50 protein-coding genes (2 of these 50 cut by a window edge) are annotated in these 57,128 nt (G+C 65.3%); 28 read left to right on the top strand and 22 right to left on the bottom strand.

The genetic code is table 11. The annotated features are described in order from the left end of the window. Window positions 1-1,666, top strand: the 3' portion of a protein-coding gene (locus tag C725_RS05660) for a class I adenylate-forming enzyme family protein (RefSeq protein WP_008600831.1). The gene continues 53 nt to the left of window position 1, outside the view; 1,666 of the gene's 1,719 nt are visible here — the last part of the coding sequence; the start codon falls outside the window, past its left edge; it ends in the stop codon at window positions 1,664-1,666. A gap of 495 nt (window positions 1,667-2,161) precedes the next feature. On the opposite strand, the gene phoU is transcribed toward C725_RS05660, so the two are convergent. Continuing rightward, on the bottom strand, window positions 2,162-2,869 hold the full coding sequence (gene phoU, locus C725_RS05655) for a phosphate signaling complex protein PhoU (protein ID WP_038281894.1): 708 nt from the start codon (window positions 2,867-2,869) through the stop codon (window positions 2,162-2,164). Window positions 2,870-2,944: 75 nt separating this feature from the next. Beyond that, on the bottom strand, window positions 2,945-4,147 hold the full coding sequence (locus tag C725_RS05650; RefSeq protein ID WP_008600827.1) for an OprO/OprP family phosphate-selective porin: 1,203 nt from the start codon (window positions 4,145-4,147) through the stop codon (window positions 2,945-2,947). Window positions 4,148-4,337: 190 nt separating this feature from the next. On the opposite strand from C725_RS05650, the gene C725_RS05645 reads away from it, so the two are divergent. Next, entirely contained in the window at window positions 4,338-5,420 is a 1,083-nt protein-coding gene (locus C725_RS05645) for a substrate-binding domain-containing protein (RefSeq protein ID WP_008600826.1), read from the top strand. A 390-nt stretch (window positions 5,421-5,810) separates the two neighbouring features. On the opposite strand, the gene C725_RS05640 is transcribed toward C725_RS05645, so the two are convergent. From C725_RS05640 to C725_RS05620, 5 genes are all read right to left on the bottom strand, one after another. Next, complete coding sequence (locus tag C725_RS05640) at window positions 5,811-9,491, bottom strand: hydantoinase B/oxoprolinase family protein (protein WP_008600825.1); 3,681 nt, start codon at window positions 9,489-9,491, stop codon at window positions 5,811-5,813. 477 nt (window positions 9,492-9,968) lie between these two features. After that, window positions 9,969-10,631: a phosphoribosylformylglycinamidine synthase subunit PurQ gene (purQ, locus tag C725_RS05635; RefSeq protein WP_008600823.1), complete on the bottom strand. Its 663-nt coding sequence runs from the start codon at window positions 10,629-10,631 to the stop codon at window positions 9,969-9,971. After that, window positions 10,628-10,888 carry a phosphoribosylformylglycinamidine synthase subunit PurS gene (purS, locus tag C725_RS05630; protein ID WP_008600820.1) on the bottom strand — a complete coding sequence of 87 codons (261 nt, stop codon included), beginning with the start codon at window positions 10,886-10,888 and terminating at the stop codon, window positions 10,628-10,630. The genes purQ and purS overlap by 4 nt, the downstream gene beginning before the upstream one ends. Window positions 10,889-11,057: 169 nt before the next feature. Further along, a complete protein-coding gene (gene purC / locus C725_RS05625) occupies window positions 11,058-11,846 on the bottom strand; it encodes a phosphoribosylaminoimidazolesuccinocarboxamide synthase (RefSeq protein ID WP_008600819.1) in 789 nt (262 codons plus the stop codon). A gap of 107 nt (window positions 11,847-11,953) precedes the next feature. Beyond that, window positions 11,954-13,117, bottom strand: a complete 1,164-nt coding sequence (locus tag C725_RS05620) for a DUF3667 domain-containing protein (RefSeq protein WP_008600818.1) — start codon at window positions 13,115-13,117, stop codon at window positions 11,954-11,956. A 146-nt stretch (window positions 13,118-13,263) separates the two neighbouring features. On the opposite strand from C725_RS05620, the gene C725_RS05615 reads away from it, so the two are divergent. From C725_RS05615 to grxD, 3 genes are read left to right on the top strand one after another with little or no spacing between them, the layout of a single operon-like run. Further along, window positions 13,264-13,587 (top strand): DUF1476 domain-containing protein, encoded by a 324-nt coding sequence (locus C725_RS05615; protein ID WP_008600815.1) that lies wholly within the window; start codon window positions 13,264-13,266, stop codon window positions 13,585-13,587. Window positions 13,588-13,591: 4 nt separating this feature from the next. Beyond that, window positions 13,592-13,831, top strand: coding sequence for a BolA family protein (locus tag C725_RS05610; protein WP_008600812.1), 240 nt, complete (start codon window positions 13,592-13,594; stop codon window positions 13,829-13,831). Between the two features lie 5 nt (window positions 13,832-13,836). Next, entirely contained in the window at window positions 13,837-14,190 is a 354-nt protein-coding gene (gene grxD / locus C725_RS05605; RefSeq protein WP_008600811.1) for a Grx4 family monothiol glutaredoxin, read from the top strand. A 693-nt stretch (window positions 14,191-14,883) separates the two neighbouring features. Here grxD and C725_RS05600 read toward each other — a convergent pair. After that, the gene (locus C725_RS05600) at window positions 14,884-15,525 is read right to left on the bottom strand and encodes a hypothetical protein (protein WP_008600809.1); all 642 of its coding nucleotides are present in this window, start codon (window positions 15,523-15,525) and stop codon (window positions 14,884-14,886) included. Between the two features lie 90 nt (window positions 15,526-15,615). Here C725_RS05600 and ispH point away from each other — a divergent pair, with 90 nt between their 5' ends. The 4 genes from ispH (at window position 15,616) to C725_RS16125 (ending at window position 19,086) form a co-directional block, all read left to right on the top strand. Continuing rightward, window positions 15,616-16,635 carry a 4-hydroxy-3-methylbut-2-enyl diphosphate reductase gene (gene ispH, locus C725_RS05595; RefSeq protein WP_008600808.1) on the top strand — a complete coding sequence of 340 codons (1,020 nt, stop codon included), beginning with the start codon at window positions 15,616-15,618 and terminating at the stop codon, window positions 16,633-16,635. A gap of 42 nt (window positions 16,636-16,677) precedes the next feature. Then, window positions 16,678-17,616, top strand: coding sequence for a homoserine kinase (thrB, locus tag C725_RS05590; protein ID WP_008600806.1), 939 nt, complete (start codon window positions 16,678-16,680; stop codon window positions 17,614-17,616). Then, window positions 17,613-18,077 (top strand): ribonuclease HI, encoded by a 465-nt coding sequence (gene rnhA / locus C725_RS05585; protein WP_008600804.1) that lies wholly within the window; start codon window positions 17,613-17,615, stop codon window positions 18,075-18,077. The genes thrB and rnhA overlap by 4 nt, the downstream gene beginning before the upstream one ends. Window positions 18,078-18,243: 166 nt before the next feature. After that, window positions 18,244-19,086, top strand: a complete 843-nt coding sequence (locus tag C725_RS16125; RefSeq protein ID WP_160165712.1) for a PEP-CTERM sorting domain-containing protein — start codon at window positions 18,244-18,246, stop codon at window positions 19,084-19,086. Here the strand turns inward: C725_RS16125 and C725_RS05575 are convergent. Further along, window positions 19,062-20,174, bottom strand: coding sequence for an NAD(P)/FAD-dependent oxidoreductase (locus C725_RS05575; protein ID WP_008600799.1), 1,113 nt, complete (start codon window positions 20,172-20,174; stop codon window positions 19,062-19,064). The genes C725_RS16125 and C725_RS05575 overlap by 25 nt on opposite strands. A 13-nt stretch (window positions 20,175-20,187) precedes the next feature. Further along, window positions 20,188-21,141 carry an alpha/beta hydrolase gene (locus tag C725_RS05570; RefSeq protein WP_038281882.1) on the bottom strand — a complete coding sequence of 318 codons (954 nt, stop codon included), beginning with the start codon at window positions 21,139-21,141 and terminating at the stop codon, window positions 20,188-20,190. Window positions 21,142-21,190: 49 nt separating this feature from the next. Here C725_RS05570 and C725_RS05565 point away from each other — a divergent pair, with 49 nt between their 5' ends. From C725_RS05565 to C725_RS05520, 10 genes are all read left to right on the top strand, one after another. Then, complete coding sequence (locus C725_RS05565; protein ID WP_008600795.1) at window positions 21,191-21,688, top strand: A24 family peptidase; 498 nt, start codon at window positions 21,191-21,193, stop codon at window positions 21,686-21,688. Window positions 21,689-21,726: 38 nt separating this feature from the next. Continuing rightward, the gene (gene cpaB, locus C725_RS05560) at window positions 21,727-22,839 is read left to right on the top strand and encodes a Flp pilus assembly protein CpaB (RefSeq protein WP_008600794.1); all 1,113 of its coding nucleotides are present in this window, start codon (window positions 21,727-21,729) and stop codon (window positions 22,837-22,839) included. Between the two features lie 4 nt (window positions 22,840-22,843). Continuing rightward, window positions 22,844-24,313, top strand: a complete 1,470-nt coding sequence (locus C725_RS05555; RefSeq protein WP_008600792.1) for a type II and III secretion system protein family protein — start codon at window positions 22,844-22,846, stop codon at window positions 24,311-24,313. Between the two features lie 23 nt (window positions 24,314-24,336). Beyond that, window positions 24,337-24,981, top strand: coding sequence for a CpaD family pilus assembly lipoprotein (locus C725_RS05550; protein ID WP_008600790.1), 645 nt, complete (start codon window positions 24,337-24,339; stop codon window positions 24,979-24,981). Between the two features lie 13 nt (window positions 24,982-24,994). Further along, window positions 24,995-26,263, top strand: a complete 1,269-nt coding sequence (locus C725_RS05545; protein WP_008600789.1) for a CpaE/TadZ family protein — start codon at window positions 24,995-24,997, stop codon at window positions 26,261-26,263. Between the two features lie 58 nt (window positions 26,264-26,321). Continuing rightward, a complete protein-coding gene (locus C725_RS05540) occupies window positions 26,322-28,058 on the top strand; it encodes a TadA family conjugal transfer-associated ATPase (RefSeq protein ID WP_200858588.1) in 1,737 nt (578 codons plus the stop codon). Further along, complete coding sequence (locus C725_RS05535) at window positions 28,055-29,032, top strand: type II secretion system F family protein (protein ID WP_008600786.1); 978 nt, start codon at window positions 28,055-28,057, stop codon at window positions 29,030-29,032. Before C725_RS05540 ends, C725_RS05535 begins: the two co-directional genes overlap by 4 nt. 12 nt (window positions 29,033-29,044) lie before the next feature. Then, window positions 29,045-30,040, top strand: a complete 996-nt coding sequence (locus C725_RS05530; protein WP_008600785.1) for a type II secretion system F family protein — start codon at window positions 29,045-29,047, stop codon at window positions 30,038-30,040. Between the two features lie 46 nt (window positions 30,041-30,086). Further along, window positions 30,087-31,328 (top strand): threonine ammonia-lyase, encoded by a 1,242-nt coding sequence (locus tag C725_RS05525; protein ID WP_008600783.1) that lies wholly within the window; start codon window positions 30,087-30,089, stop codon window positions 31,326-31,328. A gap of 89 nt (window positions 31,329-31,417) precedes the next feature. Further along, window positions 31,418-32,155: an arginyltransferase gene (locus C725_RS05520; RefSeq protein ID WP_038281878.1), complete on the top strand. Its 738-nt coding sequence runs from the start codon at window positions 31,418-31,420 to the stop codon at window positions 32,153-32,155. Window positions 32,156-32,190: 35 nt separating this feature from the next. On the opposite strand, the gene C725_RS15250 is transcribed toward C725_RS05520, so the two are convergent. The 5 genes from C725_RS15250 to C725_RS05495 are packed head-to-tail and all read right to left on the bottom strand — an operon-like array spanning window position 32,191 to window position 39,446. Then, complete coding sequence (locus tag C725_RS15250; protein ID WP_008600778.1) at window positions 32,191-33,840, bottom strand: right-handed parallel beta-helix repeat-containing protein; 1,650 nt, start codon at window positions 33,838-33,840, stop codon at window positions 32,191-32,193. A gap of 41 nt (window positions 33,841-33,881) precedes the next feature. Further along, on the bottom strand, window positions 33,882-36,506 hold the full coding sequence (metH, locus tag C725_RS05510) for a methionine synthase (RefSeq protein ID WP_008600776.1): 2,625 nt from the start codon (window positions 36,504-36,506) through the stop codon (window positions 33,882-33,884). Then, window positions 36,506-37,546: a homocysteine S-methyltransferase family protein gene (locus C725_RS05505; RefSeq protein ID WP_008600775.1), complete on the bottom strand. Its 1,041-nt coding sequence runs from the start codon at window positions 37,544-37,546 to the stop codon at window positions 36,506-36,508. The genes metH and C725_RS05505 overlap by 1 nt, the downstream gene beginning before the upstream one ends. After that, complete coding sequence (gene metF, locus C725_RS05500; RefSeq protein WP_008600774.1) at window positions 37,543-38,490, bottom strand: methylenetetrahydrofolate reductase; 948 nt, start codon at window positions 38,488-38,490, stop codon at window positions 37,543-37,545. Before metF ends, C725_RS05505 begins: the two co-directional genes overlap by 4 nt. Beyond that, window positions 38,487-39,446 carry an ArsR/SmtB family transcription factor gene (locus C725_RS05495; protein ID WP_008600772.1) on the bottom strand — a complete coding sequence of 320 codons (960 nt, stop codon included), beginning with the start codon at window positions 39,444-39,446 and terminating at the stop codon, window positions 38,487-38,489. Before C725_RS05495 ends, metF begins: the two co-directional genes overlap by 4 nt. Window positions 39,447-39,531: 85 nt before the next feature. Here C725_RS05495 and C725_RS05490 point away from each other — a divergent pair, with 85 nt between their 5' ends. Continuing rightward, window positions 39,532-40,485, top strand: a complete 954-nt coding sequence (locus tag C725_RS05490; RefSeq protein WP_160165711.1) for an MlaA family lipoprotein — start codon at window positions 39,532-39,534, stop codon at window positions 40,483-40,485. 140 nt (window positions 40,486-40,625) lie between these two features. Further along, window positions 40,626-40,937: a hypothetical protein gene (locus C725_RS05485; protein ID WP_008600768.1), complete on the top strand. Its 312-nt coding sequence runs from the start codon at window positions 40,626-40,628 to the stop codon at window positions 40,935-40,937. A gap of 103 nt (window positions 40,938-41,040) precedes the next feature. On the opposite strand, the gene C725_RS05480 is transcribed toward C725_RS05485, so the two are convergent. After that, window positions 41,041-42,414 (bottom strand): MATE family efflux transporter, encoded by a 1,374-nt coding sequence (locus tag C725_RS05480; protein WP_038281874.1) that lies wholly within the window; start codon window positions 42,412-42,414, stop codon window positions 41,041-41,043. Between the two features lie 117 nt (window positions 42,415-42,531). On the opposite strand from C725_RS05480, the gene ku reads away from it, so the two are divergent. From ku to C725_RS05465, 3 genes are all read left to right on the top strand, one after another. Beyond that, window positions 42,532-43,371 (top strand): non-homologous end joining protein Ku, encoded by an 840-nt coding sequence (ku, locus tag C725_RS05475; protein WP_008600766.1) that lies wholly within the window; start codon window positions 42,532-42,534, stop codon window positions 43,369-43,371. Window positions 43,372-43,402: 31 nt separating this feature from the next. Further along, window positions 43,403-45,937, top strand: a complete 2,535-nt coding sequence (ligD, locus tag C725_RS05470; protein WP_008600764.1) for a DNA ligase D — start codon at window positions 43,403-43,405, stop codon at window positions 45,935-45,937. 215 nt (window positions 45,938-46,152) lie between these two features. After that, window positions 46,153-47,007 carry a PEP-CTERM sorting domain-containing protein gene (locus C725_RS05465; protein WP_051051234.1) on the top strand — a complete coding sequence of 285 codons (855 nt, stop codon included), beginning with the start codon at window positions 46,153-46,155 and terminating at the stop codon, window positions 47,005-47,007. A 143-nt stretch (window positions 47,008-47,150) separates the two neighbouring features. On the opposite strand, the gene groL is transcribed toward C725_RS05465, so the two are convergent. Beyond that, the gene (gene groL / locus C725_RS05460) at window positions 47,151-48,806 is read right to left on the bottom strand and encodes a chaperonin GroEL (protein ID WP_008600762.1); all 1,656 of its coding nucleotides are present in this window, start codon (window positions 48,804-48,806) and stop codon (window positions 47,151-47,153) included. Window positions 48,807-48,857: 51 nt separating this feature from the next. Then, window positions 48,858-49,145: a co-chaperone GroES gene (locus tag C725_RS05455; protein ID WP_008600760.1), complete on the bottom strand. Its 288-nt coding sequence runs from the start codon at window positions 49,143-49,145 to the stop codon at window positions 48,858-48,860. A 292-nt stretch (window positions 49,146-49,437) separates the two neighbouring features. Between C725_RS05455 and sppA the strand changes: the two genes are divergently transcribed. Further along, window positions 49,438-51,306, top strand: a complete 1,869-nt coding sequence (gene sppA, locus C725_RS05450) for a signal peptide peptidase SppA (protein WP_008600756.1) — start codon at window positions 49,438-49,440, stop codon at window positions 51,304-51,306. 6 nt (window positions 51,307-51,312) lie between these two features. Here the strand turns inward: sppA and C725_RS05445 are convergent, their stop codons facing one another. Continuing rightward, window positions 51,313-52,206: a prephenate dehydratase gene (locus C725_RS05445; protein WP_008600754.1), complete on the bottom strand. Its 894-nt coding sequence runs from the start codon at window positions 52,204-52,206 to the stop codon at window positions 51,313-51,315. A 128-nt stretch (window positions 52,207-52,334) separates the two neighbouring features. Here C725_RS05445 and C725_RS05440 point away from each other — a divergent pair, with 128 nt between their 5' ends. Then, window positions 52,335-53,069 carry a c-type cytochrome gene (locus tag C725_RS05440; protein WP_008600753.1) on the top strand — a complete coding sequence of 245 codons (735 nt, stop codon included), beginning with the start codon at window positions 52,335-52,337 and terminating at the stop codon, window positions 53,067-53,069. Between the two features lie 73 nt (window positions 53,070-53,142). Here C725_RS05440 and C725_RS05435 read toward each other — a convergent pair whose 3' ends face one another. From C725_RS05435 to C725_RS05425, 3 genes are all read right to left on the bottom strand, one after another. Further along, window positions 53,143-54,429 carry a DUF418 domain-containing protein gene (locus tag C725_RS05435; protein WP_008600751.1) on the bottom strand — a complete coding sequence of 429 codons (1,287 nt, stop codon included), beginning with the start codon at window positions 54,427-54,429 and terminating at the stop codon, window positions 53,143-53,145. Window positions 54,430-54,443: 14 nt separating this feature from the next. Continuing rightward, window positions 54,444-55,292, bottom strand: a complete 849-nt coding sequence (locus tag C725_RS05430; protein WP_008600748.1) for an LOG family protein — start codon at window positions 55,290-55,292, stop codon at window positions 54,444-54,446. An 83-nt stretch (window positions 55,293-55,375) separates the two neighbouring features. Beyond that, window positions 55,376-56,068, bottom strand: coding sequence for an extensin family protein (locus C725_RS05425; protein ID WP_008600746.1), 693 nt, complete (start codon window positions 56,066-56,068; stop codon window positions 55,376-55,378). A gap of 99 nt (window positions 56,069-56,167) precedes the next feature. On the opposite strand from C725_RS05425, the gene C725_RS16565 reads away from it, so the two are divergent. Both C725_RS16565 and C725_RS05420 read left to right on the top strand, forming a co-directional pair. Further along, window positions 56,168-56,332, top strand: coding sequence for a hypothetical protein (locus C725_RS16565; protein WP_008600744.1), 165 nt, complete (start codon window positions 56,168-56,170; stop codon window positions 56,330-56,332). A 127-nt stretch (window positions 56,333-56,459) separates the two neighbouring features. Beyond that, window positions 56,460-57,128, top strand: partial view of a phosphoserine transaminase gene (locus C725_RS05420; protein WP_008600742.1) — the 5' portion only. It continues 525 nt past the right edge of the window; only the first 669 of its 1,194 coding nucleotides appear in the window; the start codon lies at window positions 56,460-56,462; its stop codon lies off the right edge, out of view.

Raw genomic sequence — 57,128 nt, 5'->3', positions numbered from 1 at the left:
GCCCGGCACGCAGTTCGCGGTGAAGCAGGGTACGGTTCGCGGCGCTGAGATGCCGGTCTTCGAGAACGCGCCCCCCTCCATGCGCGAATATTTCGACCTGTTCTTCGGCGCGCAGGCAGCGCGCGAATTCACCGTCTACGAGGATGAGCGCCGCACCTTTGGCGAGATTTTCGAGGAGGCGAAGCACATCGCGTCGGCGCTGCAGCATGAATATGGCATCGCCAAGGGCGACCGCGTCGCCATCGCCATGCGCAATTATCCCGAATGGATCAGCGCCTATGTCGGCATCATCTATCTGGGTGCCGTCGCCGTTCCGCTGAATGCCTGGTGGACCACGGAGGAGCTGGAATACGGGCTGACGCATTCCGGCACGTCGCTCGTCATCGCCGACGAGGAGCGCCTGCGCCGCATCAGCCGGATCGAGGGGCTGACCATCCCGAAAATCTGCGTCCGGACCTCGGCCAGCGTGTGCAGCGAAAACGGCGCCCGCCCGCTAAAGGACATGCTCGCCGCCAGCCCAAGGGAGATGTGGTACGTCCATCCGCTGGGCCAGGATGACGATGTCACCCTGATGTACACGTCGGGTTCCACGGGCAATCCGAAGGGGGCGGTCTCCACCCATGGCGGCCTCCTCCACGGCGCCATGAACTATCTCGCCTCCGGCCTCGCCATGCTCGCGCTGGCGGAGAAGGAGGGCACGAAACTGCCGGAACAGCAGGTCATGCTCCTCAACGTGCCGCTCTTCCACATTACCGGGTCGGTGCCCGTTCTCCTCATTTCCATCGCCATCGGCCGCAAGCTGGTCATCATGTACAAATGGGATCCGACGGAGGCGCTGCGCCTCATTGAAAAGGAGCGCGCGACCTATTTCGTTGGCGTGCCGACCATGAGCCTTGAACTGCTGCAGCATCCCGACCGCGACAAGTACGACACCTCCACGCTCCTCGACATCGCAGCCGGCGGCGCGCCGCGCCCGGCAGAGCATGTGAAGCGGCTGACGGATGCGTTCGCCGCGCGCCCGGCCATCGGCTACGGCCTAACGGAAACGAACGGCGTCGGCGCCGGCAATATCCGCGACAATTACCTCGCAAAGCCGAACTCGACGGGCCGCGCGTCCAAACCCATGGTGGAAATCGGCATCAAGGACGAGGACGGGTCGAACATGCCCGCCGGGGAGCGCGGGGAGGTCTGCATCCGCTCGGCCGCCAATGTGCGCGGCTATTGGCGCAACCCGCAGGCGACGCTGGAAAGCTTTTCCCCGGACGGATGGTTCCACACGGGCGACATCGGCTATCTGGACGATGACGGCTATGTGTTCATCGTCGACCGCAAGAAGGACATTATCATCCGCGGCGGTGAGAATATCGCCGCGCAGGAGGTCGAGGCGGCCATCTATGCCCATCCGGCCGTTGCGGAGGCGAGCGTTGTCGGCCTGCCCGATGAGCGCATGGGAGAGATCGTCGGCGCCGTCGTCTATCTGAAGCCGGGGGAACAGGTCGAACGGGAATCGCTCCTCCAGTTCCTCACCGAGGATTTGGCGAAGTTCAAGATTCCCGAGCGCATCTGGATCGTGAAGGAACCGCTGCCGAAACTCGGCTCCGGCAAGATCGACAAGGTTTCGCTCCGAACCCGCTACCGCGCCGAACATCTCGGCAAGGCCGCCTGACGCGAAACCGGCCGCGTTTTCGCCGTCTGCCGGGCCGGGCGAAGGCGGCGCAGAGACCCTGACGCTAATTCCGCCCCTGAATCGGCCTTGTCGTTTCCGCCGCGGAAAGGTCGCGCCCGAAAACGGCTGCGATTCAAGCGGCGCTTACCCAGGCACCGGACCGTTAAAAACACTCTCGCTCAAAACGCCGCCTGATGAAACACCGCCCCGTAAAGGGCCTTGCTCCCGGCGAAGGCCGGGGTCCATGCCATAAGTACGCGGTTCGCCACGGCGCGGCGCGCGAGCCGGACCCTTACAGGGGGTGGAACACGAAACCGCATGGCATCCGCCGGCGTCCGACCGGAGGACGTCCCGCATCCATCGCAGCGCCCCACCGGCGCCGTTCTCATCTCTGTCCGAAAGAGAAGGAACCGCCGCGCGCAGAAATCGGCTCTCGCCATCGTCCCCCGACGATTTCTACGCGCGGCGTCCCTGTTTCCCGAGGCTCCCCCAGCCTCAGGCGTCCACCAGCGTCCGCTTGTCGACTTGGTCGCGCGGATGTTCGCCGGTGGCGATATAGCGAGCGGCACGGGCAATGTTCACGCCGTGATCCCCGGAGCGCTCGATTTGCTTGCCGATGAACAGGATGTGCGTGCTCGCATAGGCGTCCATCGATTCTTCCGACATGCGCCGCACCATCATGGCGGTCAGGTCGTCGAAGGCGTCGTCGAGCTCGTCGTCCAGCGCGTCGACCTCGTCCGCAATGGCCGCATCGCGCTCCATCAGTGCGCGCACGCCCAGTTCGATCTGCTTGCGGGCGATGGTGGCCATGCGCTCGACATGCGCGATTTCACCGGTCAGCCCCTCGATGTCTATCGACCGAACCCGCTTGGCGATGTTCTTGGCATGGTCGCCGATGCGCTCCAGGATGGAGGCGGCCTTGATCAGCGTGATGATGGTACGCAGATCCTCCGCGACCGGGGACCGGCGGGCCAGCACGCGCACCACGCCGCTTTCCAGCTGGACCTGCAACTCATCGACGGTGCGATCGCGCTTTACCACCTCGTCCGCCAGCACCTCGTCCTTGGTGCACAGCGCCGTCATGGCATCGCCCAGCATGCGGCTTGCCACGGTCCGCATCTCGTCGAACTGGCCGAACAGGGTTGCAATGTCTTCATCGAAGCCGCTCACGATGTGAGCGCCGCCGAGCCGGAGTGTGTTCATGACATTTATGTTACAGGTGTAAAGCGGGTTTGTCGAGACGGTGAAACGCGCCGGAACTGCGGCATGGCTCCATGCTCAAAAGTCGAACTGTGCACGCATGGCAACAGTGCCGACCGAATAGTCACGGTCGCCGCCCGCGGCGGGCAGTGCGGCATCGTCATAGTCTATGATGCCGGCGTCGACCAGGAACCGTGTGCGTGCCGTCGGCAGCCAGGACAGCGATACCAGATAGGCATCCTGCGTGCCGCCGCGAATGCTGCCGTCCGACAGGTCGAGATGATCGTAGCGCGCATTCACCTGTACCGCGCCGAACCCGCCGCGGCCCAGCGGACGCAGCGGCTTCGTTGAACGGAAATAGCCGTCGCGATAGCCGCGCTGCTCGCCGGTCAGGAAATAGCCCGCCTCGATAAAGGCGCCGAAGAAGCCCGGCTCGGGATCGCCCACATCATTGCCGGTCTGCAGCCAATAGGCCTCGCCCGTCACATGCAGCGGTCCGCGCACGGCGGCCGCCTCAAGGCCCAGCCCGCTTTCGCGGTCGGCGACGAAGCGCGGCGTCGACAGGAAGCGGGCGTCGGTGGCGTGGAATTGCGGCCGCTCGCGGTAGCGGGTCGTCTGGCCGGGATCGCGCTTGAATTCCAGATGATGCACGCTGGCGCCGATATGATCGAGTGCGCCCGGACGTTCGTCCTTCAGCACCACCCGCGCGTCATAGCTCAGCTGCGTATCGCGCTGCTCCTCGAACGAATCGAGGTTCTGCGTGAACAGGCCCGCATCGGCAATCACATGCTCGCTCTTCCAGTTGACCGACGCGCCGACCCGCCGCTGGAAATCGAACGCATCCGTAAACGCCGCGCGTTCCAGGAAGGAAATGTCCAGCGAGCTGTTCATCTCCTCCATCGTGTTGAAATTCTTGTGGTGTCCCAGCGTAAAGCCCAGATTGTCCGTGGCCTGATAATAGACGGCGGCCTCCGCGAAGATCGGGTAATTGTCCGCGAAGTCGACTTCCACCTTGGCGGACAGGCCGGCCGGCGCGCCGATCTCCACGCCCAGCCGCGCCGCGCGAAATTCGCCGACCCAGCCCAGATCCTGGGCCACGACCCCGTCCGGACGCTCGATATAGCCATAATCATAGAGCAGCCGTCCGCGCGGCTTGATCGACCAGTCGCCGGCCTCGAAGCGCGGCGCGCCGTCATAGGGAATGTCCGCAAGCGGAGACGCGGCCATGCCCGGGCCGGCCGCCAGCAGCGCGAGCGTGCCGGCTGCAATGATGGATTTCATGTCTTGCCTGATCCGTCTTTGGTTCGGTTCAGCGCCGCCGCTATTGACGCGACGTTTCAGATTTGTGGCACTTGTGCGGCGCTTTTGTGAATTTTTGACGCAAAATTGCGTCTTGTAACGAAACGGCCATAAACTCTGGGCAGGGGGCCGCCTGCCGAACTCCATCCTAAAGCAAGCAGAGATAGAACCCATGCGCAAATTCGCTTTTTTCGCCGCTGCTGGTATCGCCCTCCCGCTCACGCTCGCGGCGTGCGGAGACGGCGGCACACCCGCTGGCGGCACGGCCGAGGGCGTGTCGGGCCCGGCCCTTCGCATCGTCGGATCCTCCACCGTCTATCCGTTTACGACGGCCATAGCGGAAACCTTCACGCGCAACCATCCGGGCGCCTCTGCGCCCATCGTCGAATCGACCGGCACGGGCGGCGGCATCAAGCTGTTCTGCGGCGGCGTCGGCCTCGACTATCCCGACATCGCGAACGCTTCGCGCCGCATCAAGGCCAGCGAGATCGAGATGTGCAACCAGAACGGCGTCGAGCAGATCCTGGAAATTCAGGTCGGTCTCGACGGCATCGTCTTCGCCCAGTCGCGCGATGCGGAGCCGATGTCGCTGACGGCGGAGCAGATCTACCGCGCGCTTGCCGCCACCAATCCGGATGGCAGCCCCAATACGGCCACGAACTGGTCCGACATCGATCCTTCCCTGCCGGACCACCGGATCGAGGTGCTGGGCCCGCCGCCGACCTCTGGCACGCGCGACGCCTTCAACGAGCTTGTCATGACCGCCGGCTGCAAGGAGGTTCCCGAGGTCGCCGAGCTGGAGGAGACGGACGAGGACGCGTTCAAGGCGCGCTGCGAGCGCCTGCGCGAGGACGGCGCCTTCGTAGAGGCCGGCGAAAATGACAATCTGATCGTGCAGAAGCTGACGACGAACCCGAACGCGGTCGGCATCTTCGGCTACTCCTACCTTGAGGAGAATCTCGATAAGATCGAGCCCGTGGCGCTGAACGGCGTCGCGCCCGAATATGAGAATATCGCATCGGGCGACTACATCGCCGCCCGCCCGCTCTATATCTACGTCAAGGGCGAGCATATGAATGCGAAGCCTGCGCTGGAGACCTTCGTCGCGGAATATATCGACGATCAGGCGACGGGCCCCGATGGCATCCTGCGCGAACGCGGCCTGATCGCCGCGCCGGAAGCCGTGCGCAGCGCCAACGCCGCCGCGCTGGAAAGCCGCACCGGCCTTACCGCCGCCGATCTGGGCGAGGAGTAAAGGACAGGCCCCACCGCCGCAGGCGCCGCCCGCTCCGCCGGGCGCCCTGCGGCATGGCGGTGGATTCCTGCCTTCGCAGGAATGACGAGCGGGGCGGAAAGGTCAGCCACCCCACCATCCATTACTACGGCCGCCCCCTAACGCACACGTTCCAACACCCGTCGCCCCTGCGCAGGCAGGGGCCCAGGCGGCCGGCTATCAGTTTGCCCCTCGGACGCTGCGCGTGGTGGATTCCTGCCTTCGCAGGAATGACGAGTCCGGGGGAGGGGTCAGCCACCCCAGCATCCAACGCCATGGATTCTCGCCGGAAGCACCCTTCAACACCCCGTCGCCCCTGCGCAGGCAGGGGCCCATCCCTCCGCGCGGGCATGAATCCCGCTGGGCCGGTGCTCAGCCCTTGCCGTAGCCGCCGCCGCCCGGCGTCTCGATGACGAAGACATCCCCCGGCGCCATGTCGGCGCTGATGGTGGCGCCGTGCGTTTCGACGGTCCCGCCGGCCCGCTCGATGCGGGTCAGGCCCGGCGCACCGTCCGCGCCGCCCTGCAGCCCGAAGGGCGCCACCCGGCGCCGGTTCGCCAGCAGATTCGCGCGCATCGGCGCCAGGAAGCGCAGCCGCCGCACCGCGCCGTCGCCGCCTCTCCGCGCGCCGGCTCCGCCCGACCCGCGCCTCAGCGTAAAGGCCTCCAGCAGCACCGGATAACGGCTTTCCAGCACCTCGGGGTCGGTCAGCCGGCTGTTGGTCATGTGCGTCTGCACGGCGTCGGCGCCGGCAAAACCCGGCCCCGCGCCGGCGCCGCCGGCGATGGTCTCGTAATATTGCCGCTCGCCGTCACCGAAGGTGAAATTGTTCATCGTCCCCTGCGCCGCCGCCATCGCGCCGAGCGCGCCGAACAGCACGTCGCAGACCACCTGGCTGGTTTCCACATTGCCGGCGACGACGGCGGCCGGGGCGCGCGGGTTCAGCATCGAGCCCTCGGGCGCGGTGATGGTGACGGGGCGCAGGCAGCCGTCGTTCATCGGAATGTCCTCGTCGACCAGAACGCGCATGACGTAAAGGACCGCCGCGCGCGTCACGGCAAAGGGCGCGTTGAAATTGCTGTCCAGTTGCGCGCTGGTGCCGGTAAAATCGACATGCGCGCCGCCCGCCTCCGCATCCACGGTCACCCGCACGGCGACGACCGCGCCATTGTCGAGTTCGTAGGACAGCGTGCCGCCCGGCAGCGTCTTGAGCAGACGCCGGACCGCACCCTCCGCATTGTCCTGAACATGCTGCATATAGGCTGTGACGACATCGGCGCCGTACTGCCGCGCCGCCGCCAGAAGCTGCTTGCCGCCGCGCGCGCAGGCCGCGACCTGCGCCTTCAGATCGGCGATGTTCTGCGCGGGCAGGCGGGCCGGGTAGGGGCCGCTTTCCAGGATGGCGCGCACGCGCTCCTCCTGGAACCGGTCCGCCTCCACGATCAGTTCGTTGGCGAACAGCACGCCTTCTTCCTCGATGCGCGAGGAATCCGGCGGCATGGAGCCGGGGCTGGTGCCGCCGACATCGGCATGGTGCCCGCGCGCGGCGACCCACCAGGCCGGGGCGGCCATGTCGTCCGGCAGGAACACCGGCATGATGACGGTGATGTCCGGCAGATGCGTGCCGCCCGCATAGGGATCGTTCAGCGCATAGACGTCGCCCGGCCGGATGCCGCGCCCGTCAGCGCCGCCGCCCGTGCCATCCCCCCGCGCGCGCAGGATCGTCTTCACGCTTTCGCCCATGGAGCCCAGATGGACGGGCATGTGCGGCGCATTGGCGACCAGCGCCCCGTCGGCGTCGAACAGCGCACAGGAAAAATCCAGCCGCTCGCGAATGTTCACGCTGCTTGCCGAATGTTGCAGCGCCGCGCCCATCTCCTCAGCGATCGACATGAACAGCCCGTTGAAGATTTCCAGCCGCACGGGGTCGAGCGCGGTGCCGATGGCGGCGTCCGTCCGCGCCGCGCTACGCGTCAGGATCAGGTTGGCGCCTGCATCCAACGCTGCCTGCCAGCCGCGCTCGACGACGGTGGTGGAGCCCGGATCGATGATCAGCGCCGGCCCGGACACGGCGTGCCCGCTCCGCATGTCCGCGCGGCGGTGGATGGGGGTCGCCGTTTCCTCGCCGCCGATGAAGGTCGCGGCCGTCTCGATCGCCGGCTCCGGTTGTCCCGCCCCGGATGTTCCGGCCATGGCCTCCGCACCGCTGTCTGCCCGCGCCTCGACTCGTATCATCTCCGCGATCAGCGGTGCATCGCCGACGAAGCCGAACGCCTCGCGGTGCCGCTCCTCGAATGCCTTTCGCATGTCCGCCGCGCTGCCGTGCGGCACGGCGATGGCATGCTCCGTCCCCTCATAGCGCAGAAACGCCTGTGCGGTGGTGACGGGCGCCGCCTCGCCGGCATGGGGCGCGCCCAGCTCTCGCAGCGCATCCTGGGCAAGCGCGTCCGCCGCACCGCGCATGCCGCTCTCGTCGTCGAATGCGGTGCGCAGCGTCCGCTCCCGCGTGGCGCGGCGGTCGGCCAGACCCATGCCATAGGCGCTGAGGACGCCGGCAAACGGGTGCACCATCACCCGGCCTATGCCCAGCGCGTCGGCGACCAGACAGGCGTGCTGCCCGCCCGCGCCGCCGAAGCTGGCCAGCGTATAGCGCGTGACGTCGCGGCCCCTGGCGACGGAAATCTTCTTGATCGCGTTCGCCATGCTCTGCGCGGCGATGTCCAGGAAACCGGCGGCGATCTCCGCCGCGCTCATGCCGCGTCCCGTCTCCGCCTTCACGGCCGCGCGCACCTCCTCGATGCGGGCGAGGGCGGCGTCCGGGTCCAGCGGTTCGTCCGCGTCCGGTCCGAAAACGGACGGAAAATGCGCGGGCTGGATCTTGCCCAGAACGACGTTGCAGTCGGTCACCGTCAGCGGCCCGCCGCGGCGATAGCTTGCCGGCCCCGGCACCGCGCCCGCGCTTTCCGGCCCGACCAGGAACCGCGCGCCGTCGAACCGGCAGATGCTGCCGCCGCCCGCCGCCACCGTGTGGATCGCCATCATCGGCGCCCGGATGCGCGCGCCGGCGACCTCCGCCTCGTTCGTCAGTTCGTAATCCCCGGCATAATGGGACACGTCCGTCGACGTGCCGCCCATGTCGAAGCCGATGATGCGGTCGAAACCGGCCGCTTCGCCCGTCTTCGCCATGCCGACGATGCCGCCCGCCGGGCCGGACAGGATAGCGTCCTTGCCGCGCAGCCGAGCGCCCAGCGTCAGGCCGCCCGACGACTGCATGAACAGCGGCGCCGTGCCCGACAGCGCCGCCGTGACCTTGTCCACATAGCGGCGCAGCACAGGCGACAGATAGGCGTCGACGACCGCCGTATCGCCCCGCCCGATCAGCTTTATGAGGGCATTCACCTCATGGCTTGCCGACACCTGCGTGAAGCCGATGTCCCGAGCGATCTGGGCCAGCCGCGCCTCGTGTTCATTGTACGCATAGCCGTGCATGCACAGGATCGCGGCGGCGCGCAGACCCTTGTCATAGGCGGCCTGAAGCCCCGCGCGCGCGGCGTCCTCGTCCAGCGGCGGTTCGACGGTCCCGTCCGCGCGGACGCGCTCGTCCACCTCCAGCACCTCTTCATAAAGGGGGGCGGGCTTCTCGATCCCCTTGGCGAACAGGTCGGGCCGCGCCTGATGTCCGATGGACAGCGCATCGCCAAAGCCGCGCGTCACGACCAGCAGCACCGGCTCTCCCTTGCGCTCCAGCAGCGCGTTCGTCGCCACCGTCGTTCCCATCCGCACCGCCAGCGGCGGCAATTGGGCGCCCCCCTGTGTGCCGGTCAGCCGGTAGATGCCGGCGACGGCAGCGTCTTCATAGTGCTCCGGGTTTTCGGACAGCAGCTTTGCCGTCGTCAGCGACCCGTCCGGCGCCCTCGCGACGATGTCCGTAAAGGTGCCGCCCCGGTCGACCCAGAACTGCCACGCGGCCTCGCCGGCGGATGCGGGGCCTGCGGGCGCAGTCTCGTTAAGCGCAGAGTGGTCGGAGGCGGGCGCGGCATCGGAACTCGTCATGCCTCCGCTTCAGCACTGCGAACCCATGCATGGCAAGCGCAGCGCCCGCTGATATCCTCGCTACCGGGCTCCCGGGCGGTTCCGGCGGTCCGGCACAAGAGACCAGCGCCGCCCGGCCCAACCTGTTGCGCCAAGATCATCGGCATTGGACCCCTGCCTCCGCAGGGGTGACGAAAGGAGATAAGATTACCGTAAAACAACCGTCGCCCCTGCGAAGGCAGGGGCCCATCACACGGCGAGGCCGCCGGCGAAACATGGAACACCGTCCTCGCCACCGCAGCCGCTCCGCCCCGGCGCGCCTCGCCCATCCGCCGTGGGCCCCTGCCTTCGCAGGGGTGACGAATAGGAGACGGACTGCTGGAAAACACAAACAGGAAAAGAACTGCGCTAAAACAACCGTCGCCCCTGCGAAGGCAGGGGCCCAGTGCGCGGCGGTTGGACCCGGCAAGACGCGGACGAAACTCCGCGCCCCGCACCCTAGCTCAGCGTCTTCGCCAGCCCCTCGAACAGCCGCCGGCCGTCGGTGCCGCCCAACTCGGCTTCGACCAGCCGTTCCGGGTGCGGCATCATGCCGAGGACGTTGCCGCGCTTGTTGCGGATGCCGGCGATGTTGCGCTGCGAGCCGTTCACCGCCTCGCCATAGCGGAACACGATCTGGCCTTCGTCCTCCAGCCGGTTCAGCGTATCCTCGTCGGCATAATAATTGCCGTCATGATGCGCGACGGGAATGCGGATGGTCTCGCCGCCTTCATAGGCCAGCGTAAAGGGCGTGCCGCTATTCTCGACCGTCAGCGACACGTCCCGGCAGACATAGTCGAGACCAGCGTTCCGAAGCAGCGCGCCGGGCAGAATGCCCGCTTCGGTCAGCATCTGAAAGCCGTTGCAGACGCCCAGAATGTGGCGGCCCTCCTCGGCGGCGTCCTTGACCGCGCGCATGATCGGGGAATTCGCCGCGATGGCGCCCGTGCGCAGATAGTCGCCATAGGAGAAGCCGCCGGGCAGCGCGATCAGGTCGACATCCGGCAGTTCGCTTTCGCCGTGCCAGACCATCTGGGGTTTCGATCCCGCGACGCGCTCCAGCGCGACCGCCATGTCGCGGTCGCAATTGGATCCGGGAAAGACGATGACGGCACTTTTCACGCGCCCTGATCTCCCAGGGCCGTCTCGCCGTCCAGTTCGACGCGGTAATTCTCGATGACGGTGTTCGCCAGCAGCCGCTCGCACATCTCCTCGACGCGGGCGCGGGGCGTGCCGTCGGCCACCTCCATCTCGATATATTTGCCCTGGCGCACGTCCTGCGCCTCCTCGAAACCCAGCGCGCCGAGGGCGTGGTGGACGGCCTTGCCCTGCGGGTCGAGAACGCCGGTCTTCAGCGTGATGTAGATGCGTGCCTTCATGGGCGCGCTATATGACTGCCGGCCGCGCGCGCGGCAAGGGTTCTTCGGGGCGGGTCGCGCTTCCGGCTGCGGGGGGCGGCCCTCCCCCAGCCCCTCCCTGCCAGGGAGGGGAGAAAAAGCGCGTTCCCCTCCCTGGCAAGGGAGGGGTTAGGGGAGGGTGGGTCCCCCCTCAGTCCTTGGCGCGCGCCTTGCGGGCTTCGTCCAGGTTCAGAACCGTGTCCGGCCCGCCGCCGTCTTCCGGCATCAGGCCCAGGCGTCGCGCCACCTCCTGATAGGCTTCGACCTCGCCGCCCAGGTCGCGGCGGAAGCGGTCCTTGTCCAGCTTCTCGTTCGACTTCATGTCCCACAGGCGGCAGCCGTCGGGGCTGATCTCGTCGGCCAGGATGATGCGGGAAAAATCATTCTCCCACACGCGCCCGAACTCCAGCTTGAAGTCGACGAGGCGAATGCCGATGCCGGCGAACAGGCCGCTCAGGAAATCGTTCACGCGGATCGCCATGTCGCTGATCTCGTGCATCTCCTCCTGGCTCGCCCAGCCGAAGCAGGCGATATGCTCGTCGGAGATCATCGGATCGCCCAGCGCGTCGTCCTTGTAGCAATATTCCAGGATGGTGCGCGGCAGCGGCGTCCCTTCCTCGATGCCCAGCCGCTTCGACAGCGTGCCGGCGGCGACGTTCCTGACGATCACCTCGATGGGCACGATCTCCACCTGCCGCACCAGCTGCTCGCGCATGTTCAGGCGGCGGATGAAGTGCGTCGGCACGCCGATCTGGCCCAGCAGCGTGAAGATGTGCTCCGAGATGCGGTTGTTGAGCACACCCTTGCCGTTGATGGTGCCCTTCTTCTGGTTGTTGAAGGCGGTGGCGTCGTCCTTGAAATACTGGATGATCGTGCCGGGCTCCGGGCCTTCGTACAGAATCTTGGCCTTGCCCTCATAGATCTGGCGGCGGCGGGACATGGTCCTCGTCCTTTTCGTCTCGAATCGAAATCGCCCGGGCGCGTTGCCGCTTCCGGGTGCGGTATCGGCCGCGCTCTACAGCATCGTCGCGGCCCGCGCCACTCCTCCTACAGCGCGCCCAGCGCCGCGACGATCATGGCAAAGATGGTCAGCGCCGCGATGGTAAAGGCGCACAGGACGACGGTCCTCGCCAGCGCGCCGGCCCGGCCGAGGCCGTAGGCATATTTCAGCTGCTTGTACATGTGCACCGGCGGGATGAACGTCAGAGCGGACCAGAACACGGCCCACCCCCATATGCCCGCCGCCATGCCGACCCACAGAAGGATGGTCAGAAGGCTCATGAACGACAGCGAATAGAGGATGAAGACCGTGTGGTCGTACAGGTGCAGATCGCGCCGCCAGAAGAACAGCAGCCATACGAACGGCAGGGATATGGGAAGGAGGAGGAAGGAGTATTTGTACGCCGACTGCTTGATCTTGTAGAAATACAGCTCCGGATTCCCGGTGATGTGCTGCAACTTGTCGTCCAGCCAGCCGACGCCGGTGTTCATGTTCGTGCTCTCCGGCTGGCCCTCGCCGCTTTCCGCCGCCCGCTTCTGCGCAACGATCTGCCCGGTGATGTCGTCCACCTGCCCCTGCCAGTCGAAATTTCCGGTCCGGACGCTGTTATAGGCGCGCTCGATGATCCGCTTTTCGAACTCCGCATCGGCGATGTCCGCGTCGATCCGCGCGAGCGCGGCATCGTCGCCGGCGGCCCTGGCGGCGACGCGCTCCTCGTAGAGGGCGGCCAGCCGCTCGTTCACGGCGTTCAGCTCGGTCTGCATCTCTGCCGCCGCCTCGTCCGCGCCGCCTGCCGGGACGGCGGGCATGATGCCGCCCGGCGCGCCGATGAAGGCGAAGGTGAAGTACATCGCGAAGACGGTGAACAGGAAAATGCCGAACGGCGCGACATAGCGCGCGCGCCGCCCCTCGACATAGTCGCGCGTCAGCCGGCCGGGTTTCGCGATCAGCATGGGCAGGGTGCGCCAGACCTTGCCATCCAGATGCAGGATGCCGTGCGCCAGTTCATGCAGGATGTGGCCGATGGAGCGCGCGACATGCGCATGCTGTCCGCACTCGGGGCAATAATGTCCCGGCGTCGGTGTTCCGCAGTTCAGGCAGGTCTCGTGTTTCTCGCCCGTATGGGCGGCGTGACGCGCGCCCGTTCCGGACAGTTCCCGTGCAATCAGACTGCCGGTGACGAAGCCGCCAATGGCGTCACCCTCGCTCATACCCCTCTCCTGCTCCACCGCAGTCCCGGTCCGAATAATGCGGCGTCCGGCATTTGGCTGCAAGGGCCGCCTCCCGACTGCATTGCGGGCTGCGACGGCGGCCCCTATCTAGGCGCCAGAAAAAGGGCACTGGAGACGAAACGAAGATGGCCGATTTAGAGGATCGCGAGAAGGCGTTCGAAAACAAGTTCGTCCGCGATGCGGAATTCCAGTTCCGGGTCAATGCCCGCCGCAATCGTCTGCTTGGCGAATGGGCGGCGGAGAAGCTGGCTCTGACGCCGGAGGAACGCGACGCTTATGCCAAATCGGTCGTTGCCGCCGACTTCGAGGAGGTCGGCGATCAGGACGTATTCCGCAAGGTTTGGGGCGACCTGTCCGCACGTGATACGGGCGTCACCGAATCCGATCTGCGCATGGCCATGGACGATCTGATGGTCGAGGCGCGCCGCCAGTTCATGACAGAGGTCTAGATCCATGCCGATGCCCGCCGCGGAAATCAAAACGCTGATCGAAACCGGAATCGAGGGCGCCAGCGTCCATATCGACGATCTGGCGGGCGACGGCGATCATTACGCCGCGACCGTCACGGCGCCGGCCTTTGCCGGGAAGAGCCGCGTGCAGCAGCATCAGATGGTCTACGCCGCGCTTGGCGGCCGCATGGGCGGCGAGCTGCATGCGCTCCAGCTGACCACGAAGACACCCGACCAGGAGTAGAAGACATGGCCGACAGTCCCGCCAATATTTCCGACGCCACGCGCAGCCGCATCCAGGAGCTAGTGAAGGGCAGCGACGTGTTCCTGTTCATGAAGGGCACGCCGCTCTTTCCGCAGTGCGGCTTTTCCAGCCGCGCGGTCGCGATCCTCGAGCATGTCGGCGCGGAGTTCGATTCCGCCGATGTGCTGCAGGATCCGGAAATCCGCAGCGGCATCAAGGTCTATTCCAACTGGCCGACCATTCCCCAGCTGTACGTGAAGGGCGAATTCGTCGGCGGCAGCGACATCATGATGGAAATGTACGAGGCTGGCGAACTGGCCCCGCTGATGCGTGAAAAGGGCGTCGCCACCAACGCCTGACCGCCGGCCTCGCTCGGGCCCCGGCCCGCTCGTGTAGACACCGGACCGGACGCGTTTCGTAGACACCGGCCGAATCCACAGGCTCGTCACCCGGCGAAAGCCGGGCTGACGCGCGACCGTCCCGCCCGTGCACAGGCTGACCCCCGAACGGGATCGATGCCGGCACTAGCCCGAACCGAACCCGCAGGCCCGTCACCCCGGCGAAAGCCGGGGCCCACGCCACGACAGCCGCGTCTATACGCAGGCGGGCTCCCGAACGGGGTTGATGCCGGGCATTGGCCCGAACCGAACCAACAGGCCCGTCACCCCGGCAAAAGCCGGGGCCCGCACCACGACCGCCCTTCCATGCGCAGGCTGATCCACGAACGGAGTGGATCCCCGCCTCCGCCGGGCTGACGCACGGGGGAAGGGGGCGGAAACAAGACACCCGTCATTCCTGCGAAGGCAGGAATCCATGCGGCAAGCCCCGGCGGGTCCGGAAACGACCCGGGCCCTGCCGACGCCTCTTCCAAAATAGGATTTGTGGGGGCCTTATCAGACCATGCGTTTGGCCGGCCCTTTCTCACCCGAACAGACCCTCGACAACAACGCGAACCTTCTCGCGCGCGCGTGCGCGTGGTGAGTGTCCACCTTGTCAACTTTGCCTTGACCCCCGGCGTCCGGGCAGGCGGCGATGCGAAAAGGCGAACCGGCCTATTTCGCGACGTTGTAGGCCAGCGAGGACTCGTCGAGATTGAAGCCGAGAAGAAGCTCGAAGCTGGCGTTGCGAACGGCCTCCCGAACCTCCGGCCGGGCCAGCGGATCGAGCGCGGCATCCGGGTCGCCCGGTTCGCGGCGGCGGTCGATTTCGCGGTTCACCTCTTCCGGCAGGTTGGCCGCCGCCTCCGATATGTCGGCGCGGGCCGATGCGGTCGTCTGCGCGCTCGCTTGACCGTCCGCGAAGGTCAGCGTGACGCTGCCGACCTCCTTGGAAATGATCTGGTCGCCGCCGCGCATGACGGCGGAGAAGACAGGCAGGGTCACCGAACGGGCGCCGACGGCCCGCTGCCGCGTCGCCACCACGTCATAGCTTGCCTGGCTGACGATCCGGCCGGCATCCTGATAGCAGGTCGGCCGGACGTTCGTGATCGCCGCGGTGACGTCGATGGCGTCCGCATTGCGGCTGGTGGCGGGGGAGAAGGTGGTTGCCGACCCCGCATATTCCAGCACCGCCACGGCGGGACACGCGCTGCGCTGCACCTTCAGCGGGTTCTGGTTGGCGCCGCAGGCGGCAAGAACGACCGCACTGAGGATGATGGGAAGCGTCAAAGGGGCGAAGCGGAACATACGGCGCATCGGGAAACTTTCGTGAAAACCGCTACAGATTGCTCCGCTCCTATAGGAAGCGCCTTTCGGAGCGGCAAGGAAACGCTTATCTCGGCGGACATGGCCGATTTCGATCCCGAACGCTCCCTGACCGCCGCTTCCGCGCCGTCGGACGCCCCTGCCGGCGCTGCTGCGCTTGGTGCCCTCAAGGTGCTGGTCGCCAATCCGCGCGGCTTCTGCGCCGGCGTGGACAGGGCCATTCAGATCGTCGAGGTGGCGCTGCGCAAGTTCGGCGCCCCCGTCTATGTCCGGCACGAAATCGTCCACAACCGCTTCGTGGTGGACAGCCTGCGGGCAAAGGGCGCGGTCTTCGTGGAGGATCTGGACGAGGTCCCGGACGGCGTGCCGGTCGTGTTTTCCGCGCATGGCGTTCCGAAATCGGTGCCGGCGGAGGCCGCCCGGCGCAAGCTTTTCTACGTCGATGCCACCTGTCCGCTGGTGTCGAAGGTGCACCGGCAGGCCGAGCACCTGATCGGCCGCGGACGCCATATCCTTTTCATCGGTCATCAGGGCCATCCTGAGGTGATCGGAACCTTCGGTCAGGTGCCGGAGGGGGAGATGACGCTGATCGAGACCGTCGAGGATGTCGCGGCGCTGGACATCGACGACGCGGACGGCGGCGCCTCGCTCTCCTTCTTGACGCAGACGACGCTTTCGGTCGACGACACGGCCGAGATCGTGGAGGCGCTGAAGGCGCGCTTTCCCGCCATCCAGGCACCGCGGGGCGAGGATATCTGCTACGCCACCTCCAATCGGCAGGAGGCCGTGAAGGTGCTGGCTGAGAAAAGCGATCTGGTGCTCGTCATCGGAGCGCCGAATTCCTCGAACTCCGTGCGCCTCGTGGAGGTCGCGGAACGGACAGGGACGCGGGCCGCTTTGGTTGAGCGCGCAGACTGCTTCGATCCGGCCATGCTGCAGGGCGTCTCCACGGTCGGCATCACTGCCGGCGCGTCGGCGCCCGAGGTGCTGGTGCAGGAACTGATCGCCCGCCTTGCGGAGGAGCGGGAGATCGCGGTCGCCCCCGTCACCACTGCCGAGGAGGATGTCGTGTTCCGCCTGCCGCGGGAACTGCGCAACTGATGGGCCGCCGCATTCGTCTTTCGCAGGACCCGCACCGCTAGCGTGGCTGTCTACACCTCGGTTCCGAGCGAGATGCTTGCGGGCTTTTTGGCGCGCTACGATGTCGGGGCGCTTGTCAGTGCCAAGGGCATTGCGGAGGGCGTCGAGAATTCGAACTATCTGGTGGAAACGACGGGCGGGCGGTTCATCCTGACGCTTTACGAAAAGCGCGTAACGCCGGAGGATCTGCCCTATTTCCTGGGCCTCACCGCTCATTTGTCGGCGGCGGGCCTGCCGGTTCCCGCCCCTATCGCCGACCGGCAGGGACGGGCCTTGCAGCGCCTTTCCGGCCGCCCGGCCTGCCTGATCGAGTTCCTGCCCGGCATCTCGGTGACCCGTCCGGAACCCGGCCTCGCCCATGCTGCGGGTGCTGCGCTCGCTCAGTTGCACGAGGCTGCGGCGGATTTTCCGCACGATCGCGCCAACGCCCTGTCGCTGCCGGGGTGGCAGTCGCTCGCGGAAGCGCTCGGCGGCGGGGCAGCGGAAATCGACGCGGGGCTGCCGGTCCTCATCGCAGAGGAGCTGGCGGCGCTGTCCGATCTCTGGCCGCGCTCGCTGCCGCAGGGGACAATCCATGCCGACCTTTTTCCAGACAATGTCCTGGCGCTGGACGATTCCGTCTCCGGTATCATCGACTTCTATTTCGCCTGCACCGATTTCCTCGCCTATGATCTTGCCGTGGCGCACACCGCCTGGTGCTTCGATGCGGAGGGGGCGTATCTGGGGACGGACGTCTCGGACGCCCTCATTGCCGGGTATCAGGGCGTTCGGCCGCTGTCCCCTGCGGAATCGCGGGCCTTCCCCCTGCTGTGCCGCGGCGCGTCGCTGCGATTCCTCCTGACCCGTGCCTATGACTGGCTGAACACGCCCGCCGGCGCTCTCGTCACGCGAAAGGATCCCATGGCCTTTGCCCGCCGTCTCCTGCATTACCGCGCGTCATGATGGACAGCGATATTGTCGAGATCGCCACGGACGGGGCGTGCAAGGGAAATCCGGGGCGCGGCGGCTGGGGCGCGGTGCTGCGCTACCGTGGGCAAGAGCGGGAGCTTTACGGTTACGAGGCGGAGACCACCAACAACCGCATGGAACTGATGGCGGCCATTGCCGCCCTGTCGGAATTGAAGCGACCGTGCCAGGTTCGCCTCTCGACCGACAGCGTCTACGTCCGCGACGGGATCACCAAATGGGTGCACGGCTGGCAGAAGAAGGGCTGGAAGACAGCGGCGCGCAAGGACGTGAAGAACCGCGACCTCTGGCAGGCGCTGTTGCAGGCGGCGCGGCCGCACCGGGTGGAATGGAAATGGGTGAAGGGGCATGCGGGCGACCCGGACAATGAGCGCGCGGATGCCCTCGCCAACCGGGCCATCGAGGAAAGGTTCGAAGCGGCGGTGAAAGTCGCCTGAGGCATTAACCATTTTATTCCGCAGGTGCGCGATAAGTCTCTGCGAGTCGGGGTTTTTTACATTGTAAATCGGTCCAGATCGGGCGGGACCGGAAAACCAATGCGTTAGCGTCATGGCATATGCCTTGCATCAGCGGCCGGCGGACGGGGATTTTTTGGAAGTGACTATGATCGAGACGTCTTTTCGAAAGGCGCTTATGATTGCTGCCGGCTTGGCGGCGCTTGCGGCCTCCGGCGCGCAGGCCAGCGCGGTGAAGGTGGGCAGCAATGTCGATATCGTGCTCGCCGGCAATGGCGGCAATTGCAGTGGCAATGCGTGCAACTGGACGGCGGGCTACACCGCCTTCGACAATTCGCAGAAGACCGTGAATGTGCGCGCGACCGCCTGGTCGATCTCCAACGGCGGTTGGAACAATGGAACGCATTCGCGGGCGAACATCGACCAATGGGCCTACGGCCTTGGCGTGCAGAATGCGGGGGAGCCGGGATACAGCCCGCACCACACGATGGATAATGGCGGGTACAAGGACTATGTCGCGCTGGAGTTCGACAGCCTTGTCAACGTGAACAGTGTCAAGCTCGCCCTCTATCAATATTCCAGCTATCAGGCGGCCGATGGCGACGTCAGCATCCTGATCGGCAACGTGCCGACGGGTCTGGGCAATTACATCAATCCGCTGGCGGCGCTTGGCACGCTCTCGACCGGCCTCAGCTATCAGACCGATTACTGGGCCAGCAACGCGCCGAATGTCGGCGCCGGCAACTTCGCGGGTTTCCTGACGCAGGACGATTTCACCTTCGGCGACAATGAATATGGCAATGTCGTCGTCGTCGCCGCCGATCTGTTCGAATCGGGTGGGCTGGTCGATGCGTTCAAGCTGAAGACGATCAACATCGACGTCTTCCAGGCGCCGCCGCCCAGCGACGTTCCGGCGCCGGGCGCGCTCGCCCTGCTTGGCCTCGGCCTCGCCGGCCTCGGTCTGCGTCAGCGGAAGCGCGCGGCCGCGTAGATATCGGGGTCGACGGGCGGCGGCGACACCGCGCCGCCCGTCAGCAGCGAAGCGGCGAGGGCAGCGCCCGCCGGGGCTGTCTGGATGCCGAAGCCGCCCTGGCCAGCGCACCAGAAGAAGTCCTCCGACGACGGATCGAAGCCATAGACAGGCAGCCGGTCGGGCGTGAAGCTTCGAAGGCCGGCCCAACTGCGCACGACCCGCCGCACCTTGGCCGTCGTGGCGCGTTCGAACCGGTCGACCGCGATCGCGATATCGATCTCCTCCGGCTGCACATCGCCGGGATCGCAGGGCGTTTCGTCGTGCGGGCTGATCCAAAGAAGGCCGGCATCGGGCTTGAAATACAGCTCTCCGGCGGCATCCACGGTCAGCGGCCAGTCCGCACCCACCGGCCTGTCCAGCTCCGCCGCCACCATGGTTCGCCGCAGCGGCCGGACCCCCACCGGCGCCGTCCCGGTCCGAGCCGCCACATCGTCGGCCCAGGCCCCTGCCGCATTCACCAGGACCGGCGCCTCGAAGGACCCCGCGGCAGTGCTCACCCGCCAGATCCCGTCGCCACGGACCGCCGATTCCAATGCTGCATTCACCACGAGCCGCGTGCCGCCCCGCTTTGCCTGACGAAGGTAGGCGGCATGGAGAGCAGCGACGTCGATATCGCGGCAGCCGGCTTCCCACAGACCCGCCTCTGCCCAGTCGGCGCGAAGAATCGGCACCGTCTTTCTCACCTCCTCCGGGCTCAGTGTCTGGAGGAAAGGGGCTGCGCCTGAAAAGGACGCGGCGAAACCCCGAAGCGCGGCCCGTCGATCCGGAGCTGTCACGTGCAGCGCGCCGCGCCCATGCAGCAGCGGCACGTCCGCGAAACCGGCCGGCGGGGACGTCAGAAAGGCCTTCGAGGCGGTGGTGAGGGGCTGGACGCCCGGTCCGCCATAGGTTTCGGCGTAGAAAGCGGCGGAGCGTCCGGTGGCGTGCCGGCCGGGCATTTCCTCCGCTTCCAGCAGCAGGACGCTGGCATGTCCCGACAGGGCGAAGGCAAGGCTGGCGCCGGCCATGCCCCCGCCGACGATGATGATGTCCGCCCGCTCGGTCATGCCGGGCGCGCTGTCAAAGGTCCAGAAACTGCCATATTGCCGACCAGACCTCGTCCTGAACGGCATCGATGTCCAGTTGCAGTTCGTGGTGGCCGTTCTGGATGGTCCGCAACGATGCGTTCGGCATGCGGTGCGCGGCGGTTCGGATCGCTGCCGGGTCGACGATCCGTTCTTCGCTGCCAAGCAGAAAAAGGACCGGCTGCGTTATGTGTTCAAGAGTGCCGGGTCGTTTCAGCTCCACGATCGAATCGAGCGCGGCGGCGAGCCACCCCCAGGTGGCGCCGCCCGCTGCCAGTCCCGCCTCTGCCTCCATCCATCCGAACCCCTCCTCGAAACGGGCGCGGTCGCCGGTCAGCCGCCGGCGTCGAACCTCGTCGCGATAGCCGGGGCCGTACGGAATCTGACCGGGCGGATAGGCTTCGCCCCGGCCCCGCCTCACTTGCAGATGGGCAAGTGGTCGCATGATCCAGTCGGGCATCGGCCCAGCAATGCCCAGCATGGGCGCCATCAGCACGAGATGGCTGACATGGGAATATAGATCGGGCCGTGCGGCGAGCGTGCGGAGCGCCATGTGCCCGCCCATCGAATGCCCCATCATGACCACGGGCCCGCCAAGCGTTTCGGTAGCCCATGGAAGAAGGCGCGCAAGGTCCATCTTCATATGTCGGAACAGCTCCTCGCTGGCACAGGACTGCCGCGCGCTCAGCCCCTGATCACGCCAATCTGCGGCAGCCACGGCACAGCCCCGCGCCAGCATGCGATGGTAGCTTTCCGCATGGCGTTCGATGAAGTCGCGCTTGCCGCCGCAGAACAGAATTCGCCGCCCCCAGCCCTGCGAATCGAGCCGGTCGCCTGCGACATGCGCCCAGTGGACCGTGCGAAGCAGCGCGCCGTCGGCGGCTGGGTGCCAGCTTACCGTGGCGCCTGCGGGCATCTCTGTTCGGGGAAAGGCTGTGGCCGCAGGCATCTGGCGGCATGGTTACGGCTTTTTTAGGCTTTTCGTCTAGCGCGGCGACATGAGTCAGTTTCATTTCGCCGTCTATCTCTTTGCCCTTGCGGGTCTCGCGGCGCTTCTTCTCTACGTCGTCGTCAGCGATCTCAGAACGCGGCGCATCCCGAACGGCACCGTGCTCGCCATTGCCGCACTTGCCATACCCTATTGGTGGGCCCGCGGTATCGACGGGGCGGGTGTTCTGGAGCAAGCGGCCGTTCTTGCCGGGGCCGGCCTCGTCTTCGGCCTGATCTGGCAGGCCGGTCACTGGCGCGGACGGCGCTATCTCGGGGGCGGAGACCTGAAACTGTATCTGGCGCTCGCCCTGTGGCTGCCGGCGCGACCTTATCTCGAAATGCTGGTCTGGATGTCGCTCGCAGGGTTCGTTCTGTCCCTCGTCATTCTGATCCTTCGCCGCCGCAGCGGGCAGGCCGGACCGGCGCGCGTACCCTATGGCGTGGCCATCGCCGGCGGCGTCTTCGCGGTCTTTGGCGAACTGATTGTTAAGCATTTTCCCGCATAGGGCGGGCAGGTCATCTGAAGATTGGGGGTCTTCCCATAATGGACATGAAGAAAGTCATCCTGCTCGTCGGGGCGCTGTTGGTCGCAGGCGTCTCGGCCTTCGCCATACGCGCCTTGATTTCGGGCGGTGCGGGTGCGCCGGCCGCGCAGGCCGTGGCTGCGGCGCTGCCGGGCGAGCAGGAATCCGGCGTGCACGTCCTCGTCGCGCAGACGACGCTTCCCATCGGCACGATCATCTCCGAGGAGCATGTCGCTTTCCAGCCATGGCCGGAAGACATGGTGCAGAACGCCTATTATCTGGAGGAGGCGCAGTCGTCGGTTCCGGGCGTCGAGGACGTGCCGCCTGCCCGCATCGAGGACGTCATCGGCAAGGTGGTGCGCGTATCCATCGGTGCCGGTCAGCCGCTGTCCCGCGAATCGCTGGTCGGGCCGGGCGAAAGCGGCTTTCTGGCGGCGGCGCTGAACCCCGGAATGCGCGCCGTGACGGTTCCCATCGACAATATCTCCGGTGTCGCCGGATTCGTCTTTCCGGGCGACCGCGTGGACCTGCTGCTGACGCACGATATCGGCGGAGAATCGGGCATTACGGATGCCGAGACCGTCTCCGACACGCTGAAGGTTGCGGAAACCATTGCCCGGAACGTGCGCGTCCTTGCCATCGACCAGCGCACGAGCGACCTTGAGGAGACGCCAATGTCAGGCAACTCCGTCACATTCGAGGTACCGCCGAAGATGGTGGAGAAGATCGCTGTGGCGCGCATGATGGGGCAGCTTCAGCTGTCACTGCGCAGCATCAAGGATCAGCGTCAGGCCCTGGAGCAGGCGATTGCCGACGGCAGCATTCAGGTCGGTGAGAATCAGTCGACGTCCGAAGATCTGGCCATGGAATTCTCCGTCACGCAGCGGCCGGATCAGGGGCCGAGCACGTTCACCACCGGCGGCGAGGTGTCACGCTTCGCGCTCGATCAGGCAGGGCGCGCGCGGGGACGGCAGGAGGCGCGCCAGCAAGCCGGTCCGCCGCCGCCGACCGTCCAGGTCACACGCGGACGCAGCGCGCAGCGCGTCGTGATCGGCCCGGCCGGAAATGCCGCCGCGCCATCGGGAGATTCAACCGGGGCAGCACAGCAGCCGGTCTTGGCCGAGGGGGCCTGATTTCATGAACCGCAAGTCTTTTACCGCCGCATTGTTCGCGGGCGGCACCATGGCAGCCATCTTTGCTGCACCGCTCACCGCGCCGGCCCTGGCGCAGGATGCGGAGGTCGTGCGGACGGTCGAGCAAGATCCCCTAGCGACGGTCGAGGTGTCGCAAGGTAAGGGCACGCTGCTGCGCCTCCCGCGCCCCATCTCCGATATCTTCGTCGTCAATCCGGACATTGCCGACGTCGAGGTGAAGTCGAACCGCGAAGTCTATATCTACGGCACCGGTGGCGGCGAAACGAGCGTCTACGCCACCAATGCGCGGGGGGAGACGGTCTATTCCGCGACGGTGCGCGTCGTGCGCAACATCGACCAGGTGCGCGAGATGATGCGCCTTGCCATGCCGCAGGCGAATGTCGAGGTGAAGTCTCTGGGCGGCATCGCCTTCCTGACCGGAACGGTGGCGAGTCCTGCCGAAGTGGCGGAGGCCGAGGCGCTGGTGCGGCGCTTCACCGGTCAGGAGGAGGTGGTGAACCGGCTGCAGGCGGCTGTGCCGCCGCAGGTCAATCTGCGCGTCCGTTTCGCCGAAGTCAGTCGTGACCTGCTGAAACAGCTTGGTGTCAGCTTTCAAGCGTTCGATGGTGACGGGGATCTGCTCCTGGGCCTGACAAGGGGTTCGGATGTGAGCGGCGGTGAGGCCTTTGTTGACGGGTTCTTCGGCCGGAATCCGATAACTGGCGATCCGACCTTTGATGTGCCGGAATTGCCGGTCGGCAGTCCCGCGCTGACTGGCACGCTGATCGGCAGCCTTCTGGGTCTGGATTTCAACGCTGCCATCGACGCGCTGGAAACGGATGGTTTGCTGACGACGCTAGCGGAACCGAACCTGACAGCGCTGTCCGGAGAGACGGCCAGCTTCCTTGCGGGCGGCGAATTCCCCGTGGTGACGAACAGCGGCCTCAACGGCACGAACGTCCAGTACAAGAATTACGGCGTCGGTATCGAGTTCACGCCCGTCGTTCACAACGACAATCGCATCACCATGCGCGTCGCGCCGAGCGTCTCGGAACTGTCGGAAGCCGGTGCCGTGCGGATCGATGGCATCTCCATCCCTGCGCTCATCACGCGCGAGGCGCAAACGACCGTCGAGCTTGGTTCCGGACAAAGCTTCATGATCGGCGGTCTGACCCGCAACAGCTTCAACACTTCGACCGACAAGGTGCCGCTGCTGGGCGATCTGCCGATCATCGGCACGCTGTTCAAATCCGACAGTTTCCGGCGGTCGGAAACGGAGCTGGTCATCATCATCACGCCGTATCTGGTGAATCCGGTCAGCGGCCGCATGGCACTGCCGACGGACGGGATGCGCGCGCCGAACGATGCCGAACGCTGGCTGCTCGGCCGCACCTATTCGCACGCCGACGCGCCGCCGCCGCGTGACGTGAACGTGCCGGAAGACGCGCCGGCCCCCGGCTTTTCGGTGCAGTGATGCGGTCAGAGAGGAACATGACGATGACGAAGTCCGCAATGATCGCCGCGGCAGCGCTGGCCATCGCCCTTACGCTGCCGGCCTGCCAGAGGGGGCCCGGCTTCTCGCAAGTGGCACCGCAGCATGTGCCGACGGTGACGGAGCAGGTCTTCGTGCATGATCTGACTTATACCGGGCCGGGTCAGTTCGCGCCGGGGGAGATGGAGGAGCTTGCCGAATGGCTGGACACCATCGACCTGAAATATGGCGACCGCATCAGCGTCGACGATCCGAATCCGATCGGTGCGGCGGCGCGGGCAGAGCGCCTTGGCGAACTCGTCGGAACGCATGGCCTGCTGCTGCGAGAGACCGGCCCCGTCACCGATCCGCCGCTGCCGACCGGTGTCACCCGGCTCGTCGTCGTCCGGGCGCAGGCTGCGGTTCCGGAATGTCCGGACCACAGCCGCCGCTCCAATCCGGACTTTGAAGGGTCGGTAACCAGCAACTTCAGCTGTGCGACCGCCAGCAACATGGCGGCCATGATCGCCGACCCCAACGATCTCGTCGCCGGCAAGACCTATGTCGGCGGCACAACCGCAACACAGTTTCCGGACGCCGCCACCGGCGCACGCTCGTCCGCCGCGGCGGGTGCCGGCCTGACTTTCGGGCAGCGCGGCCGCGATCAGTAAGGAGACCAGCGACATGAATGCCGTCACACCCGTCACCGCCGCCACGCGCGAGACGTTTACCGCCTTCGTCTGCGACGAGGATCTGGCCGCGACGGTTCGGGCCGTCCTTCCCGACATCGGCTGGTCGCCCGATCAGGTCATGAAGGGCGGTTTGCACAATGCCGTGCAGACGCTTTCAGTGACGGCATCGCCGATCATCCTTCTTGTGGACTTGTCGGAAGCCGGCGATCCGCTGAACGACATCAATGCGCTTGCCGAGGTGTGCGAGCCCGGAACGATCGTGCTTGCCGCCGGAACGGTGAACGATGTCCGCCTCTACCGCGACCTGATCGCGAGCGGCATTCAGGATTATCTTGTGAAGCCCGTCACGCCGGACATGATGCGCGATGCGCTGTTCGGCGCGCAGGCCGTGCTGCAGGCCCCGCGCCAGGTCGAGGAGGCCAGCGATGCGCGGCCGCATGTCGGCATTGCCGTGATCGGAACGCGCGGGGGCGTTGGAGCATCCACGATCGCTACATCCTTGGCGTGGATGTTCGCGGATGAGGAAGAGCGCGCGACCGGCCTCCTCGACCTCGACGTGCAGTTCGGCACGGGCGCCCTTGCCTTCGATCTGGAACCGGGGCGCGGCCTGACCGACGCGCTGGAAAACCCCAGCCGTATCGACGGCTTGTTCATCGAGCGGGCGATGACCCGGGTGAACGACCGGCTCGCAGTGCTGTCGGCCGAGGCGCCGATCAACCAGCCGCTGCTTGCCGATGGGACGGCGCTGCACCAGCTGGAGGAGGAAATGTCGGGCGTGTTCGATGCGCTGATCGTCGACATGCCGCGCAGCATGGCCGTGCAGCACCCACAGCTTTTGGGCGAACTCAGCCATGTCGTGCTGGTGACCGAACAGTCACTTGCGGCAACGCGCGATACGATCCGCATTCTCGGCTTTCTGCGGGCGAATGCGCCGCAGGCGAAGGTTACCGTGGTGGCGAACAAGGTCTCTTTGTCCCCCGCCCCGGAAGTGTCGAAGAAGGATTTCGAAGCGTCGATCGAGCGCGAGATCGACATCGTGCTGCCGCTCGATGTCAAGCAGGCCATTGCGGCCGCCAAGCAGGGGAAGGCGTTGCCGGCCGTTGCGAACGGCCGGCTTTCAGCCGCTCTCAACCAGCTCTTGAAAGCTGTGTCGGGCGCGTCGGGCGCAGTGGAGAGCGGGCCGCATTCGGCTACCCTCGTCGCACGGGTGCGAGCGCTTCTGCCTGCGAGGGGGAAGACGAAGGCTGCTGGCACGAAGTAGGTCGGGCGACGCTGCGGGTCGGCGTCTCTCGTTGAGCGTAGGGAGTAGGGAATAGGCAATGGCAGCGCCGGGTTTCGGGAAAAGAAGCGGACTCGCTCGGAGGGACGTGGCGCCGTTCGGTACGGGCGGAAAGCCCGCGGCCGGCGCGCCTGCGGGCCCCCGCGATGCTGCGCCCAACCCGCATGCTCAGCCATCGCTCGTCATCCAGGATCTTTCCGCTGCCGCACAGGAGGCGGGTTCGGCTCAGGCGCCGCGCGGCCGCAGCACGGAGAACTGCGTCTGGGAGCTGCATGAACTGATTTCGCCGCAACTTCTTGACTTTTTTCCGCGCGAGCGTGCTCGAAAGACGCGGCGCGGAGAGCTGGCCGCGCGAATCGACGAGGTCGTTCGGCAGATGGCCGGCAACGAACGCCGCGATCTCAGCGATTCGCAGGCCCGGGACACGGTCACGGTCCTGCTGAATGAGCTGCTTGCCAAGATCGGCGGACTGGAGCCGGGACCGGCGAACAGGAAGACAGCGGCATCCTCCGCCAGTGCCAAATCAGTCATCGAGGCCAAGGAGAAGATCCAGCCGCTGATGATGGAGCGCATCGACGCCTCCGTGATCGCGGAACTGGAACGCGGCGAACTTGCCGAGCAGGTATCCGATGTCGTGTCGGAGATCATGGTCGAGCAGCGCATGAGCCTCAACACGAAGGAGCAGCGCGATCTCGTTACCCTGCTTCTGAACGACATGCTCGGTCTCGGCCCGCTGGAGCCACTTCTCGCAGACGACGACGTCAGCGAGATCATGGTGAACGGTCCGAAGACCATTTATGCGGAGCGGAAGGGGAAGCTCGGCCTGACGGACGTGCAGTTTCGCGACGACGCACACCTTCTCAATATCGCGCAGCGCATCGTCTCTGCCGTCGGGCGGCGTGTCGATGAGACCTCGCCCATTTGCGACGCGCGTCTTCTCGACGGCAGCCGCGTCAACGTCGTCATTCCGCCGCTCGCCATCGACGGCGCCTCCATTTCGATCCGCAAATTCTCCAAGGACAAGCTGACGCTGGAGAAGATGCAGAGCTTCGGGTCTTTCAGTGCGCAGATGGCGAAATTCCTGAACATCGCAGGACGGATCAAGCTCAACATCCTGATTTCCGGGGGCACCGGTTCGGGGAAGACGACGATGTTGAATGCCATTTCGCGCAACATCGATCCCGGCGAGCGCATCGTCACCATTGAGGATGCCGCCGAGCTGCAATTGCAGCAGCCGCATGTCGTGCGCCTGGAAACCCGCCCGGCAAATCTGGAGGGCAAGGGCGAGGTCAATATGCGCGACCTGGTCAAGAACGCGCTGCGCATGCGCCCGGATCGGATTATCCTGGGTGAGGTTCGCGGGCCGGAGGCCTTCGAATTGCTGGCCGCCATGAACACGGGCCATGACGGTTCGCTGGGTACGCTGCACGCGAACCGTCCGCGCGAGGCCATCACGCGCCTGGAGAACATGATCAACATGGCCGGCCTCAACCTGCCGGCAAAGGCGATCCGCACGCAGATCGCGGATGCGCTGAACCTTGTGGTGCAGATCAGCCGAATGCGCGACGGCGGCCGGCGCATTACTCATATTTCGGAAGTCGTCGGCATGGAGGGCGAAGTGATCACCATGCAGGATTTGTTCGTCTACAAATATGCCGGGGAGGACGACACGGGCAAACTGCGCGGCACGTTCGAATCCACCGGCCTGCGCCCGGCCTGCTACGAACGGGCGGAGTATTTCGGCCTCGGCCGCGTGCTGATGGAGTGCGTATCGTGAATAGCGATCTTCTCGTCCTGGTGATTGCCGCGGGCGTGTTCCTGACGCTGACGATGGTCATCCTGGCCTTTTCCAGCGATGGCGGCGCGAAGAAGGGCGCGCGGCGGTTGGCCGTCGTGCGCGAACGCCACTCCTCTTCGCAGGAGGTGCTGGCGCAGGCGCAGATGCGGAAGATCCTCGCGGCTCGCGAAACGCGGCTCGACACGGTCTTCAGCGGATTCCTGCCGAATAAGGACGCGCTGAAGACGCGGCTGCGCCGCACGGGAAAGACGTGGGGTGTCGGCCAGTATTTCCTCGCCAGTTTCGCAAGCGTTGCAGGTGTCGGGGTATTGCTGACCGCGCTCGGACTGCCGCCGCTTCTGGCGATGCTGCTTGGCATCGCCGTGGGCCTGTTCGTCCCGCACATGACCGTCAATGTCCTGATCGCGAAGCGGGTGAAGAACTTCAATGCCCGCTTCCCCGATGCCATCGAACTGCTGGTTCGCGGCCTGCGTTCGGGCCTTCCGATCGGCGAATCCGTCAACGTCGTCGGCAGTGAGATTCCCGGTGTGGTCGGGGAAGAGTTCCGCCGCGTGTCGGACAAGGTGCGCATCGGCCGCACCATGGATCAGGCGCTACAGGAAACTGCGGACCGTATCGGAACGCCGGAGTTTCAGTTCTTCGTCATCACGCTGAACATCCAGCGGGAAACGGGTGGCAATCTGGCTGAAACGCTGTCGAACCTGGCGGACGTCCTCAGAAAGCGTCAGCAAATGAAGCTGAAGATCAAGGCCATGAGCTCTGAATCGAAGGCGTCCGCCTATATCGTCGGATCGCTGCCCTTCATCGTGTTCGGCCTCATCACCATGATGGACCCCGAATATACTGGCGGCTTCTTTACCGACACGCGGCTTATCATCGCGGGGGCCGGCGGCCTCGTCTGGATGTCCATCGGCGCCTTCATCATGGCCAAGATGGTCAGCTTCGAGATTTAGGGCGCACGAGATATGAACGCCAACACCGATCTTTCCACGCACGTCCTGTTCTTCGGCATGACCGCCATCGACATTGCGACGCTGCTGACGGCGATAGCGGCCCTTGCCATGGTCGTCGCGGTCTATTCCGTGGCCACCGTTCGCGATCCGATGCGTGGCCGCGTGAAGGCCCTGCAGGATCGCAGGGAGCAATTGAAGGCAGGCATCACCGCCTCGCGTCGCCGCACGAAGGCCGCGGCCAAGACGGAAGCCACCGACCAGATGCGCACCCTCCTCAAGCGCCTGAAGGTGCTGCAGGACGAGCAGGCGAAGGACGCGGCGATCCTTCTGAGCCAGGCGGGCATCCGGTCGAAGGATGCGGTGGTCATGCTGCTGTTCGCGCGGCTGGTGATGCCGTTCGTGTTCGGCGCGATTGCCGCGTTCCTGATCTTCGGCATGGGAATGCTGCCGGATTATTCGACGCCGATCCGCGCCGGCGCCGTCATGGGAGGCGTTCTTCTGGGTTACAAGGCTCCCGACATCTTCGTGACCAATCTGAAGACGAAGCGGACGGATGCCATCCGCAAGGGGCTTCCCGACGCGCTCGATCTTCTCGTCATTTGTGCGGAGGCGGGCCTGACCGTCGATGCCGCCTTCAACCGCGTGTCGAAGGAACTGGGCAAGGGCTTTCCCGAACTGGCCGACGAGTTCGCGCTGACGGCCATCGAACTCGGTTTTCTTCAGGAGCGGCGGCAGGCCTATGAGAATCTTGCCCAGCGCGTCGACCTCGAGTCGCTGCGGGGGGTGGTGACGACGCTGGTACAAACGGAAAAATACGGTACGCCGCTCGCCTCGGCGCTGCGCGTATTGTCGGCAGAGTTCAGGAACGAGCGCATGATGCGGGCGGAGGAAAAGGCCGCACGCCTGCCCGCCATCATGACCGTGCCGCTGATCATGTTCATCCTGCCGGTTCTGTTCATCGTCATTTTGGGACCGGCGGCCTGCTCGATCAGCGATGCGATGATGTAGGGTGGCTCTGGCGTCGGGAGCGGACGGCGCCTAGAGAGCGGGCCCTATGGCTACCAAACCCAGCATCAGCACCGGACTGCCGGTCAGCTTCGCCGATATCGAGGCCGCCGCGAAGGCGATCGAGGGCAGCGTCATTCGCACGCCCTGCATGCACGCGCAGACGCTGTCGGAGATTACCGGCGCAGAGGTGTGGCTGAAGTTCGAGAATTTGCAGTTCACCGCCGCCTTCAAGGAGCGCGGTGCGCTCAACAAGCTGCTCACCTTGACCGAGGAGGAGCGCCGGAAGGGCGTCATCGCCGCTTCCGCCGGCAATCACAGCCAGGGCCTGTCCTATCACGCCGCGCGGCTTGGCGTTCCCGTTACCATCGTGATGCCGAAGTTCACCCCCGTCGTGAAGGTGAAGCAAACCGAGGGACACGGCGCGAACGTCGTCCTGTTCGGCGAATCGTTCGACGACGCCTTTGCCCATGCGCGTGAGTTGGAACGCGAGCGCGACCTGACATTCGTGCATCCGTTCGACGACGAGAAGGTGATCGCCGGGCAGGGAACGTGCGGTCTCGAAATGATGCAGGACGTGCCGGACCTCGACATGATGGTCGTGCCGATCGGCGGCGGGGGGCTGATGTCCGGCTGCGCCATCGCTGCGAAGCATATCAAGCCGGACATCGAGATGATCGGCGTGCAGGCCGCGCTCTACCCCTCCATGTACGGCCGTCTGCGGGGCGAGACGGTCGTTTGCGACGGTGACAGCCTGGCGGAGGGGATCAGCGTCAAGCAGCCGGGCGAGAAGACGTTCGCGATCATCGACGCGCTCGTCGACGACGTCGTATTGGTGGCGGAGCGCGAGCTTGAGCAGGCCGTTTCCCTTCTCCTCGGTATCGAGAAGACCGTCGTCGAGGGGGCCGGCGCGGCCGGTCTTGCCGCGCTGCTGTCGCATCCGGAGCGGTTCCGCGGGCGCAAGGTCGGCCTGCCGCTTTGCGGCGGCAATATCGATACGCGCCTGCTGGCGAGTGTGCTGCTGCGCGACCTTGCCCGTTCGGGGCGCCTCGCGCGTCTTCGCATCCGTCTTCGCGATCGACCCGGACAGCTTCACAAGGTGGTGAAGCTGTTCGACGAGCATCAGGTGAACATTTTGGAAGTCTATCACCAGCGGGTTTTCACCAATCTGCCGGCGAAGGGGCTGATCACCGACATCGAATGCGAAACGCGTGACGCCGATCATCTCGAACGTCTGGTCGAGGGGCTGCGGGATGCGGGGTACGAAGTGAAGTTGGTCGAACCGGATTAACCGAATTTTCGCCGCTCTTGCCCTATAGATGCGGTGGGACGCACGCCGGCCCACTGGACGACAGGGCAAGCGCGAGCGATATTCGGACCGTGACCGATCAGAGTTTCCGATTTCCGAGATTCTTCGTCACGGCGCCTTCGCCGTGCCCGTACCTGCCTGACCGGACGGAACGCAAGGTGTTCACGGAGCTGCGGGGCAGCGAGGCCTCGCAATTGTCGGAAGCGCTGTCGCGGATCGGCTTCCGGCGCTCTCAGAATGTTGTCTACCGTCCCAGTTGCGACAGTTGCCGGCGCTGTGTTTCGGTGCGTGTGCTCGCACAGGATTTCGAGCCGAGCGCCTCGCAGCGGCGCATTCTGCGGCGGCACGACGATCTGGATATTGCGTCCTGCACGGCGAAGACGACCAGCGAGCAGTTCGCACTGCTGCGCCGCTACCTCGATACCCGTCATCCTGACGGCGGCATGGCCTCCATGGACGCCTACGACTATGCGGACATGGTCGAGCAGACGCCGGTCGACACGGCGGTTCTGGAGTATCGCGAACCGCCGGAGGATGACAGACGCCTGGGCCGGTTGGTGGGTGTGTGCCTGACCGACCGCCAGTCGGACGGTCTCTCCATGGTCTACAGCTTTTATGAGCCGGCAGGCGGCGGGCGCGACGGCCTCGGCAACTTTATCATTCTCGACCATATCATGCGGGCGAAGGCCGCCGGCCTGCCCTATGTCTATCTCGGCTATTGGATCGATGGCTGCGATCGGATGAGCTACAAATCGCGCTTCCGTCCCCTTGAGGCGCTTGAGGGCGGTGGCTGGATCCGGCGGGACTGAACCGTCTTGAATCGGTTCTGCGTCCTCTGGCGGCGTCACGGTCTGACGGCGCAGCTTGGCCCGTCGCGTTGTTCGATGGCTCCGATTGGAGGTGCGCCGGGATCGATGCGCACGCCGCAATAGTCCGGGAATCCAGCGCCAAGTGCCGTACCCCGTGCCCTGGCATCGGCAGCGTTTGCGAAGGACAGGTCGCCGCCATGTGCGCGTCTTAGTTCGCCGGCGGTCATTTCGTCCAGCATCGCGGCGCTGAGAAGCGAATCCATATTGCCCCGCTCCTCCATGGTGCCGCCGTCCCGCGCCAATATGCGCCCGTCGACAACATTGTTGAGGACCGCGGCCGAACTGCCGGGGAAGCGAACGTCGATTCCGCGCGTGCCGATCAGCGTATTGTTGGCGATCAGCGAATCCGCGGCCTTGTTCAAGTAAATGCCGACGTCCGAACAGCTTTCGACCACATTGCCGCGCACGATGCCGCCGCGCGTTTCCTGCGCGCAGCCGGGCGTCGAACAGAGAGACGGGGCGGTCCCGCCGCCGCCCAGCGATATGCCCACGCGCGTCCCGCCGCGATGGCGGTCGGCGCAGCGGACATAGTTGCGATCGATCACGGGGTTCACGGACCCGCCCTTCGCGAACACGCCGTAGCTGGTGTGGTCGGAACCATCCTTGCCGAAATCGGAAATGATGTTGCCGGTCACGCGCAGCCCGTCCGTCGCCACGACGTCGATGAAGGTGACAGACGTGCCCGTCCGCTGCGGCGCGTCGCTCGTCAGCCGGTTCGCCTCGATCAACAGATTGTCGGGCGCCGGACCCCTGGCGCCGTTCGCATTCGCCTTGATCGGCGCATTGTAGCCGGAAAAGCTGTTGTTGCGGACGATGACGTTCTTCGCCTCGCCGGTAATGTGCAGCGCGTGTTCGCAGCCCTGCACGCCGCATCCGCCCACGAAGTCGAGGTTCGCGAAGACCCACCAGGGCTTCGACAGGCGCACGAGTTCGGACGTATCTGACAGGATGCTCGCCGTGCCGGGTGCAGCAGCGCGCAGAACGATCGGCGCCGGCGCTGTGCCGCCGGAACGCGGTACGAGCGAGGATCGGCCGAGATCATATCGTCCGGGCGCCAATTCGATGATGTCGCCGGCGCGCGCTTCGGCGACGGCGGCCCGTAGAGCGGCTGCGGAGGAGACGGCTAAGCTGCCGCCGGTTGTGGGTGTGCACTGGCCCCCGCTACGGTCGCTGGTCAGCGGTGCGCCGTCCGCACCGTAGCAGGCGGGCGCGTCCGCCAGCGCCGCCTGCGGTCCGGCAACCCGAATGGGGGGACCCGGGCGTTTTACGGCGAAGCCGTGCAGTTCGGCATCGGGAAAGACGGCCTGCGCCAGATGCACGAGCGGTGCGATGGTCGGGCGCTGCTCTGCCTGCCAATCACCCTCCAGCGCCAGCCAATGGCCGATCAGGGCCGTCGCCGGCTCCTGAAAGCGGTACTGGATATACGCCCCGCCAAGAAGCAGCGTGGTGCACGCCGCCAGAAGCAATCCGCCGAGAAGGGGACGCCAGGGCAAGCGGCGGCTGGGCGTGCCGCGCCCGCTGGTGTTCTTGGCCGTACCGGCACGGGACATGCGCGGCTCGAAGTTCGCGGTCAGCGAATCCAGCCGTGCCCGTCGTTCCTCGAAACTGCGCCGCCGCCCTGCCATGCGCGGGACCCTAGCCCGGTTTTGCGGGCCTTACGAGAGGGTCAGTCGAGGTTCGGCCGCAGCCATCGCCTCGCATCGTCGATGCTGACACCGCGCCGCTCGGCATAGTCCTGAAGCTGGTCCTCGCCGATGGTGGCGACACCGAAATACTGGCTGTCCGGATGCGCGAAATAAAAGCCGCTGACGCTCGCGGCCGGCAGCATCGCCATGGATTCCGTCAGCGTGACGCCCGTCGTCTCCGTGGCGTCCAGAAGGTCGAACAGCAGCGGTTTCAGAAGGTGGTCCGGACAGGCGGGATAGCCCGGCGCGGGGCGTATGCCGCGATACCGCTCCTTTATGACGTCTTCCATGCCGAAATCTTCGTCGGGGGCATAGCCCCATAAGGATGTGCGAACGCGGTGGTGCAGATACTCGGCGTAGGCCTCTGCCATCCGGTCCGCCAAGGCCTTGAAGAGGATGCTCGAATAATCGTCATTCTCGGCCTTGAACCGTGCCAGCATCTCTTCGCCCGTGCCGGCGGTCACACAAAAGCCGCCCAACCAGTCGGCTTCCGGATGAATGAAATCGGCAAGGCACATATTGGCGCGGCCCGCCCGCTTCGAGATCTGTTGCCGCAGCATGGCGAAGCGGGTGCTCACCTCGCTGCGGCTCTCATCGGTGAAGACCAGGATGTCGTCACCATCGCGGCGCACAGGCCACAGGCCGGCGACCGCGCGCGGCGCAAGCCAGTCCTCCGCCTCGATGCGTGCCAGCATCGCCTGCGCATCCTCGAACAATTGCCGCGCACTCTCGCCGACGATCTCGTCGTCGAGGATGGCAGGGTAATTTCCCGCAAGTTCCCAGGACCGGAAGAACGGCGTCCAGTCGATGAAGGGGATGAGGTCGCGCACCGTCACATTCTCGATCCGGGTCAGGCCCTGCGCGGCTGGCCGGGGCGGCGTATAATCGTCGAACCCGGCGGCAAAGGCGTTTTCCCGCGCCTTTTCCAGCGGAACGAGGGTCGAACCGCTGCTCTTGCCGGCACGCTGCAGGCGAATTTTCTCATATTCCGCACGCGTGTCGCCCGCCAGTTTTGCCGCCCCGGTTTCAGAAACGAGAGCGGAGGCGACGCCGACCGCGCGGCTGGCGTCGAGGACGTGAAGCGTGGGGCCCGGATAGGCCGGTTCGATCTTCAGAGCCGTGTGAACCCGACTGGTCGTGGCGCCGCCGATCAGCAGCGGCATGGTCATCCCGGCCTTTGTCATTTCCTCGGCAACCGTGACCATCTCGTCGAGAGAGGGGGTGATGAGGCCGCTAAGGCCGATCATGTCTGCGCCGGAATCGTTCGCGGCTTTTAATATGTCCTGCCAAGGGACCATGACCCCAAGGTCGACCACTTCGAAATTGTTGCACTGAAGGACGACGCCGACGATGTTCTTGCCGATATCGTGAACATCGCCCTTTACCGTTGCCATGACGATCGTGCCCTTGGCGCGCGAACCTTCCTCCTTCTCCTCCTCGATGAACGGGATCAGGTGGGCGACCGCCTTCTTCATGACGCGGGCTGATTTCACGACCTGCGGCAGGAACATCTTGCCGGACCCGAACAGGTCACCGACGACGTTCATGCCGGCCATCAGCGGCCCCTCGATCACATGGATGGGCCGCTCGGCGGATTGGCGCGCCTCTTCAGTGTCGTCGACGACATACTGATCGATGCCCTTGACGAGCGCGTGCGACAGGCGCTCGGCAACCGGCAGTTGGCGCCAGCTTTCGTCCCTTTCCTGCGCCTTGGCGCCGCCGCCCTTGTAGCGCTCCGCGATCTCCAGCATCCGCTCCGTGGCGCTGCCACCGGCCGCCGGCGTGCGGTTGAGGACCACATCCTCCGCCGCCTCGCGCAGTTCAGGATCGATATCGTCGTAGATATCGAGCTGCCCCGCATTGACGATGGCCATGTCGAGCCCGGCCGGTATGGCGTGGTACAGGAAGACGGAGTGGATGGCGCGGCGAACCGGCTCGTTGCCGCGAAAGGAAAAGCTGAGGTTGGAGAGGCCGCCGGAGATTTTCGCATGCGGACAGCGCGCCTTTATCGCCTTGCAGGCCTCGATGAAATCGACGCCGTAATTGTCGTGCTCCTCGATACCGGTGGCGATGGCGAAGATGTTGGGGTCGAAGATGATGTCCTCGGCCGGGAAGCCGTCGGCCACCAGCAGCCGGTAGGCGCGCTCGCAAATCTCGACCTTGCGGGCGGCGGTGTCGGCCTGGCCCGTCTCGTCGAACGCCATGACGACGGCCGCCGCGCCGTAGCGGCGGATCGTGCGCGCCGCCTCCAGAAAGGGGGCCTCGCCCTCCTTCATGCTGATCGAATTGACGATCGCCTTGCCCGCGACGCATTTCAGTCCAGCCTCGATGACGCTCCATTTCGAACTGTCGATCATGATCGGCACGCGGGCGATGTCGGGCTCGGCAGCGATCAGTTTCAGGAAGGTCGTCATCGCCGCCTCGGCGTCGAGCAGCCCCTCGTCCATGTTCACGTCGATGATCTGCGCGCCGTTCTCGACCTGCTCCCGCGCCACCTCCAGCGCGGTATCGTAGTCGCCCGCCATGATCAGCTTCTTGAAACGCGCCGAGCCCGTGACATTGGTGCGCTCGCCGATATTGACGAAGTTCGCGCTGCTTTGTGTCATCAGGCTGCCACCGTGAAGGGGTCGAGCCCGGACAGCCGCATGGCTGGCGCCGGATCCGGAACGCGGCGCGGCGGGCACGCCTTCACGGCGGCGGCGATGGCTGCGACATGGTCCGGCGTCGTACCGCAGCAGCCGCCGATGGAATTGACGAGGCCTTCCTCCGCCCACGCGCGCACCAGCCCGGCGGTGGTTTCCGCGGCCTCGTCATACTCGCCCATCTCGTTCGGCAGACCGGCATTCGGATAGACCATGACCGCGCAGTCGGCGGCCTTGGCGAGCGCGGTGACGTGCGGCCGGAGTTCCGTCGCGCCGAAGGAACAGTTGAGGCCGATGGTCACCGGGCGAACGTGCCGAACCGAATACCAGAAGGCCTCCACGCCCTGACCGGACAGGTTGCGCCCTGCCATGTCGGTCAGGGTCAGCGACATCATGATCGGCAGATCGCGGCCCAGATCGTCGCCCGCCTCCATCGCAGCCATCGCCGCGGCCTTTGCATTCAGCGTGTCGAACACGGTTTCAATGAGAACGATGTCGATGCCGCCCTCGACCAGCGCGTCGATCTGCTCGCGGTAGACGGACTTCATGCCGTCGAAATCCACCTCCCGAAACCCAGGATCGTTGACGTCGGGTGAGATGCTGAGCGTCTTGTTCGTTGGCCCGACGGCGCCGCAGACGAAACGCCGGATTCCGTCCGTCCGTGCATCCACCGCCTGACGCAGCACGCGGGCGGCGGCGCGATTAATGTCCGCCACCAGATGCTCGGCACCATAATCGGCCTGGCTGATTCGATTGGCGTTGAAGGTGTTCGTCGCCAGTATGACCGCGCCCGCGTCGATATAGCTGTCGGCAATCTCCCGGATCAGGTCCGGGCGCGTCAGGCAGACGAGGTCGTTATTGCCCTTCTGATCCTGCGTCAGGCCGGTATCGCCGCGATACTCCGCCTCGGTCAGCTTTCGGTTCTGAATTGCGGTGCCATAGGGGCCGTCCTTGATCAGGATATGATCGGCGATTTCGGCATTGAACTCCTCGCGAATGGTCATGCGGCGGCGCTCTCAAGACGGGCAGGCACAGGGGATGCGCCCGCGCGAAGGCCGAGCATATGGCAGATGGCGTAGCTGAGTTCCGCGCGGTTCAGCGTGTAGAAGTGAAACTGGCGTACGCCGCCGGCATAAAGCCGCCGGCACAGTTCCGCAGCGACTGTCGCGGCAACCAGCTTTCGGGCATCCTGCAGGTCGTCCAGCCCCTCGAACAGGCGCTCCAGCCAGCCGGGCAGGTCGGCCCCGTTCATGGCGGCGAACGTCTTGGTCTGCGCGAAGTTCGATACGGGCAGGATGCCGGGCACGATGGGGGTGTCGATGCCGTGGGCGGCGGCGGCGTCGCGAAACCGCAGGAATGTCTCCGGCGCGAAGAAGAATTGGCTGATCGCCTGGCTGGCGCCGGCGTCAATCTTTCGCTTCAGATTGTCGAGGCAGGCTCGCGCATCGCCGGATTCGGGATGCACCTCCGGATAGGCGGCGACGGAAATTTCAAAATCGGCAACCTTTTTCAGCCCCTCCACAAGGCTGGCCGCGCAGTCATAGCCGTCGGGATGGGCCGCGAATCGCTCCCCCTGCCGCGGCGGGTCGCCGCGCAGCGCGACAATGTGACGAACGCCGGCATCCCAATATTCCCGCGCCACATCGTCGATTTCGCCCCGACTGGCGTCGACACAGGTCAGATGCGCGGCCGCGGTGAGAGGCGTTTCCCTGGCAATGCGCGCCACCGTGGCATGCGTGCGGTCGCGGGTCGAACCGCCGGCGCCATAGGTTACCGAGACGAATTTGGGAGCCAGCGGGGCCAGCGTCTCGATCGACTGCCACAGCGCCTGGTTCATCTTCTCGGTCTTGGGCGGGAAGAATTCGAAGGAGACATCTATGTCGCCGGCCAGATCGGCGAAGAGTGGCCGCGCAAAGGCACGGCCGTGCTCGGTATCCTGCAAGCTCATGCGAAATCCTTCTTCTGATCTTCGGGCGTGGCGACGCCCCCGGGCTTTTCCCCAAGCCAGATCGTCACGGTCAGGGCGCCTTCGAAATGCACCGGCGGCCGGGCGGTCAGGCCAGCGGCATGCATCCAGCCGTCCACCGCCTCGTCCGCGAACCCCAGGCGGACATGGGCATGCTCGCGCCGCAATTCTTCCCGCGTGTGCGGCGCGAAGTCGGCGATGAGAAGGCGGCCGCCGGGCGCGAGGACGCGCGCGGCCTCCTTGATGGCCTCCCCCGGCCGCTCCGCGAAATGCAGAACGTGATGCAGGACCACCGTATCGATGCTTTGGCCGTCAGCAGGCAGGGTCAGCATGTCGCCCTGGCGCACGGGACAGGCGCCGAGGCCTGCTGCCTCCAGCTTGCCGCGGGCGGCGCGCAGCATGTCGGCGCTGCGATCGATGCCGACTGCCTCCGCCGCGGCGTCGCCCAGAAGTTCCAGCATGCGCCCGGTGCCGGTGCCGACGTCGAGCAGACGGCCGATGGGGCGCTGCGAGAGGAGGCCCAATATGGCGGCCTCCACCTCGCTGTCTGCGACGTGAAGCTGGCGCAAACGGTCCCAATCCTGTGCATGGGCGTCGAAATAGGCTTCGGCCGCCGAGACGCGCGCATGGCGGACCGCCTCCAGCCTTTCCAGATCCTCCACGGGCGGTTCCGCGTCGATCAGCGCGCCCACGGCCTCTGCCTGCCGGCCGCCGGCAAATCGCACGAAGACCCACGACCCTTCCTTGTTGCGCTCCAGAAGGCCCGCCTCCGCCAAGATGCGCACGTGGCGCGACACGCGCGGCTGCGACTGCTCCAGAACCTGCGCCAGCTCGCCCACCGTCAATTCCATGTTGCGGGCAAGCTGCGCGATCCTGAGGCGCGTCGGGTCGGCAAGCGCCCGGAAAAGGTCGGCCAGCGGGGTCATTTTCCGAAACATATAAAGAAAGCTTTATATGTCAATCGCGCCGCTCCTGGGGTGTTTTGCGCTGGACGGGAATTTCTGCTGCACTAGCATGGCGATCATGCGTGTTCCGATCCTGATCGCGGCGGCGTTGACCACCACCGCCTGCGCCACCATGCCCGCCGGTTACGAAGATGCTCAGGGCGAATCGCTCGGCGGCTTCAATCGCGGGATCTACAGCTTCAACAATGCGGTGGATTCGGCGGTCCTGAAGCCGGTCGCCACCGGATATCGCGACGTGGCGCCGGCGCCCGTGCGGACCGGCGTCACGAACATTTTCCAGAATTTCGATGAGCCGCTGAATTTCGTGAATGCGCTGTTGCAGGGAAAGATCAAGCGTGCGTTCCGCGCGGTCGACCGGTTCGCCGTGAACAGTACCTATGGTGTGCTCGGGACGACGGACCGTGCCGCGGAACTGGGGCTTGAGGCGCAGCCGGAGGATTTCGGTCAGACGCTGGCGGTGTGGGGCCTTGGATCCGGTCCCTATGTGATGCTGCCGCTGCTGGGTCCGTCGACCGTCCGCGACGCGGTAGGCACGGCGGTCGATATCGTCACCAATCCGTGGACACTGTTCGAAAACCGCGAGCTGGGCTTCGGTTTTCAGGAGAATTTCGCGGAAGGGGCGGTCGAGCTGGTGAACACGCGTGCCAATCTGATCGACAGCGTCGATCCGATCCTGGAAAACGCGCTCGACCCCTATGCAACCATGAAGTCGGCATATTTGCAGAACCGGCTGCAACTCATCAACGACGGCAATGTGCCGATGCCCAGCAGCGAGGAGGGCGGCGGCGCGTTCGGCGATATGGAGACGTTCGAGGGATTTACGTTCGAAGAGGATGGGACGGTCGAGGAGAGACCTGACGAGACGGATAGACCTGCGGACGATGCGGAGCCGGATGACTCCGACTCCCCGCCGGAAGACGGCGCGTTCGCGGTTCCGCAGGACGCGACTGGCGCTGCGGACACGCCGCCGGAGCCCCCTGTGCCGGACGGGAACAGTACCGAACCCCAGTGACCAGGGCTGCGGCGCCGCCTCTATAAGGAGCGGCGGACGGAACCCTCTTTTCACATGCTGCGTTTTGTGAAAGCTGAAAGGCGCTGCGCGGATCATCTGGATCCCGCTGCAAAAGAGAATCGATTTAAGGGGAATTTGACATGAAGAACCTGACCAAGGGCTTCGCCGCCGCTGCGCTCGTGGCCGGGCTCGGCCTTTCTGCCTGCTCCGAAGGAACGCAGGAAAATGCCGAGGCGACGGCCGAAAGCGCCGGCCAGGACGCCGAAATGGCAGGGCAGGCTGCCATTGACGACATGGAAGCCGGCATGGACGAGGTCGGGCAGGACATGGACGCCATGGGCGCCGAAATGGGTCAGGAATTCGACCAGATGGGCGATGAGATCGACCAAGCTGCGGACGACGCCGAGACCCAGGCCGACCAGATGGAGAACGATCTCGAAGAAGAGATGTAAATCTCCTCTTGAGGTTGCAAGGGAAGGGGCCGCGCCGAAAGGTTGCGGCCCCTTCTTTCTTTCTCTTCGAACCCGCCATCGCGGCCCCCGGCGCCGCGTCCAATCAGGAATGGGCGGATGCCCTTCCCAGCGGCTCAGGGCCGTCTCCGGTGGTCAAGATACGGCGACCAATAGCATAGGCAAGCCCGGCGCCGATGATGTTGGCGCAAAGCTCACCGGCATAGATCCCGCCGGGTCCCAGAACATGACCGCCCAGCCAGGCGACCGGCACCATGACGGCAAGTACGCGCAGCGCACTGAGCGCCAGCGCGATGTTCGCCCTGCCGATGGCGTTCAACGCCCCGTTCACGACGATCACGACGCCGTAGGCCCAGAAGCCCCAGGCCGCGACTTGCAGGTACAGCCCGATCGCATCCATCACGACCGGATCATCCGTGAAGATGCCGGCCGCTTGCTCGCGGAATGAGACCAGAACCACGGCGACGCCGAGGCCGTAGAGAAGGGAGAAGGTCGCCGCCTCAACAAGCGCGCGGCGAGAGCGTTCCGGCTTGCCCGCCCCCCAATTCTGGCCGACGATGGCCCCGATGGAAGAGGACATGGCGAGCAGCGGGACGACCGCGAAGCTCTGCAGCCGTCCGGCGACGCCGAATGCCGCGACCGCCTCGTTTCCGAATCGAGAGAGGAGACCCGTGAGGACCGTCAGGCCGATGGGATTGATCGCATTCGAAAGCGCAGCGGGTGCGCCGACGGCCGCGATCTGCCGCGCGCCCTTTACCAGTCCGGGCCCCGACAATAGCGACAGGTGAATGCCGAGTTCGCTGAGCGCCGCCAGCGCTGCACTCATAAGGCCGGCGAGCAGGAACGATGCTGCCGAGGCATAGGCGGCGCCGGCGATCCCGTAACCGGGCAGAACGCCGATCCCGTCGATCAGCAGCGGATCGAGGACCCAGTTTGCCGCAGCCATGCTGAGCAGGATCGTGCTCGACCGCTTGGCTGCACCCTGCGCGCGCAGCACCCCGTTGCCGCCCATGGACAGAAGCAGAAACGGAAAACCGGCAAGATAGGGCAGCATGTAGGCATCGGTCAGACGCAATGTCTCGCCTCTTGCGCCCAGTAGCGTGAAGAGCGGATGCTGAAGGGTGATCAGCAGCAGGGTCAACAGCAATCCCGCGGCAGCGGCGGTCACCATGCCTTCTGCCGCGCGGCGTTGGGCGAGGTCACGGTCCCCGCTCCCAAGTGCGCGCGAGACCACGGAATTGATGCCGACCATGACACCCACGCCAAGGCTGGTCAGCGCGATTCCGACGGGGAAGGCATAGCTTATGGCGGCAAGCGGTTCCGGCCCGAGTTCACCGACAAAATAGGCATCGACGATGCCGACGGACATGATCGCAGCGATGCCGAAGATCATGGGCAGGGTCTGCTCCACGAGATGTCCCCGGATGGAGCCCCGTGTCAGCTTTGCGTCGTTGGGCATTCGTCCCATCTAGACGCTGCGGCTATTCGGTAAAGCCGCGCGGAATTCGCAAAAACGGAACCATCACTGCATTCCGGCCTTTGGCAGGAGGGAAATAGACGCAGCGGAGGCCGGGACATGGTGGCACGTGCGGTTTGGAAGGGCCAGATCCGGTTGGCGCTGGTTTCGATTCCGGTCGAGTTTTATCCGGCGACGAAAAGCGGCGCGTCGATCTCGTTCCGGCAAATTCACGAGCCTTCCGGAAAGCCCATCAAATACGAGAAGGTGGTCCCCGGGATCGGGCCCGTCGATACGGACGAAATCCTGAAGGGCTATGAATATGAGAAGGGTAGCTATGTGCTGCTGGAACCCGAGGAGATCGACGCCGTCAAGCTGGAGTCGAAAAAGACGCTGGAACTGACCCAGTTCGTCGAAGCGCACGAAATCCCGGTGCTCTATTTCGAGAAACCCTATTACGTCGCGCCTGCCGATGAACTGGCGGAGGAGGCCTATGTCGTGCTGCGCGATGCCTTGAGAAAATCGGGAAAGGTGGCGCTGGGCCAACTGGCCATGCGCGGCCGCGAAACGGTGGTCAGCATCAAACCCTGCGGCCGGGGGCTGATCGCGGAAACGCTGCGCTATGCCGACGAGGTCAGAAAGGCCGAGACCTACTTTGCCGCCATTGGCGAGCACGAACCGGAAGAGGAGTTGCTCGACCTTGCCGAAACCCTGATCGACAAGAAAACAGCCCCCTTCGATGCCAAGAATTTCGAGGATCGTTACGTGGAGGCGGTAAAGGATCTGATCGAGAAGAAGCTGAAGGCAAAAGGCGGCAAGGTCACGCCAGAGGAAGAAGAAGCACCGACCACCGGAAAGGGCAACGTCGTCGATCTGATGGCGGCGCTGAAGGAGTCGGTGGAAGGCGGGAAAGGCAAGAGGACACGCAGTTCGCCGAAGAAAAAGGCCGCCAATGGCTGATCTGCGAAGCCGCCCTTCGGATTGTTAGTTTATGGCGAAACCCGGAAAGCGAAAGACCGAAGCGGACGCTGCCGACCAGGCGGCGAAGGACGATCTGCTTGCAGAATATAATGCGCGCCGGGATTTCACGAAAACCCTGGAGCCGGCCGGCAAGGCGGGACGGGCGGGTAGCCGGGTGTTCATGGTGCAGAAGCATGACGCGACCCGCCTTCACTACGATCTAAGGCTGGAAAAAGATGGCGTCCTGAAAAGCTGGGCGGTGACGAAGGGGCCCAGCCTCGACCCGGACGACAAACGCCTCGCCGTACAGACGGAGGATCATCCGCTGTCCTACGCCACCTTCGAAGGCACGATTCCGAAGGGCGAATATGGTGGCGGCACGGTCATGCTGTGGGACCGCGGCACCTGGGCCCCGATCAAGGGCAAGAGCGCCGACGATCTGGAAGATGGCCATCTGCACTTCATCCTGGACGGGGAGCGGGTGAAGGGCGAATGGCTGCTCGTCCGCATGAAGCGCCGCCCGAGCGAAAAGCGCGACAATTGGCTGCTGCGCAAGCTGGACGACGAGTATAGCGGAAGCAGCGAAGGACTGACCGGCAAATATCTGACCAGCGTCGACAGCGGACGCACGATGGACGAGATTGCCGAGGGCAAGCGCGCCGGACGCACCGGATCCAACAGGTCGGGCGGCAAAAAACCACGATCCGGGGGCCGCAAGCCGGGCGCGGACGGACCGCTGCCGCGCCATCAGCCGCCGCAGCTCGCCACCCTTGCCGATACCGTGCCGCCGGGCGACGACTGGTTGCACGAGATGAAATATGATGGCTACCGGGCTTTGGTTGCCGCCGCTGGCGACGAGGTCCGCGTCTTCACCCGCAACGGCAAGGACTGGTCGGAGAAGTTCCCGGGGCTCGTCGATGCTGTGAAGGCGGCAGATCTGGGGACCGCGCTTCTCGACGGGGAACTGGTCGTCCTTGATGCGGACGGACGGCCATCCTTTCAGGCGCTGCAACAGGCGCTCGATGGGTCCGCTTCCGGCGAGGCAATCGTCTATTATGCGTTCGACCTGCTGACGGAAGGAAGGCGGGACCTGAAGACGCTGCCGAATATCGAGCGCAAGGCGCGCCTGGCGGCCCTTCTGCCAGGCAATTCGCCCGTCCTGCGATATTCGGACCATGTACTCGGGCGCGGCGAGGCCCTGTTCGATGCCATGTGCGAGAAGGGCTTGGAGGGTGTGGTTTCGAAACGCGCGGACGCGCCCTATCGGAATGCGCGCACGAAGAACTGGCTGAAGGTGAAATGCATTCGGCGGCAGGATTTCGTCATCGTCGGATGGTCGCGTTCGACGGCGAAGGGGCGTCCTTTCGCATCGCTCCTCCTCGGCCAGTATGATGGGGACCGCCTTGTCTATCGCGGCAAGGTCGGGACGGGCTGGACCATGGACGCCATGGAAGCGCTGAGTGCGAAGATGCGCCCCCTGGAACGCAAGACGCCGCCGCTCGACGTGCCCAAGGGCGCTGCCAAGGGGGTGGTCTGGTTGACGCCGAAGCTGGTCGCAGAAATCGCCTTCGCCGAACTGACCGCAGAGGGCGTGACGCGCCATGCGAGCTTTCTGGGGCTGCGCGCCGACAAGGATGCGAAGGATGCCGGGGTCGAAACGCCGGTTGCAGCCGCGGCGGTCGCCGAGGACGCCGCGAAGCCGGCGGAGGCCGTCAAGATATCGAGCGCGGACCGCATCGTCTTTCCGGACGCGGGAATCACGAAGGGTGAGCTTGCGGATTATGTCCGCCGCGCCGCGCCGCTGATGCTGCCCTGGGCAGCGAGACGGCCGATCAGCCTCGTTCGCTGTCCGCAAGGGCGCCAGAAGAAATGCTTCTTCCAGAAGCACGATTCGGGAAGTTTCGGCGAGCATGTGCTGGCGGTGCCGATCGTCGAAAAAGAAGGCGAAAAGCAGGATTACCTTTACGTCGAGGATGCGGCGGGCCTGCTCCAGTGCGTCCAGATGGGGACGATCGAGTTTCACGGGTGGGGCGCACCCGTCGACGATGTCGAACGGCCCGACCGTCTGGTTATCGACCTCGATCCGGACGAAGGTCTCGCATTCGAGGATGTTAAGGCCGCAGCGCTTGAGATCCGCGATCATCTGAAGGACACGGGGCTGGTCAGCTTTCCCATGCTGACAGGCGGCAAGGGCGTTCATGTCATTGCCCCGCTGCATCCACAGGCCGATTGGACGAAGGTCAAGGATTTCGCCAGCCGTTTCGCGCGCGCCATCGCAAGTGCGGAGCCCGAGCGCTTCACGGCAACCATGTCGAAGGCGAAGCGGAAGGGCCGCATCTTCATCGACTGGCTTCGCAACCAACGCGGCTCGACGGCCATCCTGCCCTACTCGCCGCGCGCCCGGTCGGGCGCGAGCGTTGCCGTCCCCATCGCCTGGAACGAGCTGAAGGATCACGACAGCGGCGCGGACTTCACCATAAAGGATTTCGACAAGCTTCAGCGGCGTGCCGGAAGTGCAGCCATGCAGGGATGGGGGGAGGCAGAGCAAACCTTGCCGGAACTCTAATAAAATGGTTCGCATCCGTAATGTAATGTAGAACGGCGAACGGTTACATCCATTTTGGACCAGACAAAATCCAAGACAAAGTTTGACTTGTCGGTCGGTATTACACGGAGGAAAGTCGTTAACTAAGGAATCTTCTGTCAAGGTTCCAGACTCCACTTCTGGCACGACCATTGCGCAGGGCTTGGTGTGCAAAAATCTGAAGGGAGCACATCAACATGTTGAACAAGCTAATTATTACGGGTGCAGCTCTATTCGTGGCCGTCCCGGCCGCTGCCGCGCCGATTGCAAGCAGTGCCGCCTCCGACCTTGCTGTCGATATCGCCATTGCGCAGGTAGTGAACGCCGGGGTGGGTCCCCTCTCCTCCGCGTCCGGATCGACGGCCTCGGGTGATTACACGTCTGCCGATGCCGTGGCCCGGGTGGAGGCAAGCCTGGATCTTCTTTCCGCCGGCCTCATCGAATCCCGGCTGGATCTGGGTACCGGTATCAACAGCGTCACGGCGGGCGGGCAGGCGAGCGGCCCTTCCTCAAGCGCATCGGCACTGGTGAACGGACTGAGCTTCAGCTTCACCAATTCGCTGTTCGGTCTCGATCTTCCGTCGCTCCTGACTGTGTCCGCCTCGACGATCAGTTCGAATTCCAGCGCGTCGGGAGCCGGGGGTGTGTTGAACACCTCCGGAGACAGCACGATCGAGGACCTGTCTCTCAGTGGAGCCTTGCTGGCCGGTATCAACATCGACCTCGGCGCCATCATCGATGGGGCCGCGAATACCGTTCTTCTGGATTCCGATATTCTCGGGCTGAGGATTACGGCGAACGAGCAGATCACCCTGGGCGACGGCGTGACCTCGACGGGAATCGAGACGAATGCGCTTCGCATCACGCTGAGTGATTTCCTGCTGAACGGCGGCCTTCTGAATGGCGACATCTATATCGGACGTTCCCGGGCCTTTGCCGAGCTTGGCGAGGCTGCGGCGGATGTTCCGGCGCCGGGCGCCATCGGCCTTTTCGGACTTGGCATGCTCGGAATTGCCGGCTGGCATCGTCGGCGGCGGACCGCTGCTGCCTGAATCCGGCAGCAGCAGCCTCGTGTCCCTTGCCGCCCTCATCCCCAGGGGCGGCTTGGGGCCAAAGGAAAGGGGCCGGGAAGGCAATGCCCTCCCGGCCCCTCTTTTCGTGTCGGCGTGACAGCCGGACAGCAAATGCAGAGGACTTAGAAGTCCATGCCGCCCATACCGCCCATACCGCCCATGCCGCCGGGCATGCCGCCGCCGGCGCCATTGTCCTTCTCCGGAATTTCGGAGACGGTGGCTTCGGTGGTGATCAGCAGGCCGGCGACCGAGGCCGCGTCCTGCAGCGCGGCACGCACGACCTTGGTCGGATCGACGACACCGGCCTGAAGCAGGTTCTCGTACGTGTCGTTGGCCGCGTTGAAGCCGAGCGTCTCGTCGTTGGAGTCCACCAGCTTGCCAGAAACGACGGCACCGTCGAAACCGGCGTTCTGCGCGATCTGACGAACCGGGGCCGTCAGCGCCTTGCGAACGATGTCGACGCCGCGCGTCTGATCGTCATTGGCGCCCTCGATGCCGTCCAGGGCCTTCGTGGCGTAGAGAAGCGCCGTGCCGCCGCCCGGGACGATGCCCTCTTCGACGGCTGCGCGCGTGGCGTGCAGGGCGTCGTCGACGCGGTCCTTCTTCTCCTTCACCTCGACCTCGGTCGCACCGCCGACCTTGATGACGGCGACGCCGCCGGCCAGCTTCGCAAGACGCTCCTGCAGCTTTTCCTTGTCGTAGTCGGACGTGGTCGTCTCGATCTGCGCACGGATCTGCTCGACGCGGGCCTTGATGTCGTCAGCCGCACCGGAACCGTCGACGATCGTCGTGTTGTCCTTGTCGATCGTGACCTTCTTCGCCTGACCCAGCATGTCGAGCGTGACGTTCTCGAGCTTGATGCCCAGATCTTCGCTGATCATCTGACCGTTGGTCAGGATGGCGATGTCCTCCAGCATGGCCTTGCGGCGATCGCCGAAGCCCGGAGCCTTCACGGCCGCGATCTTCAGACCGCCACGCAGCTTGTTGACGACCAGCGTCGCGAGCGCCTCGCCCTCGACGTCTTCCGCGATGATGAGGAGCGGACGGCTCGACTGCACCACGGCTTCCAGGATCGGCAGCATGGCCTGCAGGTTCGACAGCTTCTTTTCGAAGATGAGAACGTACGGATTGTCGAGTTCGACGTTCATCTTTTCCGGATTGGTGATGAAGTACGGCGACAGATAGCCGCGGTCGAACTGCATGCCCTCGACCGTCTCCAGCTCGGACACCAGACCCTTGGCTTCCTCGACGGTGATGACGCCTTCCTTGCCGACCTTCTCCATGGCCTGCGCGATCATGTCGCCGACTTCCTTGTCGCCATTGGCGGAGATGGTGCCGACCTGCTTGATTTCCTCGTTACCGGAAACTTCGCGGCTGCGGCCCTTCAGGTTCTCGACGACCTTGTCGACGGCAAGATCGATGCCGCGCTTCAGGTCCATCGGGTTCATGCCGGCGGAAACCGATTTCATGCCCTCGCGCACGATCGCCTGCGCCAGAACGGTCGCGGTCGTCGTGCCGTCGCCGGCGATGTCGTTGGTCTTCGAGGCCACTTCGCGCACCATCTGGGCGCCCATGTTCTCGAACTTGTCCTTCAGTTCGATCTCCTTCGCGACCGTCACACCGTCCTTGGTGATGCGCGGCGCGCCGAAGCTCTTCTCGATGACCACGTTGCGGCCCTTCGGGCCCAGCGTGACCTTGACCGCATCGGCGAGGATGTCGACGCCGCGAAGGATACGCTCACGCGCGTCGCGGCCGAATTTTACGTCTTTGGCTGCCATGATTGACTACCTTTCGTATTGAATTTCAGGAAAAGGAAACTGCGCCGATCCTCAGGCCATGATGCCGAGGATGTCGCTCTCCTTCATGATGATCAGGTCTTCGCCGTCGATCTTGACCTCGGTGCCGGACCATTTGCCGAACAGGATCTTGTCGCCGGCCTTGACCTCCAGCGGGGTGATCTCACCGGAATCGCTACGCGCGCCGGAGCCGGCGGAGACGACTTCGCCTTCCTGCGGCTTTTCCTTGGCGGTGTCGGGAATGATGATGCCGCCCGCGGTCTTGGCGTCGGCCTCGATACGGCGGACGAGAACGCGGTCGTGCAGAGGACGGAAGTTCATGTTACGTCACCCTTTCTTGCTTGCAGGTTGAAAAGCAGTTGGCACTCACAAGGGGGGAGTGCCAGCGGGGCGCATATGTGCAGCTATCCTGCGGGTGTCAACACGGCCGAATTGCGAATTTTTCATGACCGGAACGGGCGAGCGCCGGTCCCGCGGCGGATGGTCACCTCTGTCCCGGCTTGGCGCCGCGGGCCGCGTGTCCCATATGCTGCCTCCCGGCCCCAATTTACAGGCCTGTGCGCGCTGCTACGTTGCGGCGCATCGTGAACGACAGGAAGGATAAGCGCGCGCGATGGCGATATTGAAGGGGCTCTGGTCGTTTCTGGTCGGGGTGAAGGACTTTCTCGTTCTTCTGCTCATGCTGCTGATCTTCGCAGCGATCTTCGCTGGACTGAATTACGAGCAGGACGCGCCCGCCCTGGCCGACAACGGCGCGCTGACCATTCCGCTCGACGGCTATCTTGTCACGCAGGCGCAGGAAATCGATCCCTTTCAGCTGATCTCGGGTGGACCCACGGCCGGCGAGATCGAGACCGCGAAGCTGATCTCGGTCATCGAGGCCGCGAAGGACGACGAGGATATCGACACGATCGTCCTCGACCTCGACGGGTTTCTGGGCGGCGGGCTGGCGGACGTGCAGGACGTCGGCAACGCGCTGGCTGAGTTCCGGGAAAGCGGCAAGACGGTCGTCAGCTTTGCCACGGCCTATCTCGACAGCGGCTGGTTGCTCGCCGCGCACAGCGACGAGATCTGGCTGAGCCCGCTGGGCGCGGTGTTCGTGCAGGGGCCGGGCGGCTCGCAGCTCTATTTCGGCGACGCCCTCGAAAAGCTGAACATCGACATCAACGTCTTCCGTGTCGGCACATACAAATCCGCCGTCGAGCCGCTGATCCAGAATGCGGCTTCCGAACCGGCGAAGCGCGCCAATCAGGCGCTGGTCGACGACCTTTGGGAAAACTACCGGGAGGATATCGCGGCCGCCCGTCCGCAGGCCAAGCTGGCGGATTATGTCGCTGACGTTCCGGGCCGAGTGCGCGCCGCGAAGGGTGATTTCGCGCAGGCCGCCCTGGCCGCAGGACTGGTCGACCATCTCGGATCCCGCGCCGAATTCGACCGGGAGATGGCGAACCGCGTCGGCGAAGACGAAGACGCGCCGGGTGGCTATCTGAGCACGGCCTATTCCGCTTATGCCGCCAGCGTCCAGCCGGCCGCCAGCGGCGATGCCGTCGGCATCGTTACCGTCGCCGGCAACATCGTCGACGGGGAAGCCGGGCCGGGAACGGCGGGCGGGCAGACCGTCGCCGACCTGATCGGGCAAGCGGTCGCCGACGAGGACATCAAGGCGCTGGTCGTCCGGGTCGATTCGCCGGGCGGGTCCGTCATGGCCTCGGAGCAGATTCGCCAGGCGCTGATCGCAGCGAAGGCGGAGGGTCTGCCCGTCGTGGCGAGCTTCGGTCCGGTGGCGGCGTCGGGCGGCTACTGGGTTTCCACGGCCGCCGATACGGTGTTCGCCCAGCCGACGACGATAACCGGCTCCATCGGCGTGTTCGCAGTCATTCCATCTTTCGAGAATGCGCTGTCCGATCTCGGCATCAATGCCGACGGCGTACAGACCACGCCCCTGTCCGGCTCGCCGGACGTTTTCGCCGGTCTCAGCGATACGACGCGCGAGGTATTTCAGTTGTCAGTGGAGGACATTTACCGCCGCTTCACCGGCATCGTGGCGGAGGCCCGCGACATGCCCCGGTCGCGCGTGGAGGAAATCGCGGAGGGGCGCGTCTGGTCCGGCGCTGCGGCCCGCCAGCTTGGCCTTATCGACCGGTTCGGCACCTTGAGCGACGCTGTCGCTGCGGCCGAGACAGCGGCTGGTTATGAACCGGGCGAGCTGCGCCGCGCCTATGTGCGCCAGCCGAAGCCACTGCCGGTCCAGATCGCCGAGTCCATGTTGTCGCCCGACAAGGCGGAGGAGGCGCACAGCGCCGCCGACCTGGCCGCCGCATCGCAGCGCGCGCAGTTCACGGCGGCGCTGGACGATGTCATGACCATCGCAGACGGTCCGGCGCTACAGGCGCACTGCCTTGCCTGCGCGGCCTACAGTCCGCGAACGGTTACGAAGCCGCTACCCGGATGGCTGGAGGCAGCGCGCGCTTTCCTGGACTAGGGAGGTTCAGCGCGCGCGGGCGCGGGGATAGGTGCCGATGATGCGGACCCATTTCGTGAAATGCGCTAGCTCGTCGAGTGCGCGCTTTACAGCCGCGTCAGAGGGGCGCCCTTCGATGTCGACATAGAATTCGGCGGCCTGAAACCGCCCATCGCGCATGTAGCTTTCCAGCTTCGTCAGATTGATGCCGTTCGTGGCGAAGCCGCCAAGCGCCTTGAAGAGGGCGGCGGGAACGGAACGGACTTCGAACGTCAGCGTCGTCATGACGTCCTCCTCCAGGGCCGGCTCTTCCGCTTCCCGGCTCAGCGCCACGAATCGGGTGGTGTTGTGCGCGGCGTCCTCGATCGCCGTTTCTACCGGTTCCAGGTCGTAAAGCTCGCCGGCAAGGCTCGACCCTACCGCTGCGAGCCTTCGGTCGCCTGTTTCGGCGACCAAAGCCGCTGCTGCTGCGGTATCGAAATGCGACCGTTGGGCGATCTCCCAGCCGGCCAGTCGCCGGCGGCATTGACCCAGCGCCTGCGGATGGCTGACCGCTTCGCGGATGTCCGACCGCTTGGTGCCCCTGGGGGCGAGCAGGCAGTGGGAAACGCGGACGAAATGCTCGCGCGTGATGTGAAGGCCGCTTTCCGGCAGCAGGAAGTGAATGTCCGCGACCCGGCCATGCTGGGAATTTTCGATCGGGATCACCGCGACGGCGGCGCGGCCGTCCTGCACTGCCTCGATAGCCCCCTCGAAACTGGTGCAGGGCAGCGGCAGCATGTCCGGAAACAGTTCACGCACGGCCTGATGCGAATAGGCGCCAGGCGCCCCCTGGAAGGCGGCGGCGCGGGCGGGTTCGGCAACAGCGGCGGCGCTCATGCGCTCAACCATGTCGCGGGCGGGGGCGGGATAGTTCTGCATGGGGTGCGTGCATTCGCATCACCAGCACCGGCTTGGCAAGATAGCGCCCCCAGCCTATGAAGCCGCCCGAGCGAACTTCACGGCCGTGCCCGCGATGCGGTACGGGCGAACAGACCAGGGATAGCCTTGTGGACAGTTTCGAGTGGAATAAGATCATCGGCTGGGTCCTGATGGCGGCCATTGCCGTCCTCGGTCTCAGCATCGTTTCCGGTGCCGTCTATCACCAGGAACGGCCGGAGGAGATGGCCTTCTTCGTGGATGTACCGGAAGAGGCGGCCACCGGCGAGGATGCCGTCGATCCCATGGTGGAACTGGCGACGGCCATGCAGACCGCCGACGCGACCAAGGGCGAGGCTGTCTTCAAGAAGTGCGCCACTTGCCACACGGTGAATCAGGGCGGCCCGAACAAGCAGGGCCCGAACCTTTACGGCGTCGTCGGTCGTCCCGTCGGCAGCCATGCCGGCTTCAGCTATTCCTCCGCCATCGGTGATCATGGCGGAAACTGGGACTGGGAGCTGCTGAACGCGTACATCACCAGCCCGCGCGCCGCGATTCCCGGCAACGTCATGTCCTTTGCCGGTATCGGCGATGTTCAGGACCGCGCGAACCTCTTCGCCTATCTGCACTCGCAGGGCGGCTCGATCCCGCTGCCCGAAGCGCCCGCGCCTGAGGTTGCGGCGGCCGACGAGGCTGGTGCGGAAGCCGGCACCGAGGGCGATCCCGAGGGTACGGGACCGGAAGCCGCAAAGGCCGAGGACGGCCCGGAGGCCGAGATCGAGGACGCGGCTGCATCGCCAGAGGGCAATGTCGGCGGTCCGGGTGCTGAAAATCAGGACACGAACGACACGGCCGACGACAAGTAGGGCGCCGCGTTCATTCGAGCAGGGCAGGGGCCGGGGCGGCGACGCGTCCGGCCCCTCTTCATTTCAGGCCCGATCATTTAAGGAGGTGTGGCCGGCGTCCATAGGTGCCCCACCGCCAGATCCATTCCAGCGGACCAAAGGCGAAGCGGCTCAGCCAGAGGCGGCTTGCGACGAGCTGAACAGCCAGGATGACGGCGGCAACGCCCCATAGCTGGGCAATCGACAGCCTGCCGTGCAGGCCGAGGCCGAAACCGGGAAACAGCCACCACTGGCAGATCAGCGTCTGGCCGATATAGTTCGTCAGCGCCATGCGGCCCGCCGGCGCGAAAAGACGTTGCAGCCGGGTGCCGGCAGCGCCCTTCCATAGAAGCGTCAGAAGACCGAGATGGCCGATCGTGACCGCCGTGCGGCTGAGCGGATCAGACCAGGCCAGCATGGGAATGGGCACGCGAAACCCCGCCGCTGCCATCTGTCCCCATTCGGCGGCATTCAGCGGAATACCGAGGCCGTAGCCGACGGCCAGCATCCACAGATACACTTTCCGGTCGCCGCCACCGGAAAGGACGCCGAGGCGCATCAGCGCGGCGCCGATCAGCATCATCGACAGTGGCTCGAACAGCCAGATTCGCGTCGAGCCAAGATCGTTCAACTCGTTCGCCCAACGAACCTTGTAGTGCCAATTGTCCGAAAGGGACCCGCTGCGCGCCGCGCGGCTTTCGGCCGCTTCCTCCGCGTCGGGCGCAAGCGAGGCAAGATAGGCGTGCCAATCGGCGACCAGCGCGTTGTCCTCGCCCGCACCCTGCGTTTCCGCTCCCTCGGCAAAGGCCTGCATGTTCGCCGCGCCCAGCGTCGCGCCGAGTCCCAGGCCCGTCAGCATGACGATCCCGGCCGCGCCCGCCCCGATCATCTGTCGGGGCTCCAGATCGCGAAGCAGCCACAGGAACAGACCCGCAAGCCCGTAGATCAGCAGGATATCGCCCGGCCATAGCAGCAGATAGCCATGCACGAGCCCGAACAGGATCAGGAGCGCGGTGCGGCGGTAATAGCGCCCCGCCCGCATGCCCTTGTCCGCCAGCAGGATGAACCCGGCGCCGAAAAGAATTTCGAGAAGGCCGCGCATCGTCCCTTCGACGAACAGCATCTGTACCCACCAGACGAAGCGGTCGGCGGCGCTCCAGCCGGCGATGCGCGGATCGGTTTCCACGCCCGGCACGCTTCCCATCAGCCAGATGTTCAGAAACAGGATGCCGCAAATGGAAATGCCGCGCAGCACGTCGAGCAGCGGCAGGCGCTCGGCCGGCCGCGTCGGTGCCGCCCGGGGCGGCGGTGCCTCCTCGTCCCAGCCGGCGGCGTCCGGCACGGTGCCTGCCTCCGTCAGACCTTGTCGCCCTCTTCAATGGCGTAGAAGTCGGCCACGATCTGCCAGCCCTCCTCCGCCGTTTCGACGAAGTTGAAGAGTTCGAGATCCTTGTGCGAGATCGTGCCCTCGTCCGCCAGCGCCTCGAAATCGACGATGCGCCGCCAGAAGGTCTCGCCGAACAGCAGCACCGGCATGCGCTTGATCTTGCCGGTCTGGATCAATGTTAGCGTTTCGAAAAGCTCATCCATCGTGCCGAATCCGCCCGGAAAGGCGGCAACGGCGCGCGCGCGGATCAGGAAATGCATCTTACGAATGGCGAAATAGTGGAAATTGAAGCTGAGTTCGGGCGTCACATAGGGGTTCGGTGCCTGCTCGAACGGCAGCACGATATTCAGCGCGACGGATTCCTGGCCGACATCGTGCGCGCCGCGATTGGCGGCCTCCATGATGGAGGGGCCACCGCCGGAAACGACGACGAAGTTGCGCTTGCCGTCGCCCGTCTGCGGCAGGCTTGAGACGATCTGCGCCAGGCGCCGCGCCTCGTCATAGTAGCGCGCCTTGGCCGCCAGCGAATCGGCCTTCCGCTTTTCCTCCGGCGTCCTCGCCGCCGCCTGCAACGCCTCCGCGGCGGCCGGCTCGGGAATGCGGGCGGAGCCGTAGATGACGAAGGTCGATTCGACGCCATGCTCGGCCTGCAGCAGTTCCGGTTTGAGAAGTTCCAGTTGCAGGCGGATGGGGCGCAGTTCTTCGCGCGTCAGGAAATCGGGATCCTGAAAAGCGAGACGATAGGCCGGGTGGTCCGTCGGTCCAGCTTCCGCCCGCTCAGCATCCTCCCGGCTCGTCGGAAACACGCGCTCTCCCATGCGCGCATGGTCCGCGTCTCTTTTGTGCGGGCGGTTAGAGTCGGTGCGGGGTTCTTGCGTGGATCGGGACATGCGTGCGCTTCCTAACGGCAATAGGGGCCGCGGCCCATGTCCATGTGCAGGTGGTCCTGGTGATATCGGTCGCCGTCCGGTCCGATGACGATCTGAAATTTGCGGCATCCCGCCTGGTGAACATCCTTCAGGAAGGCGCTGTCCGCTCCGCCTGCACGCCAGCCGCTTTCCACCCGAACCGTGCGGCCGCTTTCCAGGCGAAAGGCCGCGATGTCGACGGCATTCGCATGGGCATGTTCCGACAGTTTCGCGCCCGGCCGCGAGTTGACCGATCGGCAAGAATAGGTGCCGTAGCTTTGAATGCGGTCGACGCGTTCGCCGAAATGCTTGCGCGCGAGTGGCTGCACCTCGTCCGTAATCCAGCCATAGAGAGCGATGGCGGCGGGGCAGGAAATCGCCGTCAGGCCCGGCACGGGCACGCCGATGTCCAGCAGCTGCACACCATCGTCGAACCCGCAGCCTTCCGCCGTCCGGCGTGGCGGCAGAGTTCGAAACGAGACGGGCAGCTTCCTGAGGGCGGCATAGCACGCCTCCGCCTCCTGAGAGGGCGCCTGCGGGGCGGCGGCAGGCCGAGGCGCTCCGCCGGGTTGCGGCACCCGGCGCGGCGGATCGGCCCGGCCGCACGCGGAAACGACGATCAGCGCAGCGAGTAGCGCCAGGATGGCGGGAGGAGCGGCCGGGCGGCCGTAAGAAGCGCAGGACATGGCGCCCAATGCCTTAGTCCCGCTGCGAGTCGCCGTCACCCTGCAAGCGTGCGGCCGCTGATACACTTCGCCTCGCAGACGGGAGGGGCGGGAGAGATTATGCTCGCGGCCGCTCCCGAAACGGCAAGGATCGAGCTGACCATGCGCAAATTCTTAATCGCGGCGGCAGTGCCGCTTCTGTTTCTTGCTGCGGCGCTGATCGTTCCCGGCCTTGGTATGGAACGCCCCGCCGCCGCGCGGTCCTCGTCCGCCGATGGCCATTGAAGGTTTGAGAACCGATCCGGAGGGTGGTCACATCTGCAACATTTGACATGGCCGGCGGCCCCTCTAGTTACGGCGGCGGGCCACGCCGTCCCAACGCGGCGCGCGCTCTCTGTAAGGAGAGAATACAGTGTCAAATGAATCCCGCACGGGCGCACCTGCGCGTCCGGCAGAACCGACGCTCAAGCCTGAGCGCCCCTTCTTCTCGTCCGGTCCCACCGCGAAATTTCCGGGCTGGTCCCTCGATAAACTGAAAACCGAATCGCTCGGACGGTCACACCGCTCCGCGCTCGGCAAGGCACGGCTGAAATATGCCATAGACCTGTCGCGCGAGCTTCTCGGCGTGCCGGACGATTATCTGATCGGCATCATGCCGGCCTCCGACACCGGCGCGCTGGAATGCGCGATGTGGACGATGCTCGGCCCGCGCCCGGCAACCGTCGCGGCCTGGGAAAGCTTCGGCAATGTCTGGATTCAGGATGCGGTCAAGCAGCTGAAGCTGAAGGACCTGAAAACGCTGAGCGCGGATTACGGCGCGCTTCCCGACCTTGCCTCCATCGATCAGGGCGACGACGTCGTCTTTACCTGGAACGGCACCACGTCCGGCGCTCGCATTCCGAACACGGACTGGCTTGCGGACGGGCGCGAGGGCCTCGCCATCAACGACGCCACCTCCGCCATCTTCGCGCAGGAGATGGACTGGCCGAAACTCGATGCCACGACCTACAGCTGGCAGAAGGTCATGGGATCGGAAGCGCAGCACGGCATGCTGATCCTCAGCCCCAAGGCCGTGGAGCGC

This window comes from Pacificimonas flava (assembly GCF_000342165.1).
In the GTDB taxonomy this organism is placed as follows: Bacteria; Pseudomonadota; Alphaproteobacteria; order Sphingomonadales; family Sphingomonadaceae; genus Pacificimonas; species Pacificimonas flava.
Note: the sequence above shows the minus strand (reverse complement) of the source record. Positions and strands in the feature narration are given on the sequence as shown.

Bases quoted from the DNA above. Each gene is read 5' to 3' on its own strand.
- phoU (WP_038281894.1), bottom strand. From the start codon at position 2,869: ATGAACACACTCCGGCTCGGCGGCGCTCACATCGTGAGCGGCTTCGAT.
- C725_RS05650 (WP_008600827.1), bottom strand. From the start codon at position 4,147: ATGAAATCCATCATTGCAGCCGGCACGCTCGCGCTGCTGGCGGCCGGC.
- C725_RS05645 (WP_008600826.1), top strand. From the start codon at position 4,338: ATGCGCAAATTCGCTTTTTTCGCCGCTGCTGGTATCGCCCTCCCGCTC.
- C725_RS05640 (WP_008600825.1), bottom strand. From the start codon at position 9,491: ATGACGAGTTCCGATGCCGCGCCCGCCTCCGACCACTCTGCGCTTAAC.
- purS (WP_008600820.1), bottom strand. From the start codon at position 10,888: ATGAAGGCACGCATCTACATCACGCTGAAGACCGGCGTTCTCGACCCG.
- purC (WP_008600819.1), bottom strand. From the start codon at position 11,846: ATGTCCCGCCGCCGCCAGATCTATGAGGGCAAGGCCAAGATTCTGTAC.
- C725_RS05620 (WP_008600818.1), bottom strand. From the start codon at position 13,117: ATGAGCGAGGGTGACGCCATTGGCGGCTTCGTCACCGGCAGTCTGATT.
- C725_RS05615 (WP_008600815.1), top strand. From the start codon at position 13,264: ATGGCCGATTTAGAGGATCGCGAGAAGGCGTTCGAAAACAAGTTCGTC.
- C725_RS05610 (WP_008600812.1), top strand. From the start codon at position 13,592: ATGCCGATGCCCGCCGCGGAAATCAAAACGCTGATCGAAACCGGAATC.
- grxD (WP_008600811.1), top strand. From the start codon at position 13,837: ATGGCCGACAGTCCCGCCAATATTTCCGACGCCACGCGCAGCCGCATC.
- C725_RS05600 (WP_008600809.1), bottom strand. From the start codon at position 15,525: ATGCGCCGTATGTTCCGCTTCGCCCCTTTGACGCTTCCCATCATCCTC.
- ispH (WP_008600808.1), top strand. From the start codon at position 15,616: ATGGCCGATTTCGATCCCGAACGCTCCCTGACCGCCGCTTCCGCGCCG.
- rnhA (WP_008600804.1), top strand. From the start codon at position 17,613: ATGATGGACAGCGATATTGTCGAGATCGCCACGGACGGGGCGTGCAAG.
- C725_RS16125 (WP_160165712.1), top strand. From the start codon at position 18,244: ATGATCGAGACGTCTTTTCGAAAGGCGCTTATGATTGCTGCCGGCTTG.
- C725_RS05575 (WP_008600799.1), bottom strand. From the start codon at position 20,174: ATGACCGAGCGGGCGGACATCATCATCGTCGGCGGGGGCATGGCCGGC.
- C725_RS05570 (WP_038281882.1), bottom strand. From the start codon at position 21,141: ATGCCTGCGGCCACAGCCTTTCCCCGAACAGAGATGCCCGCAGGCGCC.
- C725_RS05565 (WP_008600795.1), top strand. From the start codon at position 21,191: ATGAGTCAGTTTCATTTCGCCGTCTATCTCTTTGCCCTTGCGGGTCTC.
- cpaB (WP_008600794.1), top strand. From the start codon at position 21,727: ATGGACATGAAGAAAGTCATCCTGCTCGTCGGGGCGCTGTTGGTCGCA.
- C725_RS05555 (WP_008600792.1), top strand. From the start codon at position 22,844: ATGAACCGCAAGTCTTTTACCGCCGCATTGTTCGCGGGCGGCACCATG.
- C725_RS05550 (WP_008600790.1), top strand. From the start codon at position 24,337: ATGACGAAGTCCGCAATGATCGCCGCGGCAGCGCTGGCCATCGCCCTT.
- C725_RS05545 (WP_008600789.1), top strand. From the start codon at position 24,995: ATGAATGCCGTCACACCCGTCACCGCCGCCACGCGCGAGACGTTTACC.
- C725_RS05540 (WP_200858588.1), top strand. From the start codon at position 26,322: ATGGCAGCGCCGGGTTTCGGGAAAAGAAGCGGACTCGCTCGGAGGGAC.
- C725_RS05530 (WP_008600785.1), top strand. From the start codon at position 29,045: ATGAACGCCAACACCGATCTTTCCACGCACGTCCTGTTCTTCGGCATG.
- C725_RS05525 (WP_008600783.1), top strand. From the start codon at position 30,087: ATGGCTACCAAACCCAGCATCAGCACCGGACTGCCGGTCAGCTTCGCC.
- C725_RS15250 (WP_008600778.1), bottom strand. From the start codon at position 33,840: ATGGCAGGGCGGCGGCGCAGTTTCGAGGAACGACGGGCACGGCTGGAT.
- metH (WP_008600776.1), bottom strand. From the start codon at position 36,506: ATGACACAAAGCAGCGCGAACTTCGTCAATATCGGCGAGCGCACCAAT.
- C725_RS05505 (WP_008600775.1), bottom strand. From the start codon at position 37,546: ATGACCATTCGCGAGGAGTTCAATGCCGAAATCGCCGATCATATCCTG.
- metF (WP_008600774.1), bottom strand. From the start codon at position 38,490: ATGAGCTTGCAGGATACCGAGCACGGCCGTGCCTTTGCGCGGCCACTC.
- C725_RS05495 (WP_008600772.1), bottom strand. From the start codon at position 39,446: ATGTTTCGGAAAATGACCCCGCTGGCCGACCTTTTCCGGGCGCTTGCC.
- C725_RS05490 (WP_160165711.1), top strand. From the start codon at position 39,532: ATGCGTGTTCCGATCCTGATCGCGGCGGCGTTGACCACCACCGCCTGC.
- C725_RS05485 (WP_008600768.1), top strand. From the start codon at position 40,626: ATGAAGAACCTGACCAAGGGCTTCGCCGCCGCTGCGCTCGTGGCCGGG.
- C725_RS05480 (WP_038281874.1), bottom strand. From the start codon at position 42,414: ATGCCCAACGACGCAAAGCTGACACGGGGCTCCATCCGGGGACATCTC.
- ku (WP_008600766.1), top strand. From the start codon at position 42,532: ATGGTGGCACGTGCGGTTTGGAAGGGCCAGATCCGGTTGGCGCTGGTT.
- ligD (WP_008600764.1), top strand. From the start codon at position 43,403: ATGGCGAAACCCGGAAAGCGAAAGACCGAAGCGGACGCTGCCGACCAG.
- C725_RS05465 (WP_051051234.1), top strand. From the start codon at position 46,153: ATGTTGAACAAGCTAATTATTACGGGTGCAGCTCTATTCGTGGCCGTC.
- groL (WP_008600762.1), bottom strand. From the start codon at position 48,806: ATGGCAGCCAAAGACGTAAAATTCGGCCGCGACGCGCGTGAGCGTATC.
- C725_RS05455 (WP_008600760.1), bottom strand. From the start codon at position 49,145: ATGAACTTCCGTCCTCTGCACGACCGCGTTCTCGTCCGCCGTATCGAG.
- sppA (WP_008600756.1), top strand. From the start codon at position 49,438: ATGGCGATATTGAAGGGGCTCTGGTCGTTTCTGGTCGGGGTGAAGGAC.
- C725_RS05445 (WP_008600754.1), bottom strand. From the start codon at position 52,206: ATGCAGAACTATCCCGCCCCCGCCCGCGACATGGTTGAGCGCATGAGC.
- C725_RS05430 (WP_008600748.1), bottom strand. From the start codon at position 55,292: ATGGGAGAGCGCGTGTTTCCGACGAGCCGGGAGGATGCTGAGCGGGCG.
- C725_RS05425 (WP_008600746.1), bottom strand. From the start codon at position 56,068: ATGTCCTGCGCTTCTTACGGCCGCCCGGCCGCTCCTCCCGCCATCCTG.
- C725_RS16565 (WP_008600744.1), top strand. From the start codon at position 56,168: ATGCTCGCGGCCGCTCCCGAAACGGCAAGGATCGAGCTGACCATGCGC.